The sequence below is a fragment of the Streptomyces sp. ME19-01-6 genome, assembly GCF_033793745.1.
GTDB lineage: Bacteria > Actinomycetota > Actinomycetes > Streptomycetales > Streptomycetaceae > Streptomyces.
In genome coordinates this window covers 168212-224986 of sequence record NZ_JARAXF010000014.1, presented here as the reverse complement: position 1 = coordinate 224986, position 56775 = coordinate 168212, and the positions used below count along the sequence as shown (strand labels likewise).

Annotated in this window: 49 protein-coding genes and 1 pseudogene (1 of these 50 running past the window's edge); 28 read left to right on the top strand and 22 right to left on the bottom strand. The window is 71.9% G+C overall.

The annotated features are described in order from the left end of the window. The 5 genes from PV419_RS28790 to gatB form a co-directional block, all read left to right on the top strand. Positions 1–376 carry the final stretch of a bifunctional diguanylate cyclase/phosphodiesterase gene (locus tag PV419_RS28790; RefSeq protein WP_319693891.1) on the top strand. 1796 nt of this gene lie to the left of the window's left edge, so the window shows 376 of its 2172 coding nt (coding positions 1797–2172); its start codon lies off the left edge, out of view; the stop codon is at positions 374–376. A 128-nt stretch (positions 377–504) separates the two neighbouring features. Continuing rightward, the gene (gatC, locus tag PV419_RS28785) at positions 505–801 is read left to right on the top strand and encodes an Asp-tRNA(Asn)/Glu-tRNA(Gln) amidotransferase subunit GatC (protein WP_319693890.1); all 297 of its coding nucleotides are present in this window, start codon (positions 505–507) and stop codon (positions 799–801) included. A 5-nt stretch (positions 802–806) separates the two neighbouring features. After that, positions 807–2300 carry an Asp-tRNA(Asn)/Glu-tRNA(Gln) amidotransferase subunit GatA gene (gene gatA / locus PV419_RS28780; protein WP_319693888.1) on the top strand — a complete coding sequence of 498 codons (1494 nt, stop codon included), beginning with the start codon at positions 807–809 and terminating at the stop codon, positions 2298–2300. Then, positions 2297–2536 (top strand): hypothetical protein, encoded by a 240-nt coding sequence (locus tag PV419_RS28775; protein WP_319693886.1) that lies wholly within the window; start codon positions 2297–2299, stop codon positions 2534–2536. The genes gatA and PV419_RS28775 overlap by 4 nt, the downstream gene beginning before the upstream one ends. Positions 2537–2550: 14 nt before the next feature. After that, the gene (gatB, locus tag PV419_RS28770) at positions 2551–4059 is read left to right on the top strand and encodes an Asp-tRNA(Asn)/Glu-tRNA(Gln) amidotransferase subunit GatB (RefSeq protein WP_319693884.1); all 1509 of its coding nucleotides are present in this window, start codon (positions 2551–2553) and stop codon (positions 4057–4059) included. An 85-nt stretch (positions 4060–4144) separates the two neighbouring features. On the opposite strand, the gene PV419_RS28765 is transcribed toward gatB, so the two are convergent. From PV419_RS28765 to PV419_RS28755, 3 genes and pseudogenes are all read right to left on the bottom strand, one after another. Then, positions 4145–5650 carry a M81 family metallopeptidase gene (locus PV419_RS28765; protein WP_319693882.1) on the bottom strand — a complete coding sequence of 502 codons (1506 nt, stop codon included), beginning with the start codon at positions 5648–5650 and terminating at the stop codon, positions 4145–4147. A gap of 166 nt (positions 5651–5816) precedes the next feature. Continuing rightward, a pseudogene (locus tag PV419_RS28760) lies at positions 5817–6356 on the bottom strand (GNAT family N-acetyltransferase); the annotation flags it as partial. Further along, the gene (locus PV419_RS28755; protein ID WP_319693880.1) at positions 6334–7638 is read right to left on the bottom strand and encodes an MFS transporter; all 1305 of its coding nucleotides are present in this window, start codon (positions 7636–7638) and stop codon (positions 6334–6336) included. The pseudogene PV419_RS28760 and the gene PV419_RS28755, both read right to left, overlap by 23 nt. A gap of 56 nt (positions 7639–7694) precedes the next feature. Between PV419_RS28755 and PV419_RS28750 the strand changes: the two genes are divergently transcribed. Together PV419_RS28750 and PV419_RS28745 are read left to right on the top strand one after the other, a co-directional pair. Further along, positions 7695–8690 carry a winged helix-turn-helix domain-containing protein gene (locus PV419_RS28750; RefSeq protein WP_319693877.1) on the top strand — a complete coding sequence of 332 codons (996 nt, stop codon included), beginning with the start codon at positions 7695–7697 and terminating at the stop codon, positions 8688–8690. Between the two features lie 199 nt (positions 8691–8889). Beyond that, positions 8890–11142 (top strand): MMPL family transporter, encoded by a 2253-nt coding sequence (locus PV419_RS28745; protein ID WP_319693876.1) that lies wholly within the window; start codon positions 8890–8892, stop codon positions 11140–11142. 56 nt (positions 11143–11198) lie between these two features. Here the strand turns inward: PV419_RS28745 and PV419_RS28740 are convergent, their stop codons facing one another. Continuing rightward, entirely contained in the window at positions 11199–12176 is a 978-nt protein-coding gene (locus PV419_RS28740; RefSeq protein WP_319693874.1) for an ArsR family transcriptional regulator, read from the bottom strand. Positions 12177–12247: 71 nt separating this feature from the next. Here PV419_RS28740 and PV419_RS28735 point away from each other — a divergent pair, with 71 nt between their 5' ends. The 3 genes from PV419_RS28735 (at position 12248) to PV419_RS28725 (ending at position 16957) form a co-directional block, all read left to right on the top strand. After that, on the top strand, positions 12248–13447 hold the full coding sequence (locus tag PV419_RS28735; RefSeq protein ID WP_319693872.1) for an MFS transporter: 1200 nt from the start codon (positions 12248–12250) through the stop codon (positions 13445–13447). Positions 13448–13567: 120 nt separating this feature from the next. Then, positions 13568–13762: a hypothetical protein gene (locus tag PV419_RS28730; protein WP_319693871.1), complete on the top strand. Its 195-nt coding sequence runs from the start codon at positions 13568–13570 to the stop codon at positions 13760–13762. Positions 13763–13888: 126 nt separating this feature from the next. Then, positions 13889–16957 carry a helix-turn-helix transcriptional regulator gene (locus PV419_RS28725; RefSeq protein WP_415925397.1) on the top strand — a complete coding sequence of 1023 codons (3069 nt, stop codon included), beginning with the start codon at positions 13889–13891 and terminating at the stop codon, positions 16955–16957. A 147-nt stretch (positions 16958–17104) separates the two neighbouring features. On the opposite strand, the gene PV419_RS28720 is transcribed toward PV419_RS28725, so the two are convergent. The 3 genes from PV419_RS28720 to PV419_RS28710 form a co-directional block, all read right to left on the bottom strand. Beyond that, on the bottom strand, positions 17105–17284 hold the full coding sequence (locus PV419_RS28720) for a DUF6191 domain-containing protein (RefSeq protein WP_319693869.1): 180 nt from the start codon (positions 17282–17284) through the stop codon (positions 17105–17107). Between the two features lie 108 nt (positions 17285–17392). Beyond that, positions 17393–18592 carry a PQQ-dependent sugar dehydrogenase gene (locus PV419_RS28715; protein WP_319693868.1) on the bottom strand — a complete coding sequence of 400 codons (1200 nt, stop codon included), beginning with the start codon at positions 18590–18592 and terminating at the stop codon, positions 17393–17395. A gap of 157 nt (positions 18593–18749) precedes the next feature. Continuing rightward, positions 18750–19748 (bottom strand): aldo/keto reductase, encoded by a 999-nt coding sequence (locus PV419_RS28710; RefSeq protein ID WP_319693866.1) that lies wholly within the window; start codon positions 19746–19748, stop codon positions 18750–18752. Between the two features lie 73 nt (positions 19749–19821). Between PV419_RS28710 and PV419_RS28705 the strand changes: the two genes are divergently transcribed. From PV419_RS28705 to PV419_RS28665, 9 genes are all read left to right on the top strand, one after another. Then, positions 19822–20820 carry a 2-hydroxyacid dehydrogenase gene (locus tag PV419_RS28705; protein WP_319693864.1) on the top strand — a complete coding sequence of 333 codons (999 nt, stop codon included), beginning with the start codon at positions 19822–19824 and terminating at the stop codon, positions 20818–20820. Positions 20821–21096: 276 nt separating this feature from the next. Next, entirely contained in the window at positions 21097–24075 is a 2979-nt protein-coding gene (locus PV419_RS28700) for a putative bifunctional diguanylate cyclase/phosphodiesterase (RefSeq protein WP_319693862.1), read from the top strand. 214 nt (positions 24076–24289) lie between these two features. Beyond that, a complete protein-coding gene (locus PV419_RS28695) occupies positions 24290–26146 on the top strand; it encodes an acetolactate synthase large subunit (RefSeq protein ID WP_319693860.1) in 1857 nt (618 codons plus the stop codon). Positions 26147–26199: 53 nt separating this feature from the next. Next, positions 26200–26727, top strand: a complete 528-nt coding sequence (gene ilvN, locus PV419_RS28690) for an acetolactate synthase small subunit (protein WP_319693858.1) — start codon at positions 26200–26202, stop codon at positions 26725–26727. A gap of 145 nt (positions 26728–26872) precedes the next feature. Then, positions 26873–27871: a ketol-acid reductoisomerase gene (gene ilvC / locus PV419_RS28685; RefSeq protein WP_319693857.1), complete on the top strand. Its 999-nt coding sequence runs from the start codon at positions 26873–26875 to the stop codon at positions 27869–27871. Positions 27872–28119: 248 nt separating this feature from the next. Next, positions 28120–29724, top strand: a complete 1605-nt coding sequence (gene serA / locus PV419_RS28680; protein WP_319693855.1) for a phosphoglycerate dehydrogenase — start codon at positions 28120–28122, stop codon at positions 29722–29724. A gap of 236 nt (positions 29725–29960) precedes the next feature. Further along, positions 29961–30668 (top strand): helix-turn-helix domain-containing protein, encoded by a 708-nt coding sequence (locus tag PV419_RS28675; protein ID WP_319693854.1) that lies wholly within the window; start codon positions 29961–29963, stop codon positions 30666–30668. A 110-nt stretch (positions 30669–30778) separates the two neighbouring features. Then, positions 30779–32278 (top strand): MFS transporter, encoded by a 1500-nt coding sequence (locus tag PV419_RS28670; RefSeq protein WP_319693852.1) that lies wholly within the window; start codon positions 30779–30781, stop codon positions 32276–32278. A 112-nt stretch (positions 32279–32390) separates the two neighbouring features. Then, a complete protein-coding gene (locus tag PV419_RS28665; RefSeq protein ID WP_319693944.1) occupies positions 32391–32975 on the top strand; it encodes a Uma2 family endonuclease in 585 nt (194 codons plus the stop codon). On the opposite strand, the gene PV419_RS28660 is transcribed toward PV419_RS28665, so the two are convergent. Together PV419_RS28660 and PV419_RS28655 are read right to left on the bottom strand one after the other, a co-directional pair. Beyond that, a complete protein-coding gene (locus PV419_RS28660; protein ID WP_319693851.1) occupies positions 32953–33360 on the bottom strand; it encodes a hypothetical protein in 408 nt (135 codons plus the stop codon). The genes PV419_RS28665 and PV419_RS28660 overlap by 23 nt on opposite strands. After that, positions 33354–33962 (bottom strand): TIGR03086 family metal-binding protein, encoded by a 609-nt coding sequence (locus tag PV419_RS28655; protein ID WP_319693849.1) that lies wholly within the window; start codon positions 33960–33962, stop codon positions 33354–33356. Before PV419_RS28655 ends, PV419_RS28660 begins: the two co-directional genes overlap by 7 nt. A gap of 84 nt (positions 33963–34046) precedes the next feature. On the opposite strand from PV419_RS28655, the gene PV419_RS28650 reads away from it, so the two are divergent. Continuing rightward, a complete protein-coding gene (locus tag PV419_RS28650; RefSeq protein ID WP_319693848.1) occupies positions 34047–35456 on the top strand; it encodes a PLP-dependent aminotransferase family protein in 1410 nt (469 codons plus the stop codon). A gap of 15 nt (positions 35457–35471) precedes the next feature. Here the strand turns inward: PV419_RS28650 and PV419_RS28645 are convergent, their stop codons facing one another. From PV419_RS28645 to PV419_RS28635, 3 genes are all read right to left on the bottom strand, one after another. Next, positions 35472–35972, bottom strand: a complete 501-nt coding sequence (locus tag PV419_RS28645; RefSeq protein WP_319693847.1) for a PPOX class F420-dependent oxidoreductase — start codon at positions 35970–35972, stop codon at positions 35472–35474. Positions 35973–36004: 32 nt separating this feature from the next. Next, complete coding sequence (locus tag PV419_RS28640; protein WP_319693845.1) at positions 36005–37486, bottom strand: MFS transporter; 1482 nt, start codon at positions 37484–37486, stop codon at positions 36005–36007. A gap of 95 nt (positions 37487–37581) precedes the next feature. Continuing rightward, on the bottom strand, positions 37582–38061 hold the full coding sequence (locus tag PV419_RS28635) for a MarR family winged helix-turn-helix transcriptional regulator (protein WP_319693843.1): 480 nt from the start codon (positions 38059–38061) through the stop codon (positions 37582–37584). A gap of 138 nt (positions 38062–38199) precedes the next feature. On the opposite strand from PV419_RS28635, the gene PV419_RS28630 reads away from it, so the two are divergent. Next, a complete protein-coding gene (locus PV419_RS28630) occupies positions 38200–39021 on the top strand; it encodes a class I SAM-dependent methyltransferase (RefSeq protein WP_319693841.1) in 822 nt (273 codons plus the stop codon). Positions 39022–39095: 74 nt separating this feature from the next. On the opposite strand, the gene PV419_RS28625 is transcribed toward PV419_RS28630, so the two are convergent. From PV419_RS28625 to PV419_RS28610, 4 genes are all read right to left on the bottom strand, one after another. Continuing rightward, complete coding sequence (locus tag PV419_RS28625) at positions 39096–39233, bottom strand: Scr1 family TA system antitoxin-like transcriptional regulator (RefSeq protein WP_319693839.1); 138 nt, start codon at positions 39231–39233, stop codon at positions 39096–39098. A 90-nt stretch (positions 39234–39323) separates the two neighbouring features. After that, positions 39324–40784, bottom strand: a complete 1461-nt coding sequence (locus tag PV419_RS28620; protein ID WP_319693838.1) for a pectate lyase — start codon at positions 40782–40784, stop codon at positions 39324–39326. A 2-nt stretch (positions 40785–40786) separates the two neighbouring features. Continuing rightward, complete coding sequence (locus PV419_RS28615) at positions 40787–41740, bottom strand: glycoside hydrolase family 6 protein (protein ID WP_319693836.1); 954 nt, start codon at positions 41738–41740, stop codon at positions 40787–40789. Between the two features lie 244 nt (positions 41741–41984). Continuing rightward, complete coding sequence (locus tag PV419_RS28610; protein WP_319693834.1) at positions 41985–43655, bottom strand: MFS transporter; 1671 nt, start codon at positions 43653–43655, stop codon at positions 41985–41987. 110 nt (positions 43656–43765) lie between these two features. On the opposite strand from PV419_RS28610, the gene PV419_RS28605 reads away from it, so the two are divergent. Continuing rightward, a complete protein-coding gene (locus PV419_RS28605) occupies positions 43766–44395 on the top strand; it encodes a TetR/AcrR family transcriptional regulator (protein WP_319693832.1) in 630 nt (209 codons plus the stop codon). Here PV419_RS28605 and PV419_RS28600 read toward each other — a convergent pair. The 3 genes from PV419_RS28600 to PV419_RS28590 form a co-directional block, all read right to left on the bottom strand. After that, complete coding sequence (locus PV419_RS28600) at positions 44366–45715, bottom strand: activator-dependent family glycosyltransferase (protein ID WP_319693830.1); 1350 nt, start codon at positions 45713–45715, stop codon at positions 44366–44368. The genes PV419_RS28605 and PV419_RS28600 overlap by 30 nt on opposite strands. Positions 45716–45803: 88 nt before the next feature. Then, the gene (locus PV419_RS28595) at positions 45804–46655 is read right to left on the bottom strand and encodes a polyprenyl synthetase family protein (protein ID WP_319693942.1); all 852 of its coding nucleotides are present in this window, start codon (positions 46653–46655) and stop codon (positions 45804–45806) included. A gap of 19 nt (positions 46656–46674) precedes the next feature. Continuing rightward, positions 46675–46824, bottom strand: a complete 150-nt coding sequence (locus PV419_RS28590) for a hypothetical protein (RefSeq protein WP_319693947.1) — start codon at positions 46822–46824, stop codon at positions 46675–46677. On the opposite strand from PV419_RS28590, the gene PV419_RS28585 reads away from it, so the two are divergent. Beyond that, positions 46823–46942 carry a TetR/AcrR family transcriptional regulator C-terminal domain-containing protein gene (locus tag PV419_RS28585; RefSeq protein ID WP_319693829.1) on the top strand — a complete coding sequence of 40 codons (120 nt, stop codon included), beginning with the start codon at positions 46823–46825 and terminating at the stop codon, positions 46940–46942. The two genes, PV419_RS28590 and PV419_RS28585, sit on opposite strands and share 2 nt — an antisense overlap. 16 nt (positions 46943–46958) lie before the next feature. On the opposite strand, the gene PV419_RS28580 is transcribed toward PV419_RS28585, so the two are convergent. Both PV419_RS28580 and PV419_RS28575 read right to left on the bottom strand, forming a co-directional pair. Beyond that, positions 46959–47555 carry a hypothetical protein gene (locus PV419_RS28580; RefSeq protein WP_319693827.1) on the bottom strand — a complete coding sequence of 199 codons (597 nt, stop codon included), beginning with the start codon at positions 47553–47555 and terminating at the stop codon, positions 46959–46961. Positions 47556–47674: 119 nt separating this feature from the next. Further along, positions 47675–49081 carry a helix-turn-helix domain-containing protein gene (locus PV419_RS28575; protein ID WP_319693825.1) on the bottom strand — a complete coding sequence of 469 codons (1407 nt, stop codon included), beginning with the start codon at positions 49079–49081 and terminating at the stop codon, positions 47675–47677. A 179-nt stretch (positions 49082–49260) separates the two neighbouring features. Here PV419_RS28575 and PV419_RS28570 point away from each other — a divergent pair, with 179 nt between their 5' ends. The 3 genes from PV419_RS28570 to PV419_RS28560 all read left to right on the top strand — a co-directional run bounded on the left by PV419_RS28570 (position 49261) and on the right by PV419_RS28560 (position 52486). Beyond that, a complete protein-coding gene (locus tag PV419_RS28570; protein ID WP_319693823.1) occupies positions 49261–50187 on the top strand; it encodes a proline dehydrogenase family protein in 927 nt (308 codons plus the stop codon). A 74-nt stretch (positions 50188–50261) separates the two neighbouring features. Next, entirely contained in the window at positions 50262–51893 is a 1632-nt protein-coding gene (gene pruA, locus PV419_RS28565; RefSeq protein ID WP_319693821.1) for an L-glutamate gamma-semialdehyde dehydrogenase, read from the top strand. A gap of 470 nt (positions 51894–52363) precedes the next feature. Beyond that, entirely contained in the window at positions 52364–52486 is a 123-nt protein-coding gene (locus PV419_RS28560) for a hypothetical protein (protein WP_319693819.1), read from the top strand. Positions 52487–52544: 58 nt separating this feature from the next. On the opposite strand, the gene PV419_RS28555 is transcribed toward PV419_RS28560, so the two are convergent. Further along, positions 52545–54164 (bottom strand): metallophosphoesterase family protein, encoded by a 1620-nt coding sequence (locus PV419_RS28555; RefSeq protein ID WP_319693817.1) that lies wholly within the window; start codon positions 54162–54164, stop codon positions 52545–52547. A 129-nt stretch (positions 54165–54293) separates the two neighbouring features. Here PV419_RS28555 and PV419_RS28550 point away from each other — a divergent pair, with 129 nt between their 5' ends. Next, entirely contained in the window at positions 54294–55337 is a 1044-nt protein-coding gene (locus PV419_RS28550) for a 3-isopropylmalate dehydrogenase (RefSeq protein ID WP_319693815.1), read from the top strand. 206 nt (positions 55338–55543) lie between these two features. After that, positions 55544–56629 (top strand): branched-chain amino acid aminotransferase, encoded by a 1086-nt coding sequence (locus PV419_RS28545; RefSeq protein ID WP_319693813.1) that lies wholly within the window; start codon positions 55544–55546, stop codon positions 56627–56629. Positions 56630–56775 lie beyond the last annotated feature (146 nt).

Here is a 56775-nt window from a genome sequence, read left to right as displayed (position 1 = left end):
CCGGTCGTTCGTGGCCCGGCTGGCCGTGGACAACGAGGACGCGGAGATCGTCCGCTGCACGGTCGACCTCGCCCACTCGCTGGGGCTGCTGGTGGTGGCGGAGGGCGTCGAGGACGACGAGACGTGGGAGCGGCTGCGGGACCTGGGCTGCGACGCGGTGCAGGGCTGGCTGGTCGCGGCGGCGATGCCGCCCGACGAGACGACGGCGTGGCTCCGGGCCCGCGGCGAACGCGGCTGGCACCGCGAGGACCCCGCCCCGGCACCCACCACAACCCCCGCCCCGCCCCCCGCCCCGACCCCGGCCGCCGCCACGGCCGCCCCGGCCACCGCCACAGCCGCCCCGGCCGAAGAGGACGCGGACCAACCGGTCACCTAGCCGGGCCGGAATTCCTCGGGGGCGCACCTCCGCGACGGGCTGGGGAAAGCGTTTCGCCCGCAGCGTGGCCGGAGCCATAGGATTGGGGCGAAAACTCTCCACACTGAACTCACCCTGAGGATCGCTGCATGCCTGGCATCACGCGCGAGGAGGTCGCCCACCTCGCCCGGCTGGCGCGTCTGGAGCTGAAGGACGAAGAGCTCGAGCACTTCGCCGGACAGCTCGACGACATCATTGGCGCGGTCGCCCGCGTCTCCGAGGTCGCCGACCAAGACGTACCGCCGACCTCCCACCCGCTGCCGCTGACCAATGTCATGCGCCCGGACGTGGTCCGTCCGTCGCTGACCCCGCAGGAGGCGCTGTCCGGCGCCCCCGCCCAGGAGCAGCAGCGATTCAAGGTGCCGCAGATCCTGGGGGAGGAGTGACCCGCATGGCTGACCTGACCAAGCTCACCGCCTCCGGCATCGCCGGGAAGATCGCCGCCGGCGAGGTCACCGCCGTCGAGGTGACCGAGGCGCACCTGGCCCGTATCGAGGCCGTCGACGAGAAGGTGCACGCCTTCCTGCACGTGGACCGCGAGGGCGCGCTGGCGCAGGCCCGCGCCGTGGACGACAAGCGCGCCCGCGGCGAGGAGCTCGGCCCGCTGGCCGGCGTTCCGCTCGCGCTGAAGGACATCTTCACCACCAAGGGGATCCCGACCACGGTCGGTTCCAAGATCCTCGAAGGGTGGATCCCGCCCTACGACGCGACGCTGGTCACCCGCCTGAAGGACGCGGACGTGGTGATCCTCGGCAAGACCAACATGGACGAGTTCGCCATGGGGTCGTCGACGGAGAACAGCGCGTTCGGCCCCACCAACAACCCCTGGGACCTCACCCGCATCCCCGGCGGCTCCGGCGGCGGTTCCTCCGCCTCGCTGGCCTCCTTCCAGGCCGCGCTCGCGATCGGTACCGACACCGGCGGCTCGATCCGCCAGCCCGCCGCCGTGACCGGCACGGTCGGCGTCAAGCCGACCTACGGCGGGGTGTCGCGCTACGGCATGGTGGCCTTCTCCTCGTCCCTGGACCAGGGCGGCCCGTGCGCCAGGACCGTGCTGGACGCGGCGCTGCTGCACGAGGTCATCGCCGGGCACGACCCGCTGGACTCCACCTCCATCGACGCCCCGGTCCCGTCGGTCGTCGAGGCCGCCCGCAACGGCAGCGTGCGCGGCATGCGCATCGGTGTGGTGAAGGAGTTCGGCGGCGAGGGCTACCAGGCCGGCGTCGTGCAGCGCTTCAACGAGTCGGTGGAGCTGCTGCGCGAGCTCGGCGCCGAGGTCGTGGAGCTGTCCTGCCCGTCCTTCGACAAGGCCCTGGCCGCGTACTACCTGATCGCGCCGTCCGAGTGCTCGTCCAACCTGGCCCGCTTCGACGGTCTGCGCTACGGCCTGCGGGCCGGCGACGACGGCTCGAGGTCCGCCGAGGAGGTCACCGCGCTCACCCGCGCGGAAGGCTTCGGCGCCGAGGTCAAGCGCCGGATCATGCTGGGCACCTACGCGCTCAGCTCCGGCTACTACGACGCGTACTACGGCTCCGCGCAGAAGGTCCGGACCCTGATCACCCAGGACTTCCAGCGCGCCTTCGAGCAGGTGGACGTGTTGGTCTCGCCGACCACCCCGACCACCGCCTTCCCGATCGGCGAGCGCGCAGACGACCCGATGGCGATGTATCTGGCCGACCTGTGCACGATTCCGGCGAACCTCGCGGGGAACGCGGCCATGTCCCTGCCCTGCGGCCTGGCGCCGGAGGACGGTCTGCCGGTCGGCCTGCAGATCATCGCTCCCGCCATGGCCGACGACCGGCTCTACAAGGTCGGTGCCGCGGTCGAGGCCGCGTTCGTCGACAGGTGGGGCCACCCGCTGCTTGAGGAGGCACAGTCACTATGAGCGCTTTGAAGAAGGCCAAGAGCTTCAAGAAGTCCAAGCCCGGCACCTACCTGTCCATCGGCTCCGCGCTCTTCGGCGCGGTGAGCGTGGCCAAGCAGGTCAAGAAGGCCCGATCCGAGAACGACAAGCTGCAGCTGGTCGACGCGGTGGTCTCGGCCGCCGCGATCGTCACCACCGTCGCTCTGCTCGTCCGAGAGCTCAAGCGCATGGGCGACGACGACGTCCTGGCGGACTGAGAGGTTAGTTTTCTGTGACCGTCACTGAACTGGTGTCGTACGAGGACGCCCTCGCCGCCTACGACCCCGTGATGGGGCTCGAGGTCCACGTCGAGCTCGGCACCACGACCAAGATGTTCTGCGGCTGCTCCACGGCGCTGGGCGCCGAGACCAACGCGCAGACCTGCCCCACCTGCCTCGGCCTGCCCGGCTCGCTCCCGGTCGTCAACGAGACCGGCGTCGAGTCCGCCATCAAGATCGGACTCGCGCTGAACTGCGAGATCGCCGAATGGTGCCGCTTCGCCCGGAAGAACTACTTCTATCCGGACATGCCGAAGAACTTCCAGACCTCGCAGTACGACGAGCCGATCGCCTTCAACGGCTATCTGGACGTCGAGATCGACGGCGGCGAGGTCTTCCGGGTCGAGATCGAGCGCGCCCACATGGAGGAGGACACCGGCAAGTCCACCCACGTGGGCGGCGCGACGGGCCGTATCCACGGCGCCCAGCACTCCCTCCTCGACTACAACCGGGCCGGCATCCCGCTCATCGAGATCGTCACCAAGCCGATCGTGGGAGCCGGGGACCGGGCCCCGGAGGTCGCCAAGGCGTACGTCGCGGAGCTGCGCGAGCTCATCAAGGCGCTCGGGGTCTCCGAGGCACGCATGGAGATGGGCCAGATGCGCTGCGATGTGAACCTGTCGCTGCGGCCGCACGGCGTCGAAAAGTTCGGCACCCGCTCCGAGACCAAGAACGTCAACTCGCTGCGCTCCGTCGAGCGCGCGGCCCGCTTCGAGATCCAGCGCCAGGCCGCTGTGCTCGGCGACGGCGGCACCGTGATCCAGGAGACCCGTCACTTCCACGAGGAGGACGGCTCCACGACGCCCGGCCGGGTCAAGGAGGAGGCGGAGGACTACCGCTACTTCCCCGAGCCGGACCTGGTGCCGGTCGCCCCGTCCCGCGAGTGGGTGGAGAAGCTGCGGGCCGGGCTGCCGGAGCTGCCGCGGGTGCGCCGCAACCGGCTGCGCGAGGAGTGGGGCATCTCCGGACACGAGATGCGGTCCGTTCTCAACGCGGGCGCGATCGACCTGATCACCGCCACGATCGACGCGGGCGCGGACGCCGCGTCGGCGCGCAAGTGGTGGATGGGCGAGCTGGCCCGCCGGGCCAACGAGGACGGCGTGGACCTCGCGTCCCTGCCGATCACCCCGGCCCAGGTCGCGCGCGTATGCGCGCTGGTCGCCGAGGGCTCGCTCAACGACAAGCTGGCGCGCCAGGTCATCGAGGGCGTGCTGGCGGGCGAGGGCGACCCGGACGCGGTCGTCCAGGCCCGCGGCCTGCAGATCGTCTCGGACGAGGGCGCCCTCGGCGCCGCCGTCGACGAGGCCATCGCGGGCAACGCGGCCATCGCCGACAAGATCCGCGGCGGCAAGGTCGCGGCGGCGGGCGCGCTGGTGGGCGCGGTCATGAAGGCCACCCGCGGCCAGGCCGACGCGGCGCGCGTGCGCGAGCTGATCCTGGAGAAGCTGGGCGTCCAGGGCTGAGCCCGGGGCCGAGCGGTTCGCGACGGACGCACGCGGCGGGGTGCCAGGCGCATCCCGCCGCGTGCGTTTCGCGTGACCGGCGCGGCTACAGCAGCTCCGGCGTGAGGTCCGGGGCCGGCATGTCCGGGTCGAAGGGGAACAGTGGGCGGTCCACCCGGTGGTGGCCCAGGCGTGGCAGGTCCTGGTCGACGCCGCCCGGGGTGAGGGCCAGGCGCCAGTCGGCCGCCAGGTCGTACAACTCCGGCTCCGGACAGCCCGCCTTCACGACGAGCAGGTCGTATGCGCGCGGGTCCAGCTCGCCGAAGTCCGCGCGGGTACGGAACGGCTTGCGGCGGCTGACCAGGACCGCGGTCACCCCGCCGCGGCGCACGGCGGCCACGTCGCCGCCGACCTCGTCGGCCTCGCGGAGGGCCACGACATCACCGGTGAACTCGTACGGCTCGTCCGGGTCGTACGGAGCGCCGTGCCCCGCGGCGCGCGGGCCGTACGTGCCACCGACCGACAGCCGCACCGTCGCGCCGACGCCCGCGGCGAAGCATCGCGCGACGGCCGCCGGATCGGTGATGCCGGGGTGCAGCGCGGTGGCGCGGCCGGTGGCCAGGTCCTCGTTGGCCAGCAGCCGCCGCAGCATGTACGGGAGGTTCCCCGTGCCGCCCGCCGCCGGGTTGTCGCCGGAGTCGCTGATGAGGAAGGGGCGGGCGGCGGAGGCGACGGCTGCCTGGATGCACGTGTCGGCGTCGCCGGCGGGGGCGGCGAAGACGAAGTCGCGGCGCAGGTCCCAGTACTCCTTGGCCAGCGAGCGGGCCTGTTCGACGGCGAGGACGGGGTCGTCGCCGGTGACGACGACGGCCGCCTTGCAGCGCGGCTCGTCGGCCCAGGGGCAGCCGGCCCAGACCGCCGCGTCCACGATGCCGTCCAGCTCCTCGATGGAGCCCAGCCGCCCGTACAGCGACGTGGCGGGCTCCAGGCGGGGGCTGGTCCGCTCGCCGGGCAGCAGGACGGGCACCTGCACCCAGGCCAGGTGCGGGCGGCCCTTGCCCGCGACGAGGCGTTCGACGAGCTTGCGGGCGGCGCGCTCGCGGGTCTGACCGGCGTCCTGGCGCGGGGCGAGGCGGTGCGCGGTGATCAGGTCCAGCCGGCCGGCGAGCCGGCGCGAGACGTTGCCGTGCGGGTCCATCGCGGCGGAGATCAGCGCGCCGGGGCCGAGGGCCTCCCGTACCGCGTCGGTCAGATCGGCCTCGGCGTCGTCCAGGCCGACCACGCTCATCGCGCCGTGGATGTCGTAGACGAGGCCGTCGAGGGGGCCCGCCTGCCGCGCGCGGTCCACCAGCTCGGTCTTGAGGCGGCGGTACGCCTCCGGCTCGACCGGCCCGCCCGGCGGGGCGTCGGCGTGGAGCAGCGGCACCCACTCCACCAGGCCGCTCAGCTCGCCGTCCGGCCGGGCCCAGAAACAACAGTCCCGCAGCTCGACGCCGCGAAGGACGCGGAAGTCGTCGTATCGGGTGCGGTGCGGGCTGAAGGTGCTGGAGGGGGCGGAAACGCCGCCGATGCCGATGCGCGGGCGGCGGCCGACGGGGGAGGGCGTGCTCATGCGTGTGCGGGTTCCTTTCCCGGCGCGCGTGGCGCGGCTGCGGTCAACGGGCTCCTTTCCCGTTTCCTACCGGTCGTATGGCGCGGGCACCTTGTTCGGGCATCTCGTTCGCGAATCCTATTCGGGCATCAAGTGATTTCCGCGTAGCAATCGCCTCTTGCTGAATGCGCCATTCCGGCGCCAGCACCGACCAGACCTCCATGTCGCGGCGTACGCCCCGGTGCGGATAGCTCTGCCGCAGCACTCCGTCCCGCACCATCCCGAGCCGCTCGGCGACCTTGATGCTCGCGGTGTTCGTGGCGGCCGCGATCCACTCCACGCGGTGGATCCCGCGCACCTCGACCGCCCAGTCGATGAGCACCCGGATCGCGCGCGTGATCAGCCCACGTCCGACGACCGCCTGCTCCAGCCAGCAGCCGACCTCGCAGGTGCCGAAACGCGCGTCGAAGGACTTGAAGAGGACACCGCCGACGAGCGTGCCGTCGAGCCAGATGCCGTAGAGGCGCCCGCTGTCGGCGGCCGCCTTGTCGGCGTACGACTGGAGGAAGGCCCGCGCGGACGTCAGGTCGGTGGCGCGGTCGGGCAGCGCGACGTAGGGGCTGATGTACTCGCGGCTCCGGTCGATATGGGCGAGGTATTCCTCGGCGTTCCACGGCTCCAGCGGCCGCAGTTCGGCACCGTCGTCACCCAGAGATATCGCGAACATGTTGCTCCTTCACAAGGGGGCGGGAATCGGGATGCGGGGGAAGGCCCGCCTGTTGTGGCAGTTCCCGGCGAGTGCGCACCGGGGAGAGGAAGACGGGCAGAAAGGCGAGCGCCAGCAGGCAGCCGCCCACCCACAGCGCGGGGCGCACTCCGGCGAACTGACCGATCAGACCCGCCGCGGCGGAGCCGACGGCGATCGCCCCGGTGAGCATGAAACGGAAGGTGGCGTTCATGCGGCCGAGGAGCGGGTCGGGTGTCAGGCGCTGGCGCAGGCTGACGCCCAGGACGTTGTCGAGGCCGATCTTGAACGTGGCCAGCAGCCATCCCGCCCCGGCCGTCCAGATCCAGGGGCCCCGGCCGATGAGCGGGATGAGCAGCGCGGTGGGCGCCAGGCAGACGCCGGCCAGGGAGAGGGCGCGACCGTAGCCCAGCCGCCGGGCGGCAGGACGGGCACAGCGCGCGCCGAGGAGGATGCCGACGCCGCCCACCGCCCAGTACCCGCCCAGCACACCGGCGGACAGGCCGAGTTCGCGGGTGAACAGAACCGGGAGCAGGGTGTTGATGATCTGCGTGCCGAGGTTGGTGAGGGACGCGGTGAGCGCGAGGGCGCGCAGTTCCCGGTCGCGCAGGACGTGACCCAGCCCCTCGGCGATCCGCGCCCCCAGCCGGGCGGGCCGCCGGCCGGGGCCGGTTGACGGCGTCGGCGCACGCCGGATGCCGGTGAGCCGGAGCGCCGAGGCGAGGTAGCACGCCCCCACGCTCACCACGGCCAGCGGCGCCGTGAGCAGCTGTACGAGCGCGCCGCCCGCGCCTCTGCCCGCCACATTGCCCGCTGCCTGGAGGCTCACCACCGCGGCGTTCGCCTCCACCAGCCCGTCGCGGCCGACCAGCCGCGGCAGAAAACTCTGCGAACCCACGTCGAAGAAGACCGTGGCGCAGCCGTTCAACAGAACGACGGCGTACAGCTGGCGGAGCGTGAGGGCGTCCATCGACCAGGCCACCGGCACGGACGCGAACAGAACGGCCCGCGTCAGATCCGCGGCGATCAGCACACCGCGGTGGCGCATCCGGTCCACCCAGGCCCCGGCGGGCAGGCCGATGACGAGGAACGCGACGGTGCTCAGCGTGGCCAAGAGCCCGACCTGGCCGGGGCTCGCGTCGAGGGCGGACACCGCGATCAGCGGGATGGCGACATAGCCGATGTTGGTGCCGAGCTGGCTGAGCGCCGTGGCTGTGAACAGCGTCCGGAAGTCGCGCAGCCGCCAGGGGGATTCCGTGGGCATGACCGGTACGGTGCCGGGCGCCGCCGCTTGTGTACCAATGATTTAGCCTGGGCTGAATGAGGCACGAGCCGCGGGCCGCGGGCGACACGCTGGAGATCGAGTTCTCGGCCGAGGACGTGGCCCGTACCCGCTTCGCCGTCTCCCCGCTGTGGGAGGTGGTGGCCAGCGTGCGTGTCCTCAAGGGCGCCGATGAGCACGGTATGCACCGGCGGTGGACCGAACAGGTACGACCGCTGCTCGCGGCCGCGAAGCTGGACCTGGCGCCGCTGTCCCGCCTGATCGCCGTGCCCACCGCGGGCGTCCCCGCCTTCCTCGTGCCGCCGCCCACCACTCCGCAGCCCTCGCTCGAGGTGGAACTGGCGGCGTTGCGTGCCACGCCGACCGACCTGCTGGTGACCACGACACCGGGGGCGCGGGCGGGTGTCGCCGCGCTCCGCGAGGACCCGAGGCGCGGTCTCGACCGGCTGGCGGAGGTGATCGCCGCGTACTGGGAGGTGGCGCTCGCGCCGTACTGGCCGCGCATCCTCACCCTGTTCGAGAGCGACATCCTGCACCGGGCCAAGCACTTCGCGGAAGGCGGCGCCCGGCGCCTCTTCGCGGACCTGGACCCGCAGCTCACCTGGGACTCGGGCACCTTGCAGATGGCCCATCGCTGCGTTGGCGGGGTACGGCGGCTGGACGGACGGGGCCTGCTGCTCGTCCCCTCGGCGTTCGTCTGGCCGCGGATCTTCTCCACCCTCGGCAGCGACGACTGGCAGCCCAATCTGCGCTATCCGCCGCGCGGCATCGGCACCCTGTGGGAGCAGCGTCCCCAGCCGTGCTCCGACGCCCTGGCCGGCGTGCTCGGCCGCACCCGCGCCCTGCTGCTGGCCGAACTGGCCGCCCCCGCCTCCACCACGGACCTCGCCCGCCGCATCGGCCTTTCGCCGGGCGGCGTCTCCCAGCACCTGACGGCGCTGCGCGCGGCGGGCCTGGTGAACGCGCACCGCACCGGGCGGGTGGTGCTCTACGCGCGCACGAGCGTGGGCGAGGCGCTGGTCAGCGGCCGCTGAATCACGCGGAAGCGGTGTGGGGAAGTCCACAAAGGGGACAAAGGATCTCTTTCGGCTGTCAGAGTGCAGGGGGAGTCTTCGCCGCCGGTCCAGGTCCAGGACGTGTGGCGGTCCCTCACACGTTCATCAGTGCGTGCGCCGCCACGGGCCCGGCCGTTCCCCCCGCCCCGAGCCCGGCGCGATATGTGGAAAGCAGGCCATGGCCGCACTCGCCCGGTGGTGCCTCAGGTGCCGCTTCGTCGTCATCGCGCTGTGGCTGGCCGCCTTCGCGGGCGTATCCGTCGCGGCCGCGGTCACCGGGTCCGCGTACTCGAACGACTACGGCATCCCGGGTACGGACTCGGCGCGGGTCTCCGCGCTGCTGGAGCGGGAGTTCCCGGCCCAGGCCGGGGACAGCGACACGATCGTCTGGCACACGGCGCGCGGCGCGGGAACGGTACGCGCGGTGGACGTACGGCAGCGCATGACGGCGGCGCTCGAGCGGGTGGGGAAGCTGCCCGGCGTCGTCTCCGTCGCCGGACCGTACCGCGCCGACAACACGGCCACCGCCCCGGACACGACCCGGATCAGCGCCGACGGGCACACCGCCTACGCCACCGTCGTCTTCGACCGGCCCGCCTCCGAACTCGGCGCGGCCCAGGTGCGCGAGGTGGTCGACACCGCCCGCGCCGCGGCGGCCGACGGGCTCGAGGTGGAGATGGGCGGCGCGGGCATCGGCGCGGCCCAGGGGAGGGGCCCGGCCCACCTCAGCGAGGTCATCGGGGTCGCCGCGGCCGCCGTCGTCCTGTTCCTCGCCTTCGGCTCGCTCGCGGCGGCGCTGCTGCCGATCGCCACGGCGGTGGTCGGCGTGGGCACCGCGTACGCGGGCGTCGGGCTGCTCGGCCACGCCATGACCGTCGCCGACTTCGCGCCCATGCTCGGCACGCTGATCGGGCTCGGCGTGGGCATCGACTACGCGCTGTTCATCGTCACCCGGCACCGCCGGGGGCTCAAGGAGGGGCTGCCGGTCGAGGTGGCCGCCCGGCGCGCGGTGGCCACCTCGGGGCGCGCGGTGATCTTCGCCGGGGCGACCGTGTGCGTGGCGCTGCTGGGGATGCTGGTGCTGCGGCTGAGCTTCCTGAACGGGGTGGCGGTCGCGGCCGCGCTGACCGTCCTGCTCACCGTCGCCGCCTCGGTCACCCTGCTGCCCGCGCTGCTCGGGCTGATCGGCACCCGCGCCCTGAGTCGGTGCGAGCGGCGCCGGCTGGCGGAGCACGGGCCGCGGACCAGGGTCCGCGGGGGGTTCGCGGCCCGCTGGTCGGCCCTGGTCGAACGGCGCCCGAAGCTGCTCGGCGCCCTCGCGGTCATGCTGATGCTGGTCCTCGCGCTGCCCACGCTCTCGCTCCGCCTGGGCACCTCCGACCAGGGCAACGACCCGGCCTCCGCGACGACCCGGCGCGCCTACGACCTGCTCGCCGAGGGCTTCGGGCCGGGTTTCAACGGTCCGCTGACGCTCGTCGGCCGGATCGACGGCGCCGCCGACCGGCTCGCCTTCGGCAAGCTCCCCGAGACCCTGCGCGGCATCGAGGGCGTCGCCTCGGTGAGCGGGTCCGACCTGAGCACCAGCGGCCACACGGCGCTGATCACGGTGGTTCCCAAGACCGCCCCGCAGTCGCGCGCCACCTCCGAGCTGGTGGCCCGGCTGCGCCACACGGTGCTGCCGAGGGCCGCGGAGGCCACCTCGCTCAGGGTGTACGTCGGCGGGCTGACCGCGGGCTACGACGACTTCGCGACGGTGATCGTCGGAAAGCTGCCGCTGTTCGTGGGGGTGGTCGTGGGCCTCGGCAGCGTCCTCCTGCTGCTCGCGTTCCGCAGCATCGGCATCCCGGCCAAGGCGGCGGTCATGAACGTGGCCGCCGTCGCCGCGTCCTTCGGGGTCGTCGTCGCCGTCTTCCAATGGGGCTGGGGGAGCGAGCTGCTGGGGCTCGGCCGAGCCGGTCCGATCGAGCCGTTCCTGCCGGTGATCATGGTGTCGGTGCTCTTCGGGCTGTCCATGGACTATCAGGTCTTCCTGGTCAGCCGGATGTACGAGGAGTGGCGGCGCACCCGCGACAACCGCGTCGCGGTGCGGGTCGGCCTCGCCGAGACCAGCCGGGTCATCAACTCCGCCGCCGTCATCATGATCGCCGTCTTCTCGGCCTTCGTGCTGAGCGGCGACCGGATCATCGCGATGTTCGGTATCGGCCTGGCCGCCGCCGTCGCCCTGGACGCCTTCGTCCTCCGTACGCTTCTGGTGCCCGCCCTCATGCACCTGCTGGGCGGGGCCAACTGGTGGCTGCCGCGCCGGCTGGACCGGTGGCTGCCGAGGATCAGCATCGAGGCGCCGCGCGAGCGCGCGGCGGGCGGACCGGCCGTGCTGCCCGGGCAGTACACGCCCGAGGACGCGGAAGCCGTACGGGCGCCCGCACGCTGAGGCCACCCTCCTTTTGCGCCTCTTGCTGCTTTTGCTGCTTTTGCTGCTTTTGTGGTTCACCCGCCCTTCGCCTGGGCGGCCGTCACCAGCACCTCGCCCGCGGCCGCCCGGTAGTAGAGCACGGACCGCCCGGCGCGCCGCCGCCGCACCAGGCGGGCATCGAGCAGGATCTTGAGATGGCGGCCCACCGACCCCAGCCCCTGGCCGGTCAGCGCGACGAGTTGGGTCGTGCTCTTCGGGGTGTCGAGCAGGACGAGGACGGCCGCCCGGGCCGGGCCGAGCAGCCTGCCCAGGGACTCGGGCACCGAGGCCCGGTCCGCCTCGGCCAGCGCGCCCGAACAGGGGTAGACCACCGCGTATCGATGCGGAGCGTCCCAGGAGACCCAGCCGTGGTACGGGGTCACCGGGACGAACAGCAGCCGCGCCCCCGCGATCTCCCGCGGCGGATGGTCGTACGGGTTGATCTGCAGTCGGCTCTCCCCGAGCCACCGCATCCCCGGCCGCATGGCGTTCAGCACGGCGGCCCAGCCGCCCTGGCTCAGCCGCGCCGTACGCGCCACCACATCCGCCTCGAGGATCCGCCGACGCCGGGGCCAGGTGGGCAGCACCGTCTCGGTCCACACCCACTCCAGGACATCGGCGGTGCGCTCGGCGAGATCGGAGCGGTGCAGCGGGCCGGGGAGCGGACCGCGCAGCGACACGGTCAGGTCGGCGCGGGCGGTTTCCGGCGGGGTCTCGCGGACCCGCGCCAGCTCCTCCTCGAAGCCCGGCTCGCCCTCGCCGGCGGGCGTGGGGGTGAGGAAGTCCGCGATCCAGCGGCGCCCCAGAGCGGCCCGTACGGTCAGCGCGGTGAGCGGGTCGCCGGCCAGCCGCGCCCGGTAGGCGGGCAGATGGGCGTCGAGCCAGGCGCGCTCGCCCGGGTGCTCGGCCACGCCCCGCTCCAGGGAGATCAGGCCCGCGGTGGCCTCGGCGAGCGGCGAGACGACGAACCGGCTCCCGGCGAGCGTGTCCGCGTTGACCAGCCACCAGCCCATCGTCAGCCCATCGTTTCGCGTCCGCGCGAAACTGTAACGCCCCCGGGCGGGGACCGTTGAGACTCCCGGCCATGCGCACCTACCGAGAGATCTTCGCCGTACCGGAGTTCACGCCGCTCTTCCTCGCCGGCACCCTGCAGGTGGCCGCCTCGACGGTGAGCGGACTGGCCCTGGGCACGCTGGTCTACGCGGCGACCGGCTCGCCGCTGCTCTCCGCCCTCAGCATGTTCGGCCCCAGCCTGGCCCAGGTGCTCGGCGCGGCGGTGCTGCTGTCGGCCGCCGACCGGCTGCCGCCGCGCGCGGCGATATGCGGCCTGTCGCTGTTCTTCGCCCTGGGCACTGCCGTCCAGGCCGTCCCCGGCCTGCCGGTGCCGGCCGTCTTCGCGGTCCTCCTGGTCCTCGGGGTGATGGCCTCGCTGGGCGGCGGGGTGCGTTCCGGGCTGCTCAACGAGATCCTGACGCGGGAGGGCTACCTGCTCGGCCGCTCCGTGCTCAACATGTCCGTGGGCACCACGCAGATCTTCGGATACGCGGTCGGCGGCGTGCTGGTGGCGGCCCTGTCGCCGCGCGGCACCCTGCTCACCGCCGCCGCTCTCCACCTCGCCGCCGCGGCCGTCGCCCGCCTCGGGCTCAGCCGGCGGGCGCCGCGCGCCGCCGGGCGGCCGTCCATCGCCGCGACCTGGCGCGACAACGCCCGGCTGTGGTCCTCCGTGCCGCGCCGCTACGTCTATCTCGCACTGTGGGTGCCCAACGGGCTGATCGTCGGCTGCGAGTCCCTCTTCGTCCCCTACGCGCCCCGGCACGCAGGGCTGCTGCTGGCCTGCGCCTCCCTCGGCATGCTCGTCGGCGACATCCTGACCGGCCGGTTCGTACCGCCCCGGTGGCGGGAGCGGCTCGGCGCCCCGCTGCGTCTGCTGCTCGCCGCCCCGTACCTGGTCTTCGCCCTGCACCCGGCGCTGCCGCTCGCGGCGGCGGCGGTCACCCTCGCCTCGGTCGGCTTCGCGGCGAGCCTGCTGCTCCAGGAGCGGCTGATGGCCCTGACCCCCGAGGAGCTGAGCGGGCACGCGCTCGGGCTGCACTTCTCGGGCATGCTCACCATGCAGGGCGTCGGAGCCGCCTGCGCGGGCGCCGTCGCCCAGCACACCTCGCCCGCGACCGCGATGGCCGTCATGGCGGCGGCGTCCGTCGCGGTCACACTGGCGCTGGCCCCGGGCCTAAGGCCCGAGCGCCGTTCTAAGGCCCCTGCGGCGGGCGGGGCCCAGGAGGCCTAAGGCCCCGGTGCGGGCGGAGATCGGGCACTCTCCCGATGTGGTGGATCCCCCTTGCGGACGAGAGTGGAGGGACGTTGAAAACCCCGTCACCGGCGGGAACCCGCCACCGAGGAGAACACGATGTTCCACCACGAGCTCTACAAGATCCGCGAGGCCGAGGCGCTGAGCGAGGCCGCCGCGTACCGGCTGGCCCGCCAGGCCCGGCGCGAGGGCAGGGACCGATCCGCTGTCGACGAACCCGGGAGGCGGGTGAAGACCACGAACCGGCGGGACGGCGGCCGCCGTTCGTCGCGGGTGTACGGCACCGCGGCCTGACAGCCGGGCCGCGCCGTGCTGCCCGTATCGCACACCGCGGGGGTTCGCGACATCGTCCACGTCGTGGGCACCGCTCAGGAACAGGTCACAGCTCACGCCCGTATCCCGCTGTCGGACCCCTGTGCGATCCTCGACGGCGTGCACCACACGTCAGTCAGCCCGGTGTTCGTCGGCCGTGCCGAGGAACTGTCCACTCTCACCGACGCGCTCGCCCGCGCCACCGCGGGCGAGCCGCAGGTGTTGCTCGTCGGAGGGGAGGCGGGGGTCGGCAAGAGCCGGCTCGTGGACGAGTTCCTGACCGGGGCCGGCGCCGCCGGGGTCGTCGCCGCGGTCGGCGGGTGTGTGGAAATCGGCGTCGACGGCCTGCCGTTCGCCCCCGTGTCCACCGTGCTGCGCTCGCTGCGCCGCAAGCTGGGGGACGAGCTGGACCGGGCTGTCGCCGGGCAGGAGGGCGAGCTGGCCCGGCTGCTGCCCGAACTCGGCGAGACGGCCCGCGAGTCGCGCGAGGAGGACAGCCGCGCCCGGCTCTTCGAGCTCACCGTCCGACTGCTGGAGCGGCTGGCCGCCGACCGGACGCTGGTCGTCGTGGTCGAGGACCTGCACTGGGCCGACCGCTCCACCCGCGAGCTGCTCGGCTATCTCTTCCGCTCCCTGATCAGCGCCCGGCTGCTGGTCGTCGTCACCTACCGCTCCGACGACATCCACCGCCGCCACCCGCTGCGCCCCTTCCTCGCAGAGATCGACCGGATGCGGGCGGTGCGCCGCATCGAGCTGCCCCGCTTCAACCGCTCCGAGGTCCGCGCCCAGATAGCGGGGATCTACGGCGCCCGGCCCGACCGGGCGCTGGTCGACCGCATCTTCGAGCGCAGCGACGGAAACGCCTTCTTCGTCGAGGAGATCGCCCGCAGCATCAGCGAGGGCTGTGCCACGGGGCTCAGCGAATCACTGCGCGACCTGCTGCTGGTGCGGGTCGAGGCGCTGCCCGAGGACGCCCAGCGGGTGGTGCGCATCCTCGCCGAGGGCGGCTCCACCGTGGAGTACGAACTGCTGCGCGCGGTTGCCCGGCTCGGCGAGGACGACCTCATCGACGCCCTGCGCGCCGCCGTCGGCGCCAACATCCTGCGGCCCAGCGGCGACGACAGCGGCTATCGCTTCCGCCACGCCCTCGTCCGCGAGGCGGTGGCCGACGATCTGCTGCCCGGCGAGCGCTCCCGCATCAACCGGCGCTACGCGGAGGCGCTGGAGGCCGAGCCCGCGCTGGTGCGGGCCGATGAGCGCGCCGCCCGGCTGGCCAGCTACTGGTACCACGCGCACGACCCCGGCAAGGCCCTGCCCGCCGTGTTGCGGGCCTCCGTCGAGGCCCGCCGGCGGTACGCGCACGCGGAGCAGCTGCGGCTGCTGGAGCGCGCCATGGAGCTGTGGGAGGACGTCCCCGAGGAGATACGCCGGGCGCAGCGCCCCCTCGACTACGCCGAGGCGTACCCGGCGTGCAACTGCGACGACGAGGCGCTGCGCCATCTGGACCTGCTGGCCGAGGTGGTGGTGGCGGCGAGCAGGTCCGGGCAGCGGGAGCGGGCGCTGGCCGTCACCCGGCGGGCGCTGCGCGCGCTGGACGAGAGCGGCGACCCGCTGCGGGCCGCCTGGTTCTGGACCCAGAGTTCCAAGCTGGTGGGGTCTTTGGGGCGGGGCGACGGCTGGGCCGAGCTCAGCCGGGCCCAGGAACTGGTGCGCGGCCTGCCGCCGTCCGCCGTGCACGCCGATGTGCTGGCCCAGGCGGCCGGCTGGAACATGGTCCGCCGTCCGGGGCCGGAAGGCTTCGCCGTGGCCGAGCGGGCCGTGGAGCTGGCCCGGCTGGTCGGCGCCCGCAGCACCGAGCTGCACGCGCGGCTCACGCTGGGCTACTTCATGGCCGAGTCCGGGGACGTGGAGGCCGGCCTCGCCCAGATGCGGGAGGTCTGCGAAGTCGCCATCGAGATGGACGACGTCAGCATCGTGGGGCGCTGCTTCGTGAATCTGACCTCCGGGCTCGAGGGTCTTGGCCGGTCGGCCGAGGCGGTCGAGGTCGCGGAGAAGGGTCTGCGGATGCTGGACCACTTCGGGCTGACCGACTCCCTGGCCTGGGTGTTCGGCAACATGGCCGAGTCGCTGTTGTCGCTGGGCCGCTGGGCCGAGGCGGCGGAGGCCGCGGCCGCCACCCGGCGCCTGGCGATCGGCAACAAGGCGAGCCGCATGGCGGTGAACCGGTTCTCCCGGCTGGCGCTGGCCCGGGGCGACTGGGATACCGCGGAGCGCGAGCTGGCGGTGGCCAAGGAGCAGCAGAAGCTCATCGGCGAGCCCCAGTTCACCATCCCGCTGGCCCACCTCTTGCTCGACCTCGCGGCGGCCCGCGGCCGGATCCTGGAGGTCCGCGCGCTTCTCGGCCAGGCCCTGGTGGACGGCTTCCGGGCCGGTATGCAGCGCTACACCTGGCCGCTGCTGGTGGCCGCCGCCACGGCCGAGGCGGACGCCCGCGGCCTGCCCGCGGCCGAGCCAGGCCGGGCCGAGACCCTGGCCCGGATCCGGGCGGCCGCCAAGCGGGTGGCGCAGCCGGTGCCGGTGTGGCAGGCCTACGGCCTGCTGCTGGACGCCGAACTGGCGCGCGCCGAGGGCCACGACGACGCCGACCGTTGGGCGGCCGCTGTGGCCGCCCTCCAGCGGCTGGACCGCCCGCACCCCCTGGCCTGGGCCCGCTTCCGCTGGGCGGAGGCGCTGCTGAGCTCCGGCGCGGCCCGCGAGCGGGTCGCCGAGCCGCTGGCGGCGGCACACACCACGGCGGCCCGGCTGGAGGCGCGCCCGCTGCGCGAGGGGATCGAACTTCTGGCCCGCCGCGCCCGGCTGTCGCTGACCCCCGACCCCACGCCCACCCCGCTCGCCGCCCACCGCACCAGCCGTCCCCCGAATCCCGCCGCCGAGCCCACCGACCCTGCCGAGGCCCTGGGGCTCACCCCTCGTGAGCGCGATGTGCTGCGGCTGGTGGCCCTGGGGCGCAGCAACCGCCAGATCGCCGAGGAACTGTTCATCTCACCGAAGACGGCGAGCGTGCATGTCTCCAACATCCTGGCCAAGCTGGAGGTGTCGGGCCGTGGCGAGGCGGCGGCGGTGGCACACCGGTTGCGGCTGGTGGACGACCTGGCGGACGAGGTGATGGCACGCTGAGCCTGTCGGGCGCCGACCCGCTCCCGGGGGAGGGTGCCGGGGGTGGCGGCTGAGCTCTGGCCGGGCTCAGGCCGGGGCCGGGATCAGGTCCAGCGGGGGCTGAGGTCAGCCCTGGCGGGGCTGTGGTCAGGCCTGGGGGAGGCGGAGTCAGCCCTGGCGGGGTCGGACGACCACCCGGCCGGAGTCCAGATCGATCGGCCCCCGCCACGGCTTGTCGCCGTCGCCCACGTCGTCCACGGTCAACTCCAGCCGGTTGCGCTCTTCCTCGGTGTTCCTACGGCCCGGCGAGAACAGTTCCTCGATGATGTTGAACACGGCGACCCCCAAGGGCTAGCGACTCCCGCCAGTCTAAGCGCCGCCCCAGTGATCTCCCCGGGCCCGTCAGGAGACCACCTCCCCGTCAGCGGAGCACCTTCCCGTCAGTGGACCTTCCCGTCAGGAGATCTCCAGCTTCAGAATCCGGTCGTCCTCCTTCCCCGGCTTCCCGCGCCCGTCCGTGTTGCTGGTCGTCACCCACAGCCCGCCGTCGTCCGTCGCCACCACCGACCGCAGCCGCCCGTACTTCCCGTCCAAGAACGACTGCGGTTTCCCCGCGGGCCGAGTGCCGTCCAGGGGGATGCGCCACAGCCGCTCCCCGCGCAGCCCCGCCATCCAGATCGAGCCCTTGGCGTACGCGATGCCGCTGGGCGAGGCGTCCTTAGGCTTCCACTGCTCGACCGGGTCGACGAACCCCTCCTTGCCGGCCTTGCCCTCGGCCTCGGGCCAGCCGTAGTTCTTGCCGGGCCGGATCAAATTGAGCTCGTCCCAGGTGTCCTGCCCGAACTCGGAGGCCCACAGCCGCTTGTCCATGTCCCAGGCAAGGCCCTGCACATTGCGGTGGCCATAGGAATAGACCACCGAGTCGGCCTGGGGATTGCCATGTGCGGGCTCGCCCTCCGGGGTCATCCGCAGAACCTTGCCTCCGAGCGAGTCCAGGTCCTGGGCGAGCCCGCGGTCGCCGCTCTCGCCCGTGCCCGCATAGAGCATCTTGTCGGGGCCGAAGGCGATCCGGCCGCCGTTGTGAATCGCGCCCTTGGGGATGCCCTTGAAGACCGTGTCCGGGGCGCCGAGCTGGGAGCCGGTGGGGCGCTTGTCGTCGTACGACATGCGGGCGATGCGGTTGTCCGACGCGGTGGTGAAGTACGCGTACACCATCGGATTCGCCCCGTAGTCGGGGGAGAGCGCCAGGCCCAGCAGCCCGCCCTCGCCGCCGGGGGAGACGCCCGGGACCGAGCCCACCTCCGTCTTCTGCCCGCTGGCCGCGTCGACCTTGAAGATCTTGCCCGTGTCCCGTGAGGAGACCAGCAGGTTTCCGTCGGGCAGCGTGGCCAGCCCCCATGGCGAGTCCAACTTGGTGGTGAGCGTGCGCACCACCTTCGCCGTGCCCTTGCTGGGGGCGGCCGGGGCAGAGGAAGAGGGAGAGGAGGAAGGCTTCCCCGAGGACGGGGAATCGCCGTCGGACCCGGGTTTTGTGGGGCCGGACGCGCGTGTGGGGCGATCGAAGGGGCTCGCCCCGCCATCACCGGACGAGCAGCCCGCCGCGAGCAGCAACGCGGCAGCGGAGGCGAGCACAGGGGTCACACCAGGACGTCGCACCTTCGGTTCCTCTCCGTGGGCACATGTGCCTTGGCACGGCACTGATTCTTATACACCGCAGCCCCGCCGCCGGTTCCCGCCACCAAAGTCCCCGTCACACGAGCCGCCACCCCTGGTCCCAACACCTTTGGTCCCAACACGCCTGGTCCCACCACCCTTAGTCCCACGACCCCTGGGCCGGCGGCAGCGCCGCTATCTCCGCGAAGTCCTCGTCGGTCAGCCGCAGTTCGGCGGCCGCGCAGTTCTCCGCCGCCCACCGCTCCCGCTTGGTACCCGGCACCGGCACCACATGCCGCCCCTGCCCCAGCAGCCACGCGAGCGCGACCTGCGCCGCCGTGACCGAGTCCCCGTACCGCCGCGCCACCCGGCGCAGCCCGGCCACGATCGGCTGGTTCGCCGCCATCATCTCCGCCGTGAAGCGGGGATGTCTGGCCCGTACGTCGTCCGGCTCGAAGCCCTGCCCCGGTGTCAGGGTCCCGCTCAGAAAACCGTTCCCCAGCGGCATCGCGGCCAGGAACCCCACCCCGCGCGAGGCGCACCACGGCACCAGCGCTTCCAGCGCCTCCGGCGACCACACCGACAGCTCCGCCTGCACACAGCTGATCGGAAAGACCTGTTGCACCCGCTCCAGCTGGCGCACCGTGGCGTCGTGCATCCCGGCGCCGGCCCGCCGCTGTGCCCGCGCCCCCAGCGCGCACAGCCCCAGCGCCCGCACCTTTCCCGCCGCGACCAGCTCCGCCATCGCGCCCCAGGTCTCCTCTATCGGCACCTCCGGGTCGGCCCGGTGCAGCTGGTACAGGTCGATGACGTCGGTCTGCAGCCGGCGCAGCGAGGCGTCGCAGGCCCGCTTCACATATCCGGGGCGGCCGTTGGCGACGATGTGTGCCTCGCCCACCAGCAGCCCGCACTTGGTGGACACGAAGGCGTCCTGGCGCCGCTCCTTGAGTACCCGCCCCACCAGCCGCTCGTTGGTGAACGGCCCGTACATGTCGGCGGTGTCCAGCAGGCTCGCGCCCGCGTCGAGCGCGGCGTGTACGGCGCGCACCGAGCCCTCGCCGCTGCGCTGCGAAGCGGTGTACGCCCAGCTCATGGGCATGCACCCGAGGCCTATCGCGCCCACCTCGAGCGCCCCCGCTCCAATTCTCCTGCGCTCCACCTGGCCTGACCCCTCCCGTTTCCCGCACCAAACTAACGTCTGAGTGCGCGCCGTGATCGCATAGCCTCCAGGCATGAGCGCAGATCACAGCGACAACCCCGACAACCCGCTCCTCAACACCCCGCTCTCCGACACCCCGCGCCCCCTCGCGTGGCTGCCCTTCCCCGCGGACGAGATCGAAGGGCTCCCCCACGGCCTGGAATACGCGCAGTGGGACGGCGAGTCCGACTACCCCACCGACCCCGCCCGCTGCGCGTTCTACTGCCTGCCGTACATGAAGAACAAGGAGGGCGTGCGGCCGCTGCCCGCCATGACGAACCTGCGCGTCGTGCAGACCCTGACCGCCGGCATAGACCATGTGCAACCCGTGCTCGCGGATATGCCCCCCGGCGTGCGGCTGTGCAACGCGCGCGGGGTGCACGACGCAAGCACCGCCGAGCTGGCACTGACCCTCATACTCGCCTCGCTGCGCGGCATCCCCGGCTTTGTGCGCGCCCAGGACGCCGGGCGGTGGAGCCAGGGCTTCCGTCCCGCGCTCGCGGACAAGTCCGTACTGATCGTCGGCTACGGGTCCATCGGCAGTGCGATCGAGGACCGGCTTGTGCCCTTTGAGTGCGAGCGGGTGCTACGCGTCGCGCGCTCCCCGCGCACGACCGAGCGCGGTCCGGTGCACCCGATCGACGACCTGCCCCGACTGCTTCCGGAAGCAGATGTGGTGGTGCTCGTCATGCCGCTCACCCCTGTCACTCGCGGCCTGGCCGGGGCAGACTTCCTGGCCCGGATGAAGGACGGCGCGCTGCTGGTGAACGTCGCGCGCGGTCCGGTGGTGGACACCAAGGCGCTGCTCGCGGAGTTGGAGACGGGCCGGCTGCGGGCCGCGCTGGATGTGACCGACCCCGAACCGCTGCCCGCCGGGCATCCGCTGTGGCACGCTCCAGGAGTGCTCATCACCCCGCACGTGGGCGGTCCGTCGTCGGCCTTCCTGCCCCGCGCGAAGCGGCTGCTGCGCGACCAGCTGCGCCGTTTCGCGGCCGGTGAACCGCTCAGTCATATCGTCACAACGACCGGATGAATTGCCCGTGGCGCCACATACAGACACGGTATGACTGCACTCCGTATATACAACGCCGTTGTCGGTTACGGTGTGTAGATGGCCTATGTCCCTGAGTGACCAGTCTGGTGTATCGTCCCGAGCGGGGGCTGCGCCACTGACCTAACGGCGTCAGCGATGGACCGGAACTCAAGGGGGGCGACGGGCGATGTATGGCCAATGGACCGACAACCCGACGCGACTCAGGCGTCGACAGCTAGCTTCCCGCGCCCTCGCGCGGCACTCGAAGGCCGTCCGGTGAGCGCCACCGGAGCGGTGCTCGCCCGGCCGTCGGTGTCCGGCGGCCGGGCGGGGCTGCTGCCTCAGGTCCTGCTCGCCCTGATGTGCGGCGGGTACGCGGCGGGCGCGGCGCTCGGCTGGGGCTCACCCGAACTGGCCTTGTTCATGGGCGACTTCGGCCTGAGCGCCGCCGCCCTGGCCGCCGCCGTGTCCTGCCTGTGGCACGGGCGTACGCGCTCCGGGCGGCTGCGCCCCGCCTGGCTGCTGTTCGCGGCGTCCTCCTTCATGGCCGCGCTGGGCAATGGCGTATGGGGTTGGTACGAGGTGGTGCTCGGCCGCTCCGTGCCCAGCCCCTCGCCCGCCGACTTCTGCTTCCTGCTCTTCGCCCCGCCCGCCATCGTCGGCATGCTGGTGCTCGCCAAGCGCCCGGTGACCCGTGCCGGCTGGATCTGTCTGGCCCTGGACGCCTGGCTGATCGCCGGGTCGCTGCTGACCCTGTCCTGGAGCCTGGCGCTCGCGCATGTCGCCCAGTTCGGCGGAGGCGGCGAGCCCGTGGCGCGCAGGGCCTTCTCGCTGGCCTATCCGCTGCTGGACATCGTGCTGATCAGCATGGTCGTCGCGGTGCACTTCCGGCGCTCCTCGGCCAACCGCTCCGCGATCAACACCGCGATCGCCGCCTTCGCGCTGACCGTGCTGTGCGACGCGCTCTTCACCTCGCCGCTGCTGCGCGAGCACTACCGCTCCGGACAGATCCTTGACGCCGGGTGGTTCGCGGGCTCCATACTGCTCGCGTACGCCCCCTGGGTGGCCCGGCGCGAGGCCGCTCAGGCCCCGCCTGCCGCCGCGCTCCGCCGCCCCGCGCAGACCAGCCGCGCCAGCGGCTCGCTCGCCGCCCTCGCGCCGTACCTCGCCGCCGCTGTCTGCACCCTGGGGATCCTCTACAACGTGATGGACGGCCGACCGATCGACGGGGTGATGCTCTTCACCGCCTGCGCGGTCGTGCTCGCTCTCGTCGTGCGCCAGGCCATCATGCTGCTCGACAACATCACGCTCACCCAGGAGCTCGCGGAGAAGGAGAACCACTTCCGCTCCCTGGTGCAGAGCTCCAGCGACGTCATCATGATCGCCGCTCCCACCGGCATCCTGCGCTATGTCAGCCCGGCCGCCTCCGGGGTCTACGGCCGCGACGCGGACGAGCTGGTCGGCTCCGAGCTGGCCTCCCTCATCCACCCCGAGGACCTGGGCTCGGTCGTCCACGAGGTCCGCCGCTTCCTGGCCGCCTCGCCGGGGGAGGAGCCCACCACCCGCATCGAGTGCCGCTTCCGCTCCGGCTCCGGCGACTGGCTCAACGTGGAGTCGACGATCAACCGCCACCACGGCGGCCTCATCTTCAACAGCCGGGACGTCACCGAGCGGGTGCGCCTGCAGGCCCAGCTCCAGCACAGCGCCGAGCACGACCCGCTCACCGACCTGCCCAACCGCTCCCTGTTCACCAAGCAGGTCCGCCACGCGCTGGCCGGGCGGCGCCGCACCGACGCGGGCACCGCCGTGCTCTTCATCGACCTCGACGGCTTCAAGGCCGTCAACGACACCGTCGGCCACCAGGCGGGCGACGAGCTGCTGGTCCAGGCGGCCCGCCGGCTCCAGGAGTCCGTGCGCCATGGGTCCGGCGACTGCGCGGCCCGGCTCGGGGGCGACGAGTTCGCCGCGCTGATCCTCGGCGACGGCGACCGGGACGCCGCCGCCCGCGAATGCCGCATCCTGGAGATCGCCGACCGGCTGCGCGCCCGGCTCTCCCAGCCCTACCAGGTCGTGGGCGGCACCGAGGTCCGGGTGGCCGCCAGCATCGGCGTCGCCTTCGCCGAGCCCGGCATCGGCCCCGGAGAGCTCATGCGCAACGCCGACCTGGCGATGTACCGCGCCAAGTCCGCGGGCAAGAACCGGGTCGAGCTGTACGCGCCGCAGATGCAGGCCGACGTGACGCGCCGCGCCGAGTTCGCCACCCGGCTGCGCACCGCCCTGCACGACGGCGAGTTCGTCCTGCTGCACCAGCCCGTCGTCGAGCTCGCCGGCGGCCGGATCACCGCCGTCGGCGCCCAGCCCCGCTGGCGTTCGGCGCAGGGCATCCTCTTCACCCCGGCCGAGTTCCTGCGGGTCGCCGACAGCGGGCGTGACAGCGGCCGCGGCGGGAGCCGGAGCGGCGAGGACGCGGCCCGCACCGCCGAGCTGGCCCGCTGGACGCTGGAGGCGGCCGTCGAGCAGGCCGCGGAGCGCCGCCGCGACGGATTCCCGGTCCCGGTGTGCGTACGGCTCCCCGCGAGCCGTCTGGTGGACAAGTCCATGCCGCCGAAGAGCGTCGAGACCCTGCTGGCCCGGCACGGCCTGCCCTCCGGCGCGCTGATTCTGGAGCTGACCGACAGCGACCCGAGGGTGCCGATCGACGAGCTGGAGCACCGGCTGGGCGCGCTGCGGCGCCTGGGTGTGCGCATCGCCCTCGACGGCTTCGGCAGCGGCTATGCCGCTATCCGGGCGTTGCGCAGGCTCCCCATCGACATGCTCAAGCTGGACAGGGGGCTGGTCGAGGGTGTCGTCGAGTCCTCCCGACTGCACAAGATCACCTCGGGGCTGCTGCGGATCGCGGGTGACCTGGGCATGCAGTCCCTCGCGGAGGGGGTCGACCTGCCCGAGCAGATCGTCGCCCTGCGGGCCATGGGGTGCACCCACGCCCAGGGGACAGCCTTCTCCGGGCCGCTCGACGAGCACCGGCTGCGCCGTGCGCTGAACCGCGGCTCGTATCCTGTGCCACGCTCGGACAGCCCCGTACTGGTCGGCGGCGCGCTGCCGACCCGGCACCTCGGCCACATCACCGTGCATGGGGCCGGCCACCCAGCGGGACATGGTGCCGGGCACGGCGCGGGCCATGGGCCGCGGCGGGCGGAGTCTCACACACATCCGCCATCTCGCTCAAATACTGAGACGCCCGTCCCACCCACTTGACACCCGATGCGCGCCGGGGGGAGGGTCGGAGCCATGCGCACCCGAATTCTCGTACTTGGAAAGCGCGTCGGCTGAGCAGGGCTCTCTCAGAAGCCCTGCGGACCCCACCGGCGCGCTCCCCTCGCTTGCCTCACGGCACGAGGGGTTTTTTGTTGCACTGACACATGTCGTACCGCTCTCCCACTCCCCGCACAGATCCTCATCCGAGAAGAGAATGCCGATGACCGAGCAGGCCACCGGGGCCCACCATCCCCAGCCGCGGCCCCGTAACGGCGGTTCCCACTCCGCCCCCGTCGAGCACGTCACGGGCGCGCAGTCCCTCATCCGCTCGCTCGAAGAGGTCGGCGCCGACACCGTCTTCGGCATCCCCGGCGGCGCGATCCTCCCCGCGTACGACCCGATGATGGACTCCACCAAGGTCCGGCACGTGCTCGTCCGCCACGAGCAGGGCGCGGGCCACGCCGCCACCGGCTACGCCCAGGCCACCGGCAAGGTCGGCGTCTGTATGGCCACCTCGGGCCCCGGCGCCACCAACCTGGTCACCCCGATCGCCGACGCGCACATGGACTCGGTCCCCATCGTCGCGATCACCGGCCAGGTCGCCTCCAAGGCCATCGGCACGGACGCCTTCCAGGAGGCGGACATCTGCGGCATCACCATGCCGATCACCAAGCACAACTTCCTGGTCACCAAGGCCGAGGACATCCCGCGGACGATCGCCGAGGCGTTCCACATCGCCGCGACCGGCCGCCCCGGCCCGGTCCTGGTCGACATCGCCAAGGATGCCCTGCAGGCGCGGACCACCTTCTCCTGGCCGCCGCAGACCGACCTGCCCGGCTACCGCCCGGTCACCAAGCCGCACGCCAAGCAGATCCGCGAGGCCGCCCGCCTGATCACCCAGGCCGAGCGCCCGGTTCTGTACGTGGGCGGCGGCGTCATCAAGGCCGGCGCCACCGCCGAGCTGAAGGTCCTGGCCGAGCTGACCGGCGCGCCCGTCACCACCACCCTCATGGCGCTGGGCGCTTTCCCCGACACCCACCGGCTCCACCTGGGCATGCCGGGCATGCACGGCACCGTCGCCGCCGTCACCGCCCTGCAGAAGGCCGACCTGATCATCGCCCTCGGCGCGCGCTTCGACGACCGGGTCACCGGCAAGCTCGACTCCTTCGCCCCGCACGCCAAGGTGGTCCACGCCGACATCGACCCGGCCGAGATCGGCAAGAACCGCACCGCCGACGTGCCGATCGTCGGCGACGCCCGCGAGGTCATCGCGGACCTGGTCGTCGCGGTCCAGGCCGAGCACGACGCGGGCCACGCCGGCGACTACTCCGGCTGGTGGGAGGACCTGAACCGCTGGCGGGAGACCTACCCCCTGGGCTATGAGCAGCCCCAGGACGGCAGTCTGTCCCCGCAGCAGGTCATCCAGCGGATCGGGCAGCTGGCGCCGGAGGACACGATCTTCGCCGCCGGCGTCGGCCAGCACCAGATGTGGGCCGCCCACTTCATCGACTACGAGAAGCCGGCGACCTGGCTGAACTCCGGCGGCGCCGGGACCATGGGCTACGCCGTCCCGGCCGCGATGGGCGCCAAGGCCGGCGCCCCGGGCCGTACGGTCTGGGCGATCGACGGCGACGGCTGCTTCCAGATGACCAACCAGGAGCTGGTCACCTGCGCGCTGAACAACATCCCGGTCAAGGTCGCGATCATCAACAACGGCGCGCTGGGCATGGTCCGCCAGTGGCAGACGCTGTTCTACAACCAGCGCTACTCCAACACCGTGCTGCACTCGGGCCCGGACGCTCCCGCCCAGACCAACGCCGGCACCCGCGTCCCCGACTTCGTCAAGCTCGCCGAGGCCATGGGCTGCATCGGCATCCGCTGCGAGGACCCGTCCGACCTCGACGCCGTCATCGAAAAGGCCAACTCGATCAACGACCGGCCGGTGGTCGTGGACTTCATCGTCCACGAGGACGCCATGGTCTGGCCGATGGTCGCGGCCGGCACCTCCAACGACGAGATCCAGGCGGCGCGCGGCGTCCGCCCGGACTTCGGCGACAACGAAGACGACTGAGGCCGAGGACTCAGAGGACTCAAGGGACTCAGAGAAAAGAGAGACTTCAGCCCATGTCCACCAAGCACACGCTCTCCGTCCTGGTGGAGAACACCCCCGGCATCCTGGCCCGGATCGCCGCGCTGTTCTCCCGCCGCGGCTTCAACATCGACTCGCTCGCGGTCGGCGTCACCGAGCACCCCGACATCTCCCGGATCACCATCGTGGTCAATGTCGACGAGCTCCCGCTGGAGCAGGTCACCAAGCAGCTCAACAAGCTCGTCAACGTTCTGAAGATCGTCGAGCTGGAGGGCAGCCAGGCCATTCAGCGAGAACTCGTCCTGGTGAAGGTCCGCGCCGACAACGAGACCCGCTCCCAGATCGTCGAGATCGTCCAGCTGTTCCGCGCCAAGACCGTGGACGTCTCCCCGGAGGCCGTGACCATCGAGGCCACCGGCAGCAGCGACAAGCTCGAGGCCATGCTCAAGATGCTGGAACCGTACGGCATCAAGGAGCTGGTCCAGTCCGGCACCATCGCCATAGGGCGCGGTGCGCGCTCCATCACCGACCGGAGCCTGCGCGCGCTCGACCGGACCGCCTGACCAGCGGTACCGGGCCTCAGACAGCGTGCACCGGGCGGCCGGTCGTGGCCGGCCGGAGGCCCGTATGGCGAGACCCCGAAACCTTCACCCGTCCGCCCGTCATACGGTGGGACGCACAATCCGAAAACGCTAGGAGAATCCCGAAGTGGCCGAGCTGTTCTACGACGACGACGCCGACCTGTCCATCATCCAGGGCCGCAAGGTCGCGGTCCTCGGTTACGGCAGCCAGGGCCACGCCCACGCGCTGTCGCTGCGCGACTCGGGCGTCGACGTCCGGGTCGGCCTGCACGAGGGCTCCAAGTCCAAGGCCAAGGCCGAGGAGCAGGGGCTGCGCGTGGTCACCCCGGCCGAGGCGGCCGCCGAGGCCGACGTGATCATGATCCTGGTCCCGGACCCGATCCAGGCCAAGGTCTACGAGGAGTCGGTGAAGGCCAACCTGAAGGACGGCGACGCGCTGTTCTTCGGCCACGGCTTCAACATCCGCTTCGGCTTCATCGAGCCCCCGGCCGGTGTGGACGTCTGCATGGTCGCCCCCAAGGGCCCGGGCCACCTGGTCCGCCGCCAGTACGAGGAGGGCCGCGGCGTGCCGTGTATCGCGGCCGTCGAGCAGGACGCCAGCGGCAGCGCCTTCGCGCTCGCCCTGTCGTACGCCAAGGGCATCGGCGGCACCCGCGCCGGCGTCATCAAGACCACCTTCACCGAGGAGACCGAGACCGACCTCTTCGGTGAGCAGGCGGTGCTGTGCGGTGGCACCTCCGCGCTGGTCAAGGCCGCGTTCGAGACCCTGGTCGAGGCCGGCTACCAGCCGGAGATCGCGTACTTCGAGTGCCTCCACGAGCTGAAGCTGATCGTGGACCTGATGTACGAGGGCGGCCTGGAGAAGATGCGCTGGTCGATCTCCGAGACCGCCGAGTGGGGCGACTACGTCACCGGCCCGCGGATCATCACCGACCAGACCAAGGCCGAGATGAAGAAGGTCCTCGCCGAGATCCAGGACGGCAGCTTCGCCAAGAACTGGATGGACGAGTACCACGCCGGCCTGCCGAAGTACAACGAGTACAAGAAGGCCGACGGCGACCACCTGCTGGAGACCACCGGCAAGGAGCTGCGCAAGCTGATGAGCTGGGTCGACGACGAGGCCTGAGCCTCAGGGACCCCGGCCCCCCGAGCCCGCACCTCGGGGGGCCGGGCCCCCGACTTGTCCATCATGCAAGACCACGTGCGGGTGATCCCGCCGCTATGGCGCAAAACGCCTCCGGGGCGCCACTACACTGCAGGGAACAAGCGCGTCAGGGCTCACAGCGTCGTGCGTCTTTCACGCGGCTGCCCCCCTTCACGCCTGCGGCCGTCGGGACGGCCGTCCGCATAGGACTAGTGAGGACTGAAGACCACGTGAGCACTGCTTCCACGGGTAAACCCGTCGTACTCATCGCTGAAGAGCTCTCGCCCGCCACGGTGGACGCCCTGGGCCCGGACTTCGAGATCCGCAGCTGCAACGGTGCGGACCGAGCCGAGCTGCTGCCCGCCATCGCCGACGTGGACGCGATCCTCGTGCGCAGCGCCACCAAGGTCGACGCCGAGGCCATCGCCGCGGCGAAGCACCTCAAGGTGGTCGCCCGCGCGGGTGTCGGCCTGGACAATGTGGACGTCTCCGCCGCCACCAAGGCCGGCGTCATGGTCGTCAACGCCCCGACGTCCAACATCGTCACCGCCGCCGAGCTGGCCTGCGGCCTGCTGGTCGCCACGGCCCGCAACATCCCGCAGGCGAACGCGGCGCTGAAGAACGGCGAGTGGAAGCGCAGCAAGTACACGGGCGTGGAGCTGAGCGAGAAGACCCTCGGCGTCGTCGGCCTCGGCCGCATCGGCGTGCTGGTCGCCCAGCGGATGTCCGCCTTCGGCATGAAGATCGTCGCGTACGACCCCTACGTCCAGCCCGCGCGCGCCGCCCAGATGGGCGTCAAGCTGCTGTCGCTCGACGAGCTGCTCGAGGTCTCCGACTTCATCACGGTCCACCTCCCCAAGACCCCCGAGACCGTCGGCCTGATCGGCGACGAGGCGCTGCACAAGGTCAAGCCCGAGGTCCGCATCGTCAACGCCGCGCGCGGCGGGATCGTCGACGAGGCGGCACTGGCGGCGGCCCTCAAGGAGGGCCGGGTCGCGGCGGCCGGCCTGGACGTGTTCTCCAAGGAGCCGTGCACGGACTCCCCGCTCTTCGATTTCGACAACGTGGTCGTCACCCCGCACCTGGGCGCCTCCACCGGCGAGGCCCAGGAGAAGGCGGGCATCGCGGTCGCCCGCTCGGTGCGCCTCGCCCTGGCGGGCGAGCTGGTCCCGGACGCGGTGAACGTCCAGGGCGGCGTCATCGCCGAGGAGGTGCGCCCCGGGCTGCCGCTGGCCGAGAAGCTGGGGCGGATCTTCACCGCGCTCGCGGGCGAGGTCGCGGTCCGGCTGGATGTCGAGGTGTACGGCGAGATCACCCAGCACGACGTCAAGGTGCTCGAACTCTCCGCGCTCAAGGGCGTGTTCGAGGACGTCGTCGACGAGACCGTGTCGTATGTGAACGCCCCGCTGTTCGCACAGGAGCGCGGTGTCGAGGTGCGCCTGACCACCAGCTCGGAGTCCTCGGAGCACCGCAACGTGGTGACCGTGCGCGGCACCCTCTCCGGCGGCGACGAGGTCTCGATCTCCGGCACGCTGGCCGGCCCCAAGCACCAGCAGAAGATCGTCGCGGTCGGCGAGTACGACGTCGACCTCGCGCTCGCCGACCACATGGCCTTCCTGCGCTACACCGACCGCCCGGGTGTGGTCGGCACGCTCGGCCGCATCCTCGGCGAGGCGGGGATCAACATCGCCGGTATGCAGGTCTCGCGTGCGGTGGCGGGCGGGGCGGCGCTGGTGGCGCTGACCGTGGACGACACGATCCCGCAGTCGGTCCTCACCGAGATCGCCGAGGAGATCGGGGCGACGTCGGCCCGCTCGGTGAACCTGGTGGACTGAGCGCGAGGAGCGTTCTCGCAGCAGCACAGCAAGCAGCACAGGGCCCGGCCCCCGCTTCGGCGGGGGCCGGGCTTCGTCGTGTGTGCGTCCGGGTGTGCGTTCGGGACCCGCCCGAGTTTTTTCATCACGTGTTGAATAATCCGGTCGTGCTGGCTACGCTGAAACAGCTAAGCGGAGAAAAACTCTCCACCTGGATCCGTGCCGTGCTCTGCTGTGCCGCTCTTGGGAGGTCCGCCGTGTCCACCACCCCCGACGCCGCCGACGGGCCCCGGGTGCCGCAGTCGCGCCCGATGCCCCGGATGCGGGCCGATGCCCGGCGCAACCGCGAGCAGATCCTGCGCGCCGCCCGCGCGGCCTTCGTCGAGCAGGGCCCCGACGCCCCCCTCGATGAGATCGCCCGCCGGGCGGGGGTCGGCATCGCCACCCTCTACCGGCGGTTTCCCGAGCGCGCCGACCTGATCCGCGCGGTGGCGATCGACGTCTTCACCGCCCTGTTCGAGGCCGCGCGCGAGGCGACCGAGGAGGGACGCGGCCCGCTGGACGCGCTGCGCCGCTTCATGCACGCGGCCCTCGACCTTAAGATCAGCTCGGTGATGCCCGCCCTCGTCGGCCGGGTCACCGTCGACGAGATCCTGGAGGCCGTCCGACAGGACGCCGTCGACCCTGTGGACGAACTCCTCCGCCGGGCCCGTGAGGCCGGGCTGATCCGCCCCGACGTCGTCTTCGGTGACATCACCGTGATGATCATCCGGCTGTCCCGCCCACTACCCGCCGGCTTCATCCCGGACGACGAGGCGCTCGCGCACCGCCACCTGGACGTCTACATCGACGGCCTGCGCCCCGCCGGCAGCATCCGGGCCGACGCCCGGCTGCCCGGCCCGGCCCTGGACGCCGCCGCGTTCAAGCGCCTCAGGGGACGGGTGATGGACGCCGGGTCCGGCTGACGGCTGACCCGTCCGGCCGCTTCCGGAGGAATCCCCCTGCCTGGCGAACCCGGGCGGGGAAAGCTTCTCAAAGCCCGAAATCTTCAGATAAGCCTCAGAAAGGCACCGTCATGGCCCAGCCCCTCGACACGCAGCCCGCGGTCAACCCCCGGCGCTGGTTGGCACTGCTCTTCATCGGCCTGGCCCAGCTGATGATCGTCCTCGATATCACCGTCGTGAACATCGCCCTGCCCTCGGCCCAGCAGGACCTCGGGATCTCCGACGGCGACCGGCAGTGGGTCATCACCGCCTACACCCTGGCGTTCGGCAGCCTGCTGCTCCTCGGCGGCCGGATCGCCGACTACACCGGCCGCCGGCGCTCCTTCCTCATCGGTCTGATCGGCTTCGCCGCGGCCTCCGCTCTCGGCGGCGCGGCCTCCGGATTCGGCATGCTTCTCGCGGCCCGCGTGCTGCAGGGCGCCTTCGCCGCGCTGCTCGCCCCGGCGGCGCTGTCCCTGCTCGCGGTGAGCTTCACCGAGGCGCGCGAGCGCGCCAAGGCATTCGGCATCTTCGGCGCCATCGCGGCGGGCGGCGGCGCGATCGGGCTGGTCCTCGGCGGGCTGCTCACCGAATACCTGAACTGGCGCTGGTGCCTGTACGTGAACGTCCCCGTCGCCGTCGTCGCCGTCTTCAGCTGGTACGTCCTGCCCGCCGACGAGCGCGCCGAGGGCGGCCGCGCCCGCTTCGACCTGCCCGGCGTGCTGCTCGCCGTGTCCGGGCTGGTCGCGGTGGTGTACGGGTGCAGCGAGGCGGAGTCCAAGGGGTGGGACTCGCTGACCGTGACCGGGCTGCTGACCCTGGGCGTGGTCCTGCTGACGGCGTTCATCCTGACCGAGCGCAGCGTCGCACGCCCGCTGCTGCCCCTGCGGGTGATCGCGGACCGCACGCGCGGCAGCGCCTACCTCGCGGTCGGGCTGTCGGTGGTCGGCATGTTCGCGATGTTCCTCTTCCTCACCTACTACATGCAGCGCGTCAAGGGTTACTCGGCACTGGTCAGCGGCGTGGCCTTCCTCCCGATGACCGCGGCCGTGCTGGCCGCGGCCGCCGGCGTCGGCGCCCGCCTGCTCCCCAAGCTTCCGCCCCGCGCCCTCGTGACGCCGGGCATGCTCATCGCGGCCGCCGGTGTCGCGCTGCTGGTCCCCCTGGAGCCGGGCAGCTCGTACGCGGCGGGCGTCCTGCCCTCCGAACTCCTCGTCGGTTTCGGCATGGGGCTGGTGATGGCCCCGGCGATGAACTACGCCACCCACGGCGTCCAGCCCCAGGACGCGGGCATCGCCTCCGCCACGGTCAACACCGCCCAGCAGATCGGTGGCTCGATCGGCACGGCGATGCTCAACACGATCGCCACCAGCACCACCAACGACTACCTGGCCCCGGCGGTCCGCGCCCATGAGGTGACCCCGCAGCTGGCCAAGGAGGGGCTGGTCGAGGGCTTCTCGGAGGCGTTCGTCTGGTCCTCGGTGATCCTCGCGGCGGCGGCGGTCATCGTGGGCCTGCTGATGAACACCCCGCGGCCGAGCCGCCAGCCCGGCGCGAAGCAGACGGCGCCGCTCCCGGCGCACATGGGGTAGGACGCTTTGCCCGTCAACGTCGGAGCTGCGCCTCACTCGTGTGAGGGGCAGCTCCGACGTTCTGGCCCGATACGCTGGTGACGCGGCCAGAATCCCGTCCATGGGAGGAACCATGACTGCTGAACCGCTGCCGGCCTGGGCCTTTCCGCCCCCGGGCGGATTCACCGCGGACGACCTCGACCGCATCCCGGATCTCCCGCCGCACACTGAGCTGATCGACGGGAGCCTCGTTTTCGTGAGCCCGCAGAAGTATTTCCACATGACGGTCCTGTACCTGCTGGAGCATGCTCTGCGTACGTTGGCGCCGAAGTCGATGCGAGTGTGCCGCGAGATGATCGTCACCCTTGGTCAGGACAACTGTCCTGAACCGGATCTTTCGGTGGTACGTGCCGGAGCGGCGCGGATTGGCGCGAACAGCACGAGATTTGACGCCGCCGACGTCGTGCTTGCGGTGGAGGTGGTGTCGCCGGAATCAAGGACACGGGACCGCAAGCGCAAGCCGCAGCTCTACGCGGAGGCGGGAATCCCGCACTTCTGGCTGGTCGAGCACGGTGAGGACGACCGCCCGGTTGTCCACGTCTTCGAGCTTGACCCGGTGACGCGCACGTATGTGCCGTCCGGCATCCACCACGACCGGCTCAAGCTCCCGGTGCCGTTCACCATCGACATCGACCTCACCGAGATCGACGGGCTGTAATACCGGACCCCGTGAGCACGCGGTAGGCCTCCCGCCAGATACCGCTCTCGTCGAACCGGGGAACAACCCAGGTCGTCGCGTTGGCCTCACCGCGTGAACGGTACTTGCGCATGATCGCGACGTGCTCCGGCAGACCCACGAATCCGTGCAGGGCCTCCTCACCCGTCCACACGGACACCGCGCCGCAGCGCCGGGCCCGCGGTGCCGTCCACAGCCACAGGCCGACCGCCCCGTCGAGCGTCGGCCAGGCGCGCCGCAGCCCGACGGCCGCGCGGGCGATGCCGGGCAGGTCCATGCGCCTGGCGAAGGTGAAGTCGGTGACGCTGACGAGCACCGGACCGTCCGTGTCCGCCTCCGGCCCTGGGCGCCAGCCCGATCTCAGCATGGTCCACCGGCCCAGTGCGGGTCACGGCCGAGCAGGCTGAGCAGCCGGTGGTGCGGTGGTGCGTCGTCCGGGTGTGGGACGCGCCGGTCGAAGGCGGCGCCGGGGCCGCGGCCCTCGTCCGGGACCCGCTCGGCGACTCGCAGCGCGGCGGCGGACAGCTCGTCATCGGGTTCCCATGGGACGCCGATCGTCGCCGCGACGTCCCAGGCGTGGACGACGCAGTCGACGAAGTGGAAGCTGATCGCGAGGGGCGCGGGGAAGGCGCCGCCGTTGCGGACCTCCGGGAGGGCGAACGCCCGGTCGAGCACGCCGTCTTGCGCGAACGCATCGTCGACCAGCATCGCCGACGCCTCGAACGCGGCGCGGGCATCGGCGCCGAGGTCGCCGCCGCGCCAGTCGGACAGCGATTCGCCCGCGCCGCGCGCCGCCGCGGCGAACCCCTCGTTCTGGCTGACGAGATGGCGGAGCAGGCCGTGCAATGTCCAGTCCGGGCACGGCGTCGGGAGATGTAGCTGATCGTCCTTCAGCTGGGCGACGACCCCGCCCAACAACGCCAGGGACCGGCGGTCGAGCTCTTGGACGTCCAGCTCTCGAATATCCATGATCTGGAGCCTAGAAACGGGCAATGGTCCAATGCCAGGTCCAATATCCCCGCATATGATTGAGCCAATTATCATCCAGTCAATATGGACGTCCACGTCAGCCTCGACGGGCATCGCGACCTGTCCGGCCAGATCTACCGACAAGTCCGTGCCGCCGTCCTCGACGGGCGGCTGCGCCCAGGCGATCCGCTGCCGCCGACCCGGGAGATGGCCCGGCGGCTCGCGGTCGCCCGCAACACGGTCGGTGTCGCCTACGACCGGCTGGCGAGCGAGGGCTATCTGGACAGCCGGGTCGGCGCGGGCACGTTCGTGCGGGCGGTCGGTCGTACGCTGGGTGCCGCGAGCAGCCGCTCCGCCCTGAAACCGCGCCCCGTCTGGGACGGGGTGGTCACCCCGTGGCTCGGCCCGATCGACGCCGAGCTGACCTCCGTCACATACGACCTGCGGGTGGGTCTGCCGGATGCCCGGCTGTTCCCGTACGAGACGTGGCGGCGGCTGGTCGCCCGCGAACTGCGCCCGTCGGCCGCGCTCGGCCGAGGCTCCGGCCATCCGGCGGGCCATGGCGGACTGCGCGCGGCGATCGCGCGCCATATCGGCCTGTCCAGGGGGGTGCGGGCCGCCGCCGACGACGTGGTCGTGACCAACGGCATCCAGCAGGCCCTCGATCTGATCTGCCGGGTGATGATCGAGCCGGGCGACGGCGTCGCGGTCGAGGACCCCGGCTATCCACCCGCCCGGATGCTCTTCCGCTCGCTGGGCGCCACGGTCGTGGATGTCCCGGTGGACGACGAGGGCCTGTGTGTGGACGCCCTCCCGGATCACGTCCGCGTCGTCTATGTGACGCCTTCCCACCAGTTCCCGCTGGGGATGCCGATGTCGCTGCGGCGCCGGATGGCCCTCGTCGAGTGGGCGGAACGGCACGGTGCCGTCGTGATCGAGGACGACTACGACAGCGAGTTCCGCTTCGGCGGGCGGCCGATCGACCCCCTGCAGAGCGTCGACCGGGCCGGACATGTGATCTATGTGGGCTCGTTCTCCAAGGTCATGCTCCCCTCGCTGAGGATCGGCTTCCTCGTCGCGCCCGCCCCGCTGCGGGACGCGCTGCGCGCGGCCAAGTACGTCACCGACTGGAGCACTTCCTTCCCCACCCAGGCGGCGCTGGCCCGGTTCATCGACGACGGCCTGCTCGCCCGCCACATCCGCCGGATGCGACAGGAGTACGCGGCCCGGCACGAGCTGATCACGACCGGGCTCGCCGAGCGTTTCGCGGGGCGACTCGACGTCGTCCCGTCCTCGGCTGGTCTGCATGTGACCGCCTACGCCACCGGCGACCTCGACGAACTGGCCACCAGGGCCCGCACCTCGGGCGTGGCGCTCTACACCCTGCCCGAGGTCGCCATGAGCCGGTCCGTACGCCCGGGTCTCGTCTTCGGCTACGGCGCGATCGCAGCGCCGGACATCGGTCCGGCGCTGCGGCGGCTGGCGGTTGTCTGATCAGTCGTCGCCTGATCAGTCGGAGGCGGGGATGTCGAGGGCCGTTCCGTACAGGCGGGACACCCGGATCCTGATCACCACGCGCCGGTCCGCCACCGCCTGCTCCAGGAAGGCCGCCTCCTCCCGCGAGTCGTCGAAGCCGGGCGTCAGCGAGAGAAGTTCCCGCCCCACCGCGTCACCGGGCTCGGTCGTCACCTCGGAGATCTCCGCCTCGCCCTCGGCCACGGCGAACGACCAGACATCCGGACCGTTGACGTGCAGGGCGACATGCGGGTCGCGGCGCAGTTGGCGCACCTTGAGGCGGTCGGCCGTGGTGGAGATCCGCACCACGCGCTCCTCAGGGCTCCAGTTGTGGAGCACGGTCGACAGGTGGGGGTGACCGCTGCGCTTGACCGTGGCGAGCACCGCGAACTGCTGCTCCCGCAGCAGTCGGGACAGCTCGTCGTCCGTGAGTGCCCGGGGCGCGGGCCCGGCGCCCGGCTTCTGCTCTTCTTCGTGCGCGACGTTGGTGCTCATGGGGTCGGGCCTTTCGCTGGTGGTGGAGGAAGTCAGGCGGCGGTGGCGTGCGAGGTGGCCTGGTCGGCGTTCTTCCGTACGGCGGCGGTGGGTTTGGGAGCGGGCGGGGTGAGAACGGTGAACGCGACCACGAAGGTGGCGACGAGGAGCCCCGTGCCGACGGTGAAGGCCAGGTGGTAGCCGCCGGTCAGCGCCTCGGCCTGGCTCTTGCCCTGCGCGAGCAGGCCGTCGCTTCGGGAGGCCGCGAGGGTGGAGAGCACCGCGACGCCCAGGCTCATGCCGATCTGCTGGGTGGTGTTGAACAGTCCGGAGGCCAGCCCGGCGTCGTCCTCCTTCGCGCCGGACATGCCGAGGGTGGTCAGCGCCGGGAGCGCGAGGCCGAAGCCGGCGGCGAGCAGCATCACGGGAAGGAGGTCGGTGAGGTAGTTCGCGTGCACGGGCACGCGGGTGAGCAGCCCGAGGGTGCCGATCAGGAGAGTGATTCCCGTGAGCAGAACCTTGCGCTCGCCGAAGCGGGCGTTGAGCCGGGCGGAGACGCCGAGGGAAACCGCGCCGATGACGGCGGCGGCCGGGAGCATGGCCAGGCCGGTCTCGGCGGCGCCGTATCCCAGCACCTTCTGCAGGTAGAGGGCGACCAGGATCTGGAAGGAGAACAGGGCGGCCACCATGAGGACCTGGATGAGGTTGGCCCCCGCGACGCTGCGCGACCGGAAGATCCGCAGCGGCATCAGCGGCGTACGGGCGGTCGCCTGGCGGACGACGAACGCGGCGAGCAGGAGGAGCGAGAGGGCGCCGAGGCCGAGGGTGTGCGCCCCGGTCCAGCCGTATTCCTCGACCTTGACGACGGTGTAGATGCCCAGCATCAGCCCCGCCGTGACGAGGAGGGCGCCGATGACGTCGGCTCCGGCAGTCAGGCCGAGCCCCCGGTCGGCGGGCAGGACGGGTACGGCGATCGCGAGGGCCGCAAGCCCGATCGGGAGGTTGATGAAGAAGATCCAGTGCCAGTTGAGAGCGTCGGTGAGGACACCGCCGAGCACCTGGCCGATCGACGCGCCGGCCGCCCCGGTGAAGCTGAACACGGCGATCGCCCTGGCGCGCTCCCTGGGCTCGGTGAACAGCGTCACCAGAATGCCCAGGCTGACCGCGGAGGCCATGGCGCTGCCGATTCCTTGCAGGAACCGGGCGGCGATCAGGACCGCGGGGGAGGTGGCGGCGGCCGCGAGCAGCGAGGCGGCGGTGAACACCGCGACGCCGGCCAGGAACACGCGCTTGCGGCCGATCAGGTCGCCGAGCCGTCCCGCGAGGAGGAGCAGGCTGCCGAACGCGATCAGGTAGGCGTTGACGACCCAGCTGAGGCCGACGGAGGAGAAGCCAAGGTCGTCCTGGATGGCCGGCATGGCCACGGTCACGATGCTGCCGTCCAGGACGACCATCAGCATCCCCGTGGCGATCACTCCTAGGGCCAGCCAACGTGAGCGGGAAATCGCGGGTTCGGAACTGGCTATGACGGACATACGGGCTCTCCTGTCGGGTGGCCTCGGGTGATGGCGACAGGAGAGACCGTAGCAGATAGTTCCGTTGTAGACGATCTATTCCGGTTCTACTTCGTCTACTGGCGCGCCCGCCGGGCCGGCCGGGGGCCCTCCTTCGGTGTGCTCAGATGCTCTTCGGCCAGCTGGTTCAAGGCCCGCAGCAGGGTGGCCCGGTCGGGCTCGGGGAGTGACGCCAGCGCCTCCCGGTGCACCCGGTCGACGATCTCCTGGCTCTGTTCGGCGACCCGGGCGCCCTCCTCGGTGACCGCGATGATCCGCGCTCGCCGGTCCCGGCTGGAGGGGCGGCGCTCGGCGAGGCCGGCCGCCTCCAGGGCGTCCACCGTCACCACCATCGTCGTCTTGTCCATATCTCCGAGCTCGGCGAGCTGGGCCTGGGTGCGCTCCTCCTCCAGGGCGTGGACCAGCACGCAGTGCATGCGCGCCGTCAGCCCGATCTCGGCGAGCGCCGCCGACATCTGGGTCCGCAGGACGTGGCTCGTGTGATCGAGCAGGAATGACAGGTCCGGTTCGTTGCGTGTGGGTGCCATGGCGGTCATGTCTGCCAGGATAAACAATTTCGATCCGTGGCGGATTATCCAGAAGGGGACTTTCCGGGGATGGATCACGGTGCGCCAGGGCTGCTGGGCGAAAAATTCTGATGCCGCGGCCAGAACTCGACCGATACCGTCACGGCCATGACTGACCGTGGTCCCACCCCCGAGTGGCTGCGACTCAACCGCGAGAACTGGGACGACCGCGTGGGCGTCCACGCCGTCAGCGACTTCTACGATCTCCCCGCGTTCCGGGCCGGGGGATCAACGCTGCGGTCATTTGAACACGACGAGGTCGGCGACGTGACCGGCCGCAAACTGCTTCATCTGCAGTGCCACATGGGCCAGGACACCCTCTCCTGGGCCCGGCTCGGTGCTGAAACCACAGGCGTGGACTTCTCCGAGCCGGCCATCCGCACCGCCCGCACGCTCGCCGAGGACATCCAGCTGAGCGATCGCGCCCGCTTCGTCGTCTCGGACGTCTACGGGGCCGAGGCGGCCTTGCGGGGACAGCGCTTCGACATCGTCTATACCGGCCTCGGCTCGCTGGTGTGGCTACCCGACCTCGACCGCTGGGCGAAGATCGTCGCCTCACTGCTGAACCCGGGAGGATTTCTCTACCTTGCGGAATTCCACCCGTTCGCCGACACCCTCGGCGACGACGGCCGCACCGTCGAGCAGGACTACTTCGACCTACGCGCTCAGGAGCTCGAATACCCCTACACCTACACCGGCGGCCCGGCGCTCACCCACGCGCGCCAGGTGCAATGGCACCACCCGCTCGGCGAGGTGATCACCGCGCTGGCCCGCGCTGATCTGCGGTTGGACTTCCTGCATGAGCGCGACGTCACGCTGTTCCCACGCTTCCCGGTGCTGGAACGCTCCGGCGGCGAGTACCGCTTCCCCACGGGCCGTCCGCGGGTGCCGCTCATGTACTCGCTGCGAGCCACCCACGCACCGTCGTAGCGGCGACGGAACCTGCTGCTTGTCCGGCTTGAGCGCGATGGCTTCCATCCGGACCAAGAGTGTGCGGTATTTGCTCAGCTGGGCCTCGGCATCGAGCAGCGCGGTGCCGCTGCCACGAAGGGGACGACCGTGACGCTGACGTTGTCGCGCTCGCTCATATCCAGGATGTGCTGAAGCTGCGCCCGTGTTGTCGCCCGGCCCCCGAACTGCATGCGCAGCGCCGCCTCGTGAATGATGGCGGACGACGAGGACTGCGGCCGGGGCCTGGCGCTCGTCCAGCTGTGTGCCGACGCGTGGGACGGCTACGCGCTCGGCGAGGAACTGTGCGGGATCGGCGGGAAGTTGATCTGGTTCGAGATGGTGGGGCCCGCCTCGCGCAGCACCGTGCGTTTGACGGCCGCCGCCGAGCGCAGCGGGCGGTAGCGGTAGACGTCGGCGGGGGACCAGCCGACATCCGTGCTGAAGGTGCGGGTTGACCATTCGGGGGGCTGGGTGCCCGATGACTGGGCCTCGTCCCGGGCCTTGGCCGCGGCGGTCTCGAAGGTGCGCCGGGCGAGGGCGTTCACATCGAGCGGGCGGCTGCGGTACCAGGAGCCCGTATCCGTGAACTGGTGGCCGTGGAAGTTGGCCACCGCGATGTCCGGGGAGGCGCCGGGGCCGGTGTGGTCGAAGGCGTTGTACTCGGAGACGAGCTTGGATTCGAGGCCCACGCCGAGGAAGTACGCGCTGCCGCCCAGCGCCTGGCCGCGCATGGGGTAGTCGGGGTCGTCGGTGGAGCCGCGGAAGTAGTTGTTGTACGTGTGGACCTGGCCGAAGCGCACGCGCGGGGAGCGCTGGGCGGCGTCGGCGAAGAGGTTGTGGTGGAAGGTGATCCGCAGATGGCCGCGGTCGCGGTCGCCCTTGCCGTCGCCGGAGCCGATGAGGACGGTCTTCTCGTGGTCGGTGAAGCGGCTGTAGGAGACGGTGACGAAGTCGGTGGCGTCCTCCATGTCGAGCAGTCCGTCATGGCGCTCGACGGGCTTGCCGTGGAAGCCGGTGGGGGCCTGGCTGTTGGGGTAGCGGCCGTCGCTGAAGGCGCAGTGGTCGATCCAGAGGTTGCGGCCGGTGACCACCGACATGGCGTCGAAGCGCGCGTTCCAGGCGCCTTGGTCGCCGTCGCTTGGGTCCCAGCCGGGGAAGTGGTCGATGGGCGCCTCGAAGCGGAGGTTGCGGACGACGATGTTCTGGCCGGTGTTGACGGTGAGGTCGACGCCGAGGAGCGCCGCGTCGTCACCGGCGCCGAGGACCGTGGTGTTGCTGGGGACGGTCAGCTGGATCTGCTGCTTCTGGGCGTTCGAGCCGGTGGTCCGGAGCGTGCGCATGCGCTTGCACCACTCGTAGCGGTCGTCGCTCCAGGCCGTGCCGTCGGGGCCGAAGCAGTCCATGTAGTGCTCCAGGTCCCAGCCGGGGGCGTAGTCCTGGGCGCCGAGGAGGCGGCCGTCGTCGGTCTGGTTGCCGTGGACGGTGCCGCGAATGGTGATGATCTTGGGTGCGGTGGGCTCGCCGTGGTTGGCCAGGGCGGCCTTGAGCTCGGCCCGGGTGCGGATGACATACGTGCTGTCGGGCGCGGCGCCCGCACCCCCGGTGGTGCCGGGGCCCGCCGTGGCCCAGCCTGTGGGCCGCCCTTGGGGCAGGTCCTGCGGAGCGGCGGCGGCCCCGCCGGGTGTGGCCAGGAGCCCGCCCAGCAGTGCCGCCGCCACGGCGTACGACGTGCGTTTGAGCACGGCTAACCCGCCAGCTCGTACGCGTAGTCCGGCGAGAAGCTGCCCGCGGCGCCCGCGCAGCCGTCCAGCTCGCCCGGCAGCTTGATCCACAGGTAGGCGTCGATGGCCGGGTCGCCGGTGTTCGCGGTCGGGTTCTCGCCCAGCTTGCGGCCGCGCGGGTCGCACCAGGCGTTGTCGGGGGCGGGGCCGTTGCCGTTGCGGCTGGTGTCGATGACCGCGGTCAGGCCCGAGCCGCCGAGCTGGCTGAGCACGCTCTTGGCAAAGGCGACCTCGTTGGCGGTGCGGTTGTAGTTGGAGACATTGCTGTAGATGCCGTCGCCGCTGGTCAGCACGCCCGCCGAGCGCAGCCGCGCGGCCTGTACGGAGGCGCTGTTCCACGCGGAGTGCCCGGCGTCGAAGTAGACCCGGGCCTTGGGGTTCGCGGCGTGGATGGCGGAGGCTGCCCGGGCGAGCGAGGCGTAGCGGGCGCTCAGCTCGCTGGACGACAGGCAGCTGATGAGCGCGATCGAGTCCGGTTCGAGGATGACGATCGAGGACCCGCTGCCCAGCCCGGCGGCGAAGTTGCGGGCCCAGGCGTCGTAGGCGGCGAGGTTGGGGGCGCCGCCCGCGGAGGCGCCGCCGCAGTCGCGGTTGGGGATCATGTAGGCGACGAGGACGGGGACCTGGCCCTTCCCGGCAGCCGCGGAGGTCACCCGGCGGACGTCCGAGGTGACGGTGGAGGGGGAGTAGCGGGCGAACCAGACGGCCTGCGGCTGACTGGCTATGCGCGATGCTATGCGCGGCTGGCGCGAGTCGTTGGGGTTGGCGGCGACCCACTTGTTGACCTGGGATTCGGAGTCGGTGAAGAACTTGGTGTCGCCGGGCAGTTCACCCGCGACGGCTTGGGGCGCATGGCCCGCGCCCACCAGCAACGCGGTGGCGAGAGCGGCGGTCACTAACGCTCGGGTGAGGCGCACGGTGCATCAGTCCTCTCGGGGATTTAGGGGACTTTGGGGATTTCTGGGGCGCCAGATGGCCGTGTGAAACGAGTGGCGCCCTGTGCTTCTGGTTGCCGCCGGGCGAAGGAAGGTTGCCGTCGGATTCGATGAGAGTTCGAGTCAAGTTCCAGGGGCCTTGCGGTCGTTGGCGACGCCCGGCATGACGCGACCCCGCCCGGGACACCCCTGGGCGGGGTCGCGTCAATGAGGAGCGCGGGGTCGGTCAGCGGCTCGCCAGCGGCTCCGGCCGGCGTTCGCCCGGTGCCGTCCCCGGCTCGGCACCGATCCCGCGCGCGCCGGCGGTCGGCTCAGCGCCCGGCTCGGCGTCCGGCTTCGCATCCGCGCCGGACCCTTCCGCCGTGGGGGCCGCGACCCGTACGTGGCGCAGGGCGACGGCCGCCAGGGCCGCGGCCGCGACCAGGACCAGCGCCCCGGCGACGGCGGCCACCTGCATGCCGTGGGTGAACGCCTCGCGCGCCGCGCCCAGCACCTCGCCCCCGGCCCGTCCGCCCAGCCGGCCCGCTACCGCCGCCGCGCCGCCCAGCGTCTCGCGCGCCGCGTCCAGCGCTTCGGACGGCAGGCCGGACGGCAGGTCGGCGGGCAGTCGGTCCGCCATGTCATGGCGGTAGACGGCGTTGCCGACGACGCCGAGCAGCGCCATTCCGAGCGCCCCGCCGAACTCCTGGCCGGTCTCCAGCAGGGACGATGCGGAACCGGCCTTCTCTGCGGGCGCGGTGCCCATCGCCATGTCGGTGACCAGCGACATCACGGTGACGATGCCGGAGGCGAGGACGCCCGCCGCGATCAGCACGAGCCACAGCGAGTCCGTGTCGGCGAGGGCCAGCAGCCCGAAGCCGGCGGCCGCGACGAGGAATCCGCTGCCGATGACGTACGCGCGGTTCACCTTCTGCGCGATCGCGGCCGAAGCGGGGCCGGCGGCGCCCACCATGACGGAGGGGAGCAGGCTCCACAGCGCGGCTTCCAGTGGGCCCTTGCCGAGCACCGACTGCAGGTACTGGGTGGTGAAGAGGGAGGAGCCCATCATGGCGAACGAGGCCATGAGGTTGAGCCCGATCGAGGATCCGAAGCCGCGGCGGCGGAAGAGGCCGGGACTGATCATGGGGTGCGCGTGGGTGCGCTGGCGGTGGACGAAGACGAGGCCGATCAGCAGCCCGGCGGCGATCCACAGCGCGCGCGGCCCGCTGAACCCGTGAGCCGCCGCCTCCTTCAGGCCGTAGATCACCGGCAGCACCGCACCCATGGACAGTGGAACGCTCAGCAGGTCGAACCGTCCGGGGGCCGGGTCCTTGAACTCGGGCACCAGGACCGGAGCGAGGATCAGCAGCAGCACCATCACCGGGGTGTTGATCAGGAAGACCGAGCCCCACCAGAAGTGGGACAGCATCAGACCGCTCAGCACCGAGCCGAGCGCCACCCCGCCGGCCATGGCGCCGGACCAGATGCCGATCGCGGTCGCGCGCTGCTTCGGGTCCTGGAACAGATTGCGGCTGAGCGCCATCGTCGAGGGCATCAGGGTCGCGCCGCCGACGCCGAGCAGCGCACGGGCCGCGATCAGCATCTCGGCGCTGTCCGCGTACGCGGCGGCGACCGAGGCGGCGCCGAAGGCCGCGGCGCCCATCATCAGCAGCTTCCGGCGCCCGATCCGGTCGCCGAGCGACCCCATCGTGATGAGCAGCCCGGCGAGGGCGAAGCCGTAGATGTCGAAGATCCACAGCTGCTGGGGGGCGCTGGGGTGCAGCCGTGCACTGATCTCCGGGAGCGCGAAGTACAGCACCGAGACGTCCATGGAGACCAGGAGCAGCGGAAGCATCAGGACCGCGAAGGCGGTCCATTCCCTGCGGCCGGCCCGGGAATTGACGGGAGACGAAGTCATGCCGAGGACTATACGAACGTCTTAAACGCTTGTCTAGTACGAGCGTATGAGACGTGCGTCTGGGACGTTTGTCTTGAACGGTTGTATGGGTGTCGGGATAGGGTGACGCCATGGGACATCGAGAGGATCTGCTGGCGGGAGCCAAGCGCTGCCTGTTGGAAAAGGGCTGGTCGCGCACCACCGCGCGGGACATCGTGGCCGCCTCGGGCGCCAATCTGGCGTCCATCGGCTACCACTACGGTTCCAAGGACGCCCTGATGAGGGAGGCCCTGTTCGCGACCATGAGCGACTGGGCCGATGACGTCGAGCGGTCCCTGAAGGGGGAGGGCCCGGACGCGGGCGGCTCGGCGACGGGGTTCGAGGCGGGATGGTCCCGGGTGCTCGCGCTCTTCAGCAAGCATCAGGCGGTGTGGCGGGCCCAGTTCGAGGCGATCCTGCAGGTCGAGGGCAACCCCGAGTTGCGCGAGGCGTTCGGGCGGGCGCAGCCGGAGGGGCGCGCCGGGCTGGTGGCCCTCTTCCACGGGATCCCGGAGGAGGAGGTCGACGAGGAGACCTCGCGGATCGTGGGCTCGTTCTATATGACCCTGATGGCGGGGATGGCCGTCCAGATGGCCATCGACCCCGCCCTCACCCCCAGCGCCCAGGACCTGACGGAGGCGATGCGCCGGGTCCTGGCCGGGCCGCGCCCCGGTCCGGCGGCCGACCCCGCGTCACCCGCGGGCGGCGGCCCCGTCGCGTGACAGCTCCGTCAGTTTCTCCAGCGTGGGGACCAGGTCGTTGGGGGTCGGCGCGGCGAGCATCTCCTGTCGCAGCCGCGCGGCCGACGCCCGGTAGGACGGCTGCTCCAGCAGCCGGACGAGCCCCGCGCGCAGCGTCTCGGCCGTCACCTCGGAGGCGTGCAGATACGCCCCGCCGCCCTGGGCGTCGAGCAAGGTGGCCTTGGCCCACCAGTCCGAGAACCGGATCGGGAGCAGGAACTGCGGCACACCGTGCAGCAGCGCCGCCGACCAGCCACCGAAGCCGCCGTGGTGGATGACCGCGGAACAGCTCGGCACGAGCGTGTGCAAGGGCACGAAGTCGACGACCCGGGTGTTGGCCGGCACCCGCCGCAGGGCGCCGGCCTCCTGGGCGGGGATCGAGGCGATGAACTCGATGTCCAGGCCGTCCACGGCGTCCAGGATCTCGTGCACGGGCAGATGCGAGGCGCCGATGACCGAGGCCGAGGAGGACCCCGGAGTGAAGCACACCCGGGGCCGGTCGGGGGCGCGCCGCACCCAGTCGGGCTCCACCGACGGGCCGTTGTAGGGCGCGTAGCGCACGGCCACGCGCGTCAGGTCCAGCGGGAGCTGGAGGCTCGCCGGCCCCTGGTCGATCGTCCACTGACCGGTCGTGGCCTCCTCCGCGAAGTCGCTGCCGTGGCGCCGGAGATGGCCGGTCAGCCACTCGGCGAGGGGATCCTCGCGCCGCTCCGCGGGCTGTTGCCCCGCCAGTTCGAGGAACACACCGCGCATCGCCGGGTAGATGTCCACGTTCCACAGCAGCCGGGCGTGGGCGGCGCCCACCACCCGGGCCGCCACCGGCGCCGCGTACGTGAGCGGCGACCAGATCACCAGGTCGGGCCGCCAGGCGCGGGCCAGCTCCACCAGGTCGTCGACCATGCCGTCGTTGTACACGCGGTACATGCCCTCGACGTTGACCTGGTACTTCCGCAGCACGCTCGCCCAGGTCTCGCGTTCCGCGCTGGGCTCGTTCCAGTCCGTCGCCTCGTTCTCCAGCAGGGCGTGCAGGCTCCGGTACAGGGCGCCGGCCCCGTCGCGGTCGCCCCGCTTGCGGGCGTCGATGATCCGCGCGGCCAGATCCTGGTACGGGGCGAAGGCCTCGCGCATCCGATGATCGGTGCCGACGGGCGTCGCGGTGAGACCGGAGCCTGTGATGGCGTCGGTGAGCGCCGGATTGGCGGCGACCCGCACCTCGTGCCCCGCCGTGGTCAGGGCCCAGGCCAGCGGAACCATGGTGTACAGATGTGACTTCTCGGAAACCGTCGCGAACAGCACACGCATCGGTGGAGTTCCTTCTCTCGTGAGCGCGGCCCGTGCGCCGGCGCCGCGGGGCGGGCGCCGGCCGGCGGTCCGGCCGACGCCCACCCGGTCAGCTGCTGCGGTGCGTGGCGAGGTCCACCAGCGACCGCAGACCGTGGGCGGCCCCCGGGTCGAGGGTGGCCTCGGCCAGCCGGTCCAGGGCCATGGACCGCTGCCGGGCCGCCTCCGCCAGGGCCCAGCCGCGCCCGCCGGCCTGCTCGACCAGTGCGGTCGCGCGGGCGACGCCGGTGGGCTTCAGGGGACGTTCGTCGTGGTACAGCTCGGCCAGCCGCCGTCCGGCGGGCGTACCGCTGCGCAAGGCCGCGACGACCGGCAGGGACTTCTTGCGCCGGTGCAGATCGGCCCCGACCGGCTTCCCGGTCGTCCGGGTGTCCCCCCAGATGCCCAGCAGGTCGTCCACGAGCTGGAAGGCCAGGCCCAGGTGGTGTCCGAAGCCGCGGAGCGCCTCCACCTGGGCGGGACCGCCGTGGGCGGCGAGCGCGCCCAGGCCGCAGGCCCCGGCGAACAGGGCGGCCGTCTTGCCGGCGGCCATGGCCAGGCACTCCTCGAGCTTCACGTCGGCGCGTTCCTCGAAGGCGAGGTCGGCGCTCTGGCCGGCGACCAGGTCCAGCAGCGCGCGGCAGAGCTCATGGGTGCCCGCGGAGTGCCGCACGGGGGACGGAGCGGAGGCCAGCTCCTCCATGGCCAGGACCAGCATGGCGTCGCCGGCCAGCAGCGCTTGGGCGGATCCGAACACGGTCCAGGCCGTGGGCCGGCCGCGGCGGGTGGCGTCCTGGTCCATGACGTCGTCGTGGAGCACCGAGAAGTTGTGCACCAGCTCCACCGCGGCCGCGGCGCCCAGCGCCTGCCCGGCCGCGGCGCCCAGGGCCCGCGCACCGCCGAGCACCAGCGCGCCCCGCAGGCGGTGGATTGGCGCGGTCTCAGGCGTGTGGCGCGGTGTCTCCGGCGGCCCGGTCGCCGGGGGAGAGCCCGGTGTCGGGGATCGCGTGCAGGAGCTCACCCCATTCCGGATACGTCTCCACCTTCTTCAGGAAGATCTCCGTGACCTTGCCACTCAGTCCGGGGTCCATGTCGTCCGAGAGCCGGACCGCCGAAAGCCTCTCCGCCGCCGAGACGCGGGAGGTGGCGAACGCGGCGGTGGACACCTTCCTGCGGGCGTACGCGGCGGAGGCCGCCGGGGCCGGCTGACCCCGGGCGGGCCGCCTCAGAACTTGCCGCCCTGCTCCTTCATACGGTGCCCCAACCGCCTGGAGAACTCCGTGAGGAAGGCGGCCTCGAGCGGCGGCCACCCCCAGAAGTCGAACGCGAGCGCCCCGAGATCGAAGCCGGAGCCGAACCGCCACTCGGTGACCGGGACGGCCGCTCCGCACGCGGAACAGGCCGCGCTTCCCCCGCCCGTCTCCTTCCAGGCGGCGATGGCGTCCCGGTACGGCCGCCAGACCTCCTCGTCCGCCTCGAACTCCTCCGGATAGTCGATGATCACGGTCTTGGCGTCGCAGCGCGGGCAGATCGCGGAGTCCGCCTCGTCCTCGCCCTGCCCCCCGACGTAGTAGTCCCGCCCGGCCATGACCGCCACCGGGCCGGGCTGCCACGTCGTCTCCGCGGAACCCGCCACGGCCCGGTCCCAACGGGGGCCCGGCACATATCCCTGGTCCGCGGTCTGGCTGTACACCCCTTCGCCGGACGTCTCGCGGGTGATCACACCTTCCGAGACCAGCCAGTCGACCATCCGCTCGGCGAGCGGCCCGGCCTCCTCCTCGGCCGCCTCCACATCGACGATCCGCTGAAAATAGTCACCCATGGCCCGGCCCCCGTCGCCTTCACTCGTCGTCCTCCGGTTTCCCGGCCGCCTTCGCGATCGGTGCTGCCACTGTGCCACTGGCCACCGACAACAGGCCGAGCCCAGGGCTCAGGCGCCGCTCACAGCCGCGCGGACTTCAACGCCATGTGCAGCAGCAGCCGGTCCTCGCCCGCGGCCAGGTCGAGGCCGGTCAGCTGCTCGACGCGGGAGAGCCGGTAGTAGAGCGTCTGCCGGTGGATGCCGAGCGCCTGGGCGGTACGGCCGGCCTGACCCGCGCAGTCCAGGAACGCCTCCGCGGTGCGGGCCAGTTCGGCGTGCGAGGGCTCCAACAGGGCTTGTACGACGGGGTCCGGGCCGGCCGCCGGGGGCAGCGCGGCCAACAGGCGGTACGGGCCGATGGCGGACCACTCCGCGACCGGGCCCAGCCGCGCGTCCGCCCGGGCGGCCCGCGCGGCGGCCAGCGCCTCGGGCCAGGCGGCGGGCAGATCGTCCAGCCCGCGGCGCGGCGCGCTGACGCCCGCGAACCCCTCTTCCCGCTCAGTCCCGGGGCGCTCCGACGCGCGGGCTTCCCTCGTCACTGCTCGCTCCTCCGTCGCTGCGCGGCTCCTCAGTCCAGCCCCCGCAGCGCCCCGGGACACGCTCACCGCGCCGGAGCCGGCGCCGCCCGCGGCCGGGGCGGTCGCGCCCGAGGAGCGCAGCAGATGTTCGGCCGCGGTACGGGCCGGGTCAAGGGCCGTCGAGGCGCGCAGCCGGACCAGCGCGGCCAGGGCCACCGCCGGGGAGCGCCCCACGGCCGGGCCCGCCGCGAGGGCCGGGCCGGGCGGCGCCGGGAGTACGCAGACGGCGGCCACCCCGGGCGGGCTGGGCAGCCGGGCGGAGTGGTAATCCTCGGCGTTCGCGGCGTCCGCGTCGTCCTCAGGGACCCACGGGGCCACCGCGACGAGCGCCAGCGGCCCGTCGGCCGCCCCGCGCAGCGCGGCGCGCAGGGCCGTGCGCGCGGTGTCGCGGCCGCCCGGGGGCCCGGTCAACAGGTCGCGCAGCTGCCTGCCGAGCTCCTCGTCGGCCCGGGCCTCCGCCGCCAGCAGCGCCCCGATCCTGGCCGCTGTCTCCATGGCGCGGGCGAGCCGGGGGTCCGGCGGGCCGGTCGGTCCGCCGAGTTCCAGGTCGGACAGATGGCCGTCGTCGAGCAGCCACACATAGCCGTGCACCACGCCCCGGTGGCGCACCGGCAGACAGATCCGGCCCATGAAGACCCCCGCCGCCGGGTCCGGCGGGATCCGCAGCGGGGCCTGGGCCCGCGCGATACCGAACCCCTCGAACCAGGCCCGCACCGCCGCCGTGGACCGGCGCCGCACGATGGAGCGGGTACGCACCGGGTCGAGCGCCGGCTCGTCGGCCTCGTCGGAGTCTCTGCCGCTGTCATGAGCGCCGAAGGCGATCAGCTCGAAGTCGCGGTTCTCGAGCGTCGCGGGCGCGCCGAGGGCCGCCGAGATCTCGTCCACGAGCTGCTGATAGTCGTCGAGCACCGGCCTCCCGCCTTCCTTCCACAGCCTCGGGTTCCGGCCGTGCTTCCATTCTCATACATATGTCTGAGATCTCGGACACGGATGCGTGACAGCTGTCGATGGCCGGGGATCCGCGCGATCCTTAAGTTTCACGGTGAGTCAACGAAGCCGTCCGACGGCCGTCATCGTGGAGGTGCCCCGTGCTGGGTCCCGTGCTGCTCGCCGCTTCCCGTAGTGCCGCCATCCGCCGCATCGTCTCGGCCGCACCGGTGACCCGCCCGACGGTGGACCGGTTCGTCGCCGGCGAGCGCCTGGCCGAGGCCGTCCCGGTCGTCCGCACCCTGGCGGAGCGTGGCCTGGAGGTGACGCTCGACCACCTCGGTGAGGACATCACCGACCCGGCGGAGGCGCTGCGCAACCGGGACGCCTATCTCGCGCTGACCGAGGCGCTGGCCGCCGAGGGCCTGGCCGGGCGCGCAGAGATGTCGGTGAAGCTGTCCGCCTTCGGGCAGGCGCTGCCCGGCGGCCACGACCTGGCCCTGGCCCATGTGATCCCCGTGGTGGAGGCGGCGGACGCGGCGGGCACCACCGTCACCCTCGACATGGAGGACCACACCACCGTGGACTCCACCCTCGCGATCCTCGCCGAGCTGCGCCGGCGGTTCCCGAAGACCGGCGCGGTCCTCCAGTCGTACCTCTTCCGCACGGAGGACGACTGCCGGGCGCTGGCCGGGGAAGGCTCGCGGGTGCGGCTGGTGAAGGGCGCGTACAAGGAGCCGGCGAGCGTCGCGCACCAGGACAAGCGCGAGGTCGACCTGGCCTATGTGCGCTGCCTGAAGATCCTCATGGCGGGCGAGGGCTACCCGATGATCGGCTCCCACGACCCGCGCATGGTCGCCATCGCCCAGGAGCTGGCGCGCCGCTTCGGCCGCAAGCTCGACGAGTACGAGTTCCAGATGTTGTACGGGATCCGCCCGGCCGAGCAGGAGCGGCTCGCTGCCGAGGGGCATCGTATGCGGGTTTATGTCCCGTATGGAACAGACTGGTATGGGTACTTCATGCGGCGCCTCGCGGAGCGCCCCGCGAACCTGGCGTTCTTCCTGCGCTCGCTGGTCGGCCGCGGCTGACCAGCCGGAACGCTCCCCCCACCCCCTCGCGTACACGACGATCGACCCCGACGCTCGAAGGAGATACGGCCACTATGGACGCCGTGACCCAGGTCCCCGTGCCGGTGAACGAGCCGGTGCACACCTACGCCCCCGGCACCCCGGAGCGCGCCCGCCTCGAGACCAAGCTCAAGGAGCTCGCCCAGAGCCCCATCGACCTGCCGATGACCATCGGCGGCGAGAAGCGGATGGGCGCGGGGACGCGCTTCGACGTCGTGCAGCCGCACAACCACGCGGCTCGCCTGGGCACCTACGCCAACGCCACCCAGGCCGACGCGCAGGACGCGATCGACGCCGCCCTGGCCGCCGCCCCGGCGTGGCGCGCGCTCAGCTTCGACGACCGGGCCGCGATCATCCTCAAGGCCGCCGAGCTGCTGTCCGGCCCGTGGCGGGAGACCCTGGCCGCCTCGACCATGCTCGGCCAGTCCAAGACCGCGCAGCAGGCCGAGATCGACACCCCCTGTGAGCTGATCGACTTCTGGCGCTTCAATGTCCACTTCGCCCGCCAGATCCTGGCCGAGCAGCCGGTGACCAACTCCCCGGGGGTCTGGAACCGCAGCGACCACCGGCCGCTGGAGGGCTTCGTCTACGCGATCACGCCCTTCAACTTCACCGCCATCGCGGGCAACCTCCCGACCGCCCCCGCCCTGATGGGCAACGTGGTCGTCTGGAAGCCGTCCCCGACGCAGACCCACGCCGCCGTGCTGCTGATGGAGCTGCTGGAGGAGGCGGGGCTGCCCAAGGGGGTGATCAACCTGGTCACGGGCGACGGCAAGGACGTCTCCGAGGTGGCCCTGGCCCACCCGGACCTCGCGGGCATCCACTTCACCGGCTCGACCCGCACCTTCCAGTACCTGTGGAAGACGGTCGGCGCCAACATCGAGACGTACAAGACCTACCCGCGTCTGGTCGGCGAGACCGGCGGCAAGGACTTCATCGTCGCCCACCCGTCGGCCGACCCCAAGGTGCTGAAGACGGCGATGACCCGCGGCGCCTTCGAGTACCAGGGCCAGAAGTGCTCCGCCGCCTCGCGCGCCTACGTCCCGCGCTCGCTGTGGGAGAGCGGCTTCAAGGAGGAGTTCGCCGCCGAGGTGGAGAGCCTGGCGATGGGTGATGTGACCGACCTGTCCAACTTCCTCGGCGCCGTCATCGACGAGCGGGCCTTCGCCAAGTCCAAGGCGGCCATCGACCGGGCGAAGTCCGACCCGACCATCGAGATCGTGGCCGGCGGCACCTACGACGACAGCGAGGGCTACTTCGTCCGCCCGACGGTCCTCGTCTCCACCGACGCGGACGACGAGATCTTCAAGGACGAGTACTTCGGCCCGATCCTCGGGGTGTTCGTCTACGAGGACGCCGAGTACGACGCGGTGCTGGAGCAGATGGAGTCGGCGTCGCCGTACGGCCTCACCGGCTGCGTCATCGCCCGGGACCGCGCCGCGGCCGCCGCCACGTGCGAGGCGCTGCGCTTCGCGGCCGGCAACTTCTACATCAACGACAAGCCCACCGGGGCCGTCGTCGGGCAGCAGCCCTTCGGCGGCGGGCGGGCCTCCGGCACCAACGACAAGGCGGGCGCCAAGCAGAACCTGATGCGCTGGACCTCCACCCGCTCCATCAAGGAGACCCTGGCCCCGCCGACCGACTACCGCTACCCGCACATGGGCTGAACCCCCGGCCGCGCCCCGGGCCGAACCCCCGGCGGCCGCCGCCCGCGCCTTCGCGCCGGCGGCGGCCGTCGTCGTATGCGGGGCGGTGTGACAAGCCGAAAAGTCGTGGACGGCGGAGGCGCGGCGGTGCTAGCGTCTGACAGCCAAGTAGCCGTTATTCACGGCAGTTTACGAAGCTAACCAACGAGTAAGCACCTTCTGAACGGCGCGAATACTGGTTGGTCGAGGCCGAACGGGGGTTGGCCTCGACCAGCCCATACGCGTTTCTGCGTCTCAGATAGTAGGACGTCCGAGTAATTGTGCGGACAGTCCGCCTCCGAGGCCTTATTTTTGTGGAAGCCGAACGTCTCGCTCCATCGAGCGACGGTGGCCACGGCCGGTGCGCATGCGCAGGTGACCCCTGCCGCACCCGGACCCCGCCCCTCCGGCATCTTCCGCAGCACCTTCTCGGGACACAGGGAGACGCGATCATGGCTGAGACGGTTGTCCGCAGGACCCGCCGCAAGACCGACAACACCGACCGCAAGAACGCCGCCGCCGCGCTGCAGCGCGCCCTCGACCGTCGCGACAACGGCGGCGCCACCGGCCACTGACCGACGTCACCCCAGGGGTGACGTCGCCCCGGGCCCGACGTCGCCTCCGGGGCCGGCATCACTTCTGGGGCGTACGCACCACCTCGAAGTGGTCCACGCGCTCGCCCGATTCGGCCAGCGTCGTGACCTTCAGCTTCGGGCTCGGGCCCGGCCGCACCTCCACCGCGAGGAATGAGAAGCCGGTGTAGCGCACCCGCGACCACTCCGCCGTGTCCTCGTTCTTCGACCCGTCCTTCGCCCAGTGGAAGGTCTTCACCTCGTCGAGGTCCTTCACATGGCCTTCGTAGCTGTCGGGCACCGGGAACCGGTACAGGCGCGCCCCGGCCCCGCCCGCCGTCGCGTAGACGATGCCGTCGCGCACCGCGTCGGCGCTGCCGCCGATCGGGACCCGCTTGGCGGCCCGGCCGCCCCGGATGGCGTCGGTGCGCTCGTAGACATGGTTGTGGCCGTTGATGACCAGGTCCACCTGGTGCTTCTCGAACAGCGGCACCCAGGCGTCGCGCACCCCGCCGTCCGAGGCGTGGGCGCTGGTGGTCGAGAAGGCGCAGTGGTGGAAGAAGACCACGATGAAGTCGATGCCGGGCTGGGCGCGCAGCTGCCCCAGCCGCCGGTCCAGCCAGCGCGTCTGCTCCCCGCCGGTGTACCCGGTGTTGGCGGTGATCTCGTAGCTGACGTCGTTGGCGTCCAGCGCGACGATCCCCACATTGGCGTAGGTGAAGGAGTAGACACCGGGCGCCTTGCGCGGATCGGGGCCGTTGTCGGGGAGGGACCAGCGGGCCAGCTGGCCGCCGTAGCCGTCGGGGGAGTACCAGGCCTCCATGTCGTGGTTGCCGGTGGTCACCATCCAGGGCACGCTCGCCGCGACCGAGGCGGTCTGGGCGAGGAAGGAGTCCCACACCCGGGCGTCGAAGGCGTCCGTCTTCTGGCCGTGGCCGGTGGTGTCCGCGTAGCACAGGTCCCCGGCGTGCAGATGGAAGGCGGGGTTCTGGCCGAGCAGCAGCTGGTCGTTGGCGAGCGCGTCGTAGCTGACGCCCTGGTCGCCGAAGGCGGTGAAGACGAAGGACTCGGCCTCTTCGGGAGCCGTGCGGAACGTCCCCAGGGCGGAGAAGTGGCGCGGGTCGGCCGGGTCGAAGCCGTCGTGGCCGACGCCGTAGTAATAGGTGACGCCGGGGCGCAGCCCGTCGAGCGCGGCATGGAGGTAGTACTGGTCGACGGCCGGGAGCTTGTCGCTGAGCGCGGGCGTGTGCAGGGAGCGGACCTCGGCCTCGATCTTCCGGCTCAGGTCCCAGGGCTGGAGGCCGATCCGTACGTACGGCGCCTTGACGGCGAAGGGGACCTGCCAGGAGATCCGCATCCGGGTCCTGGGGTCGGCGCCGAAGGCGAGGTGGCGGCCGAAGGGCGCGACCAGCGAGCCGTCGACTTTCCGCGACGCCGGGGCGGTGAGCAGGGGCGGCTGCGGGCCCGCCTCCACGGCGCTCGCCGAACCGGTGAGCAGGCCCGCCCCCGCCACCGTCCCCGCCCCCGCCACGCCGCCGCGCAGCACCCCGCGCCGGGAGAGCTTCGCCCGCAGATACTCGTGCTGCTCGGCCATCGTCATCCGGCGGGCCAGGCGTTCGGGGATGCCGACCCGTGGGACATCGGAGGAGGTGCGGGGCGTGCCCCGGGAGAAGTCAGCCATGTGCCGGAATCTGCCCCGGAAAGGCGACCTCAGCCCGTACGCGGGGTGAACGTGAGCCATCCGGATGAGCGCCCGTCCACATAGCGGACGGGCGATGTCATGCAGTGGGACGAGGGGTAGGGTCCCGGTATGTCTCGCAGCATTCGCCTCGCAGTGATCCCCGGTGACGGTATCGGACAGGAAGTCGTGGCTCAGGGCCTCAAGGTCCTCACGGCCGTCCTTCCGCAGGACGTGAAGCTGGAGACCCAGGACTACGACCTCGGCGCCCAGCGCTGGCACGCGACCGGCGAGACCCTGCCGGACGCGGAGCTCGAGGCGCTGAAGAACCACGACGCGATCCTGCTCGGCGCCATCGGTGACCCGTCCGTGCCGTCGGGCGTGCTGGAGCGCGGGCTGCTGCTCAAGCTGCGCTTCGCCTTCGACCACTACGTCAATCTGCGTCCGTCGAAGCTGTTCCCGAACACCGCCACCCCGCTGGCCGGCCGCCCCGACATCGACTTCGTCGTCGTCCGCGAGGGCACCGAGGGCCCCTATGTGGGCAACGGCGGCTCGCTGCGCACCGGCACCCCGGCCGAGGTGGCCACCGAGGTCAGCCTGAACACCGCGTACGGCGTCGAGCGCGTGGTACGCGACGCGTACGCCCGGGCCGCCGCCCGGCCGCGCAAGAAGCTCACCCTCGTGCACAAGAACAACGTCCTGGTGCACGCGGGCCACCTGTGGAAGAACATCTTCGACAAGGTCGGCGCGGAGTACCCCGAGGTCACCACCGACTATCTGCACGTCGACGCCGCGACGATCTTCTTCGTCACCCAGCCCGAGCGGTTCGACGTCATCGTCACCGACAACCTCTTCGGCGACATCCTCACGGACCTGGCCGCCGCCGTCACCGGCGGCATCGGGCTCGCCGCGAGCGGCAACATCAACCCCTCCGGCACCTTCCCGTCGATGTTCGAGCCGGTCCACGGCTCCGCGCCGGACATCGCGGGCACCGGCAAGGCCGACCCGACCGCGACCGTGCTGTCGGTGGCCCTGCTGCTCCGCCACCTCGGATACGAGGCCGAGGCGGCCCGTATCGAGACCGCCGTCGCCGAGGACCTCGCCGAGCGCACCGGCGACACGCCGCGCACCACCGACGAGATCGGCGACGCGCTGGCCGCGCGAGTATCCGGCTGACCCCAGCCTGTGCCGAAGCGCGGCTGGGTGCGACCATCGACCTGGGCCGCGCAGACGCACGCACGCATCTCTACCCCGGCCCCACACCGAGCGATAATCGGACGTGGGGCCGTCGTGTGAGAGGAAGCTCGGACGTCCTAGTACCCCTGGGGGTCGGGACGGTGCGGGCGCGGTCCGCTACAACCAACGGTGAAGGACTACCACTCATGACGACGCCCACGATCGAGCTCAAGCCCTCCGCGCATCCCCTCTCCGACGAGGAGCGGGAGCGGATCCTGGCCAACCCCGGCTTCGGCCGCCACTTCACCGACCACATGGTGACCATCAAGTGGACCGAGGGGCGCGGTTGGCACGACGCCCAGCTCGTGCCGTACGCGCCCCTGTCGCTCGACCCGGCGAACATGACCCTCCATTACGCTCAGACGATCTTCGAGGGGCTCAAGGCGTACCGGCAGCCCGACGGCGGCGTGGCCACCTTCCGCCCCGAGGAGAACGCCGAGCGCTTCCGCGCCTCCGCGCGCCGCATGAGCATGCCCGAGCTGCCGGTCGAGACCTTCATCGCGGCCTGCGACGCGCTGGTCACCCAGGACAAGGCGTGGGTGCCCGGCAGCGGTGAGGAGTCCCTCTACCTGCGGCCCTTCATGTTCGCGACCGAGGTCGGACTGGGCGTGCGGCCCGCGAACGAGTACCTCTTCGCCGTCATCGCCTCCCCGGCCGGCGCCTACTTCCCCGGCGGGGTCAAGCCGGTCTCCGTGTGGCTCTCCGAAGAGTACGTGCGCGCCGCCCCCGGCGGCACCGGCGCCGCCAAGACGGGCGGCAACTACGCCGCTTCGCTGGTCGCCCAGGCGCAGGCCGCCGAGCAGGGCTGCGACCAGGTGGTCTGGCTGGACGCGATCGAGCGCCGCTGGATCGAGGAGATGGGCGGCATGAACCTGTACTTCGTGTACGGGGACCGCATCGTGACCCCCGAGCTGTCCGGCTCGCTGCTGCCGGGCATCACCCGCGCCTCGCTGCTGCGGATCGCCTCCGACCTGGGCCATGAGGTCTCCGAGGGCCGTATCTGCGTCGACGACTGGCGGGAGGGCAACGCGGACGGCAGCCTCACCGAGGTCTTCGCCTGTGGCACCGCCGCCGTCATCACCCCGGTCGGCTCGGTCAAGTCCGCCCGCGCCGGCTGGACCGTGGCGGACGGGCAGCCGGGCGAGGTGACGATGAAGCTGCGCAAGGCGCTGCTGGACATCCAGACGGGCGCCGCCCCGGACACCCACGGTTGGATGCACCGCCTGGGCTGACGCCGGGCGGGCGGCCGGCGAGTCGATATGACCCACGCCGGTCGCCCCTCCGAACGTGACTCCGATATCGATCCGTGCGGCGGTTCGCATTCTGAGACGGACGGGAGCGCGGGGGCGGAATGTGCTTGACTGCCTCCGTGCTCTCG

Excerpts from the sequence above, each read along its gene's own strand:
- gatC (WP_319693890.1), top strand. The coding sequence starts at position 505 with ATGCCTGGCATCACGCGCGAGGAGGTCGCCCACCTCGCCCGGCTGGCG.
- gatA (WP_319693888.1), top strand. The coding sequence starts at position 807 with ATGGCTGACCTGACCAAGCTCACCGCCTCCGGCATCGCCGGGAAGATC.
- PV419_RS28775 (WP_319693886.1), top strand. The coding sequence starts at position 2,297 with ATGAGCGCTTTGAAGAAGGCCAAGAGCTTCAAGAAGTCCAAGCCCGGC.
- PV419_RS28765 (WP_319693882.1), bottom strand. The coding sequence starts at position 5,650 with ATGAGCACGCCCTCCCCCGTCGGCCGCCGCCCGCGCATCGGCATCGGC.
- PV419_RS28755 (WP_319693880.1), bottom strand. The coding sequence starts at position 7,638 with ATGCCCACGGAATCCCCCTGGCGGCTGCGCGACTTCCGGACGCTGTTC.
- PV419_RS28750 (WP_319693877.1), top strand. The coding sequence starts at position 7,695 with ATGAGGCACGAGCCGCGGGCCGCGGGCGACACGCTGGAGATCGAGTTC.
- PV419_RS28745 (WP_319693876.1), top strand. The coding sequence starts at position 8,890 with ATGGCCGCACTCGCCCGGTGGTGCCTCAGGTGCCGCTTCGTCGTCATC.
- PV419_RS28740 (WP_319693874.1), bottom strand. The coding sequence starts at position 12,176 with ATGGGCTGGTGGCTGGTCAACGCGGACACGCTCGCCGGGAGCCGGTTC.
- PV419_RS28735 (WP_319693872.1), top strand. The coding sequence starts at position 12,248 with ATGCGCACCTACCGAGAGATCTTCGCCGTACCGGAGTTCACGCCGCTC.
- PV419_RS28730 (WP_319693871.1), top strand. The coding sequence starts at position 13,568 with ATGTTCCACCACGAGCTCTACAAGATCCGCGAGGCCGAGGCGCTGAGC.
- PV419_RS28705 (WP_319693864.1), top strand. The coding sequence starts at position 19,822 with ATGAGCGCAGATCACAGCGACAACCCCGACAACCCGCTCCTCAACACC.
- PV419_RS28695 (WP_319693860.1), top strand. The coding sequence starts at position 24,290 with ATGCCGATGACCGAGCAGGCCACCGGGGCCCACCATCCCCAGCCGCGG.
- ilvN (WP_319693858.1), top strand. The coding sequence starts at position 26,200 with ATGTCCACCAAGCACACGCTCTCCGTCCTGGTGGAGAACACCCCCGGC.
- PV419_RS28670 (WP_319693852.1), top strand. The coding sequence starts at position 30,779 with ATGGCCCAGCCCCTCGACACGCAGCCCGCGGTCAACCCCCGGCGCTGG.
- PV419_RS28665 (WP_319693944.1), top strand. The coding sequence starts at position 32,391 with ATGACTGCTGAACCGCTGCCGGCCTGGGCCTTTCCGCCCCCGGGCGGA.
- PV419_RS28660 (WP_319693851.1), bottom strand. The coding sequence starts at position 33,360 with ATGCTGAGATCGGGCTGGCGCCCAGGGCCGGAGGCGGACACGGACGGT.
- PV419_RS28655 (WP_319693849.1), bottom strand. The coding sequence starts at position 33,962 with ATGGATATTCGAGAGCTGGACGTCCAAGAGCTCGACCGCCGGTCCCTG.
- PV419_RS28650 (WP_319693848.1), top strand. The coding sequence starts at position 34,047 with ATGGACGTCCACGTCAGCCTCGACGGGCATCGCGACCTGTCCGGCCAG.
- PV419_RS28645 (WP_319693847.1), bottom strand. The coding sequence starts at position 35,972 with ATGAGCACCAACGTCGCGCACGAAGAAGAGCAGAAGCCGGGCGCCGGG.
- PV419_RS28640 (WP_319693845.1), bottom strand. The coding sequence starts at position 37,486 with ATGTCCGTCATAGCCAGTTCCGAACCCGCGATTTCCCGCTCACGTTGG.
- PV419_RS28635 (WP_319693843.1), bottom strand. The coding sequence starts at position 38,061 with ATGACCGCCATGGCACCCACACGCAACGAACCGGACCTGTCATTCCTG.
- PV419_RS28630 (WP_319693841.1), top strand. The coding sequence starts at position 38,200 with ATGACTGACCGTGGTCCCACCCCCGAGTGGCTGCGACTCAACCGCGAG.
- PV419_RS28625 (WP_319693839.1), bottom strand. The coding sequence starts at position 39,233 with ATGCAGTTCGGGGGCCGGGCGACAACACGGGCGCAGCTTCAGCACATC.
- PV419_RS28610 (WP_319693834.1), bottom strand. The coding sequence starts at position 43,655 with ATGACTTCGTCTCCCGTCAATTCCCGGGCCGGCCGCAGGGAATGGACC.
- PV419_RS28605 (WP_319693832.1), top strand. The coding sequence starts at position 43,766 with ATGGGACATCGAGAGGATCTGCTGGCGGGAGCCAAGCGCTGCCTGTTG.
- PV419_RS28600 (WP_319693830.1), bottom strand. The coding sequence starts at position 45,715 with ATGCGTGTGCTGTTCGCGACGGTTTCCGAGAAGTCACATCTGTACACC.
- PV419_RS28585 (WP_319693829.1), top strand. The coding sequence starts at position 46,823 with ATGTCGTCCGAGAGCCGGACCGCCGAAAGCCTCTCCGCCGCCGAGACG.
- PV419_RS28590 (WP_319693947.1), bottom strand. The coding sequence starts at position 46,824 with ATGGACCCCGGACTGAGTGGCAAGGTCACGGAGATCTTCCTGAAGAAG.
- PV419_RS28580 (WP_319693827.1), bottom strand. The coding sequence starts at position 47,555 with ATGGGTGACTATTTTCAGCGGATCGTCGATGTGGAGGCGGCCGAGGAG.
- pruA (WP_319693821.1), top strand. The coding sequence starts at position 50,262 with ATGGACGCCGTGACCCAGGTCCCCGTGCCGGTGAACGAGCCGGTGCAC.
- PV419_RS28560 (WP_319693819.1), top strand. The coding sequence starts at position 52,364 with ATGGCTGAGACGGTTGTCCGCAGGACCCGCCGCAAGACCGACAACACC.
- PV419_RS28555 (WP_319693817.1), bottom strand. The coding sequence starts at position 54,164 with ATGGCTGACTTCTCCCGGGGCACGCCCCGCACCTCCTCCGATGTCCCA.
- PV419_RS28550 (WP_319693815.1), top strand. The coding sequence starts at position 54,294 with ATGTCTCGCAGCATTCGCCTCGCAGTGATCCCCGGTGACGGTATCGGA.
- PV419_RS28545 (WP_319693813.1), top strand. The coding sequence starts at position 55,544 with ATGACGACGCCCACGATCGAGCTCAAGCCCTCCGCGCATCCCCTCTCC.